Consider the following 57,117-nt stretch of genomic DNA (forward strand, 5'->3'; position numbering starts at 1 on the left):
CGGCTCGGCAACGTCGGCAAGCATGTTCTGCAGCTCGGGCACATCCTTGGCCTGCAGCAGATCGAAGAGCTCTTCCTCCCGCCCGGGCACCAGGCCCGCACGCGACGCCAGCGCGTGGAAGATGCCCACGTGACCGATGTCGATACGCGAGGCGGGCACCTCGGCCAGGCGCAGCACCTCAGCCAGCAGGCGCAGGATCTCGACATCGGCCTCGATCCCGGCGTGGCCGTAGAGTTCGGCACCGAGTTGCAGCGGCTCGCGCGTGGCGGTGAGCGTGGACGGCAGGGTGTGCAGCACGCTGCCGCAATAGCACAGGCGCGAAACGCCCTGGCGGTTGAGCAGATGCGCGTCGATGCGCGTGACCTGCGGCGTCATGTCGGCACGCACGCCCATCGTCCGCCCGGAGAGCTGGTCGACGAGCTTGAAGGTGCGCAGCTTGAGATCCTGCCCGGCCCCCGTGGTCAACGAATCCAGATACTCGAGCAGCGGCGGCATGACCAGCTGATAGCCGCGCACGCGGAAAGCGTCGAGCAGCCTGCGACGCAAGGTCTCGAGCTGGTGTGCGTCGGACGGCAGGGCGTCCTGGATGTGGTCGGGGAGTACCCAGCGCATGTGCGTGTCAGAGGAAGATGAATAGCAGGATCACCCCGACCAGCATGGAGGTCAGCCCGATGAAGCGGATCTGACCGTCGCCCATGCTGGCGAGACGCAAAAAAGTTTCGCGCCAGGCGGCTGGCGCGATGAACGGAAGGATGCCTTCGATGATGAGCATCAGCGCGAAGGCGATCAATAGCGAGCTACCCATGCGGGATCAGTTGCGCGAAGCGCCTCCCGAATCCTTCATGAAGCGGAAGAAGTCCGAACTCGGATCGACGACCATGACGTCCTCGCGACCGGCGAAACTGGCCCGATAGGCCTCCAGGCTGCGATAGAAGGAATAGAAGTCGGGGTTGCGCCCGAAGGCCTCGGCATAGATGGACGTTGCACGAGCATCACCCTCACCCATGATCTCCTGCGCGGAGCGATAGGCTTCGGCGACGATGACCTCGCGCTGGCGGTCGGCATCGGCGCGGATGCGTTCGGCCTCTGCCGCACCGAGGGAGCGCAGCTCGTTGGCGACGCGCTTGCGCTCGGCCTCCATCCGCCGATACACGGACTCGGAAACCTCGTTGGGCAGGTCGACCCGCTTCAGGCGTACGTCGACGATCTGCACGCCAATCGTGCGGGCGTCGCGGTCGGCACGTTCGCGCATCTGTTCCATGATGTTGTCGCGTTCGCCGGAAACGACGTCATGCACGGTGCGACGACCGAACTCCTCGCGCAGCCCGGCATTCACGGTCTGATTCAGACGCGTACGCGCCCGCGCTTCGTCACCCGCCACCGACTCGTAGTAGAGGCGCGGATCGACGATACGCCACTTGACGAAGTGGTCGACCAGCACGTTCTTCTTCTCGGACGTGATGAAGCGCTCCGGCTCCGGCGTATCCATGGTGAGGATGCGCTTGTCGAAGTAGCGCACGTTCTGGATGAAGGGCAGCTTGACGTTGAGGCCGGGCTCGGAGATGACCTCCTTGACCTCACCAAGCTGGAACACGATCGCATACTGGCGCTGGTCGACGGTAAACAGCGACATCGAGGCGATCATCACGGCGAGCAGCAGCACGCCGCCAATCAGGGACATCTTGTCACGCATCAACGCTCTCCCCGCTCACGAGTGAGTACGCCACCACGGGCGCGCGGATCCGTCGACGGCATCGGTGCGTTCGCACTGAGACCGGCCGCGGACTGGGAATCGGGCAGTGCCGCCGCAGGGGCACGACCACCGCTCTGCTGCATCAGCTTGTCGAGAGGCAGCAACATCAGGTTGCCATTGCCCTGGGCATCGATCATGACCTTCGAGGTGCTGGAAAACACCTGCTGCATGGTGTCGATATACAGGCGCTCGCGGGTCACGCCGGGCGCACGCTGGTACTCGGCCAGCACCTGACTGAAACGACTGGCTTCACCCTCGGCGTTGGCGACGACGCGGTCGCGGTAGGCATTCGCCTCCTCAACCAGTCGCGAGGCCGTACCACGGGCACGCGGCACGACGTCGTTGGCGTAGGCCTCACCCTCGTTCTTCTGCCGCTCACGGTCCTGACCGGCCTTGACCGCGTCGTCGAACGCGGCCTGCACCTGCTCCGGCGGCTGGGCGTTCTGCATGGTCACACGGCTGACCTGGATACCGGTCTGGTAGCGATCGAGGATGCGCTGCATCAGCTCGTGCGCCGTGGTGGCGATCTCCTCGCGCCCTTCGTACAGCACGAAGTCCATGCGGCTCTTGCCGACGATCTCGCGCATCGCGGTCTCGGCCGCCTGCGCGACAGCTTCATCCGGGAAGCGGTTGTTGAAGACGTAGTTCTCCGGTGCATTCAGCACCCACTGCACGGCAAACTGGATGTTGATGATGTTCTCATCGTCGGTGAGCATCAGCGACTCGCGCAGCACCTTGTTACGCTCGGAGCCACGGTAGCCCACCTCGACGGTACGCACCCCGGTCAGGTCGACGATCTCGTGCGTCTCGAATGGCGCCGGCAACCTCCAGCGCAAGCCGGGCTCGGTGGTCTCCACGTACTTGCCCAGGCGCAGCACGACGCCGCGCTGGTTCGCATCGACAGTGTAGAAACCGCTCGCCAGCCACACCAAGGCGACCAGCACGAGCAGCACGACCATGCCGCCGCCGAACTGCCGCGGCGACAAGCTCGGCATCTGCGGACCACTGCCGCCGCCGCTGCCACCACCATTGCCGTTGCCACGACTCGGGCGCTTGCCACCGAACATGCCCGTCAGGCGCTGATTGAAGTCGCGCCAGACCTCTTCGAGGTCGGGCGGTCCCTGATTGTTGCCGCGGTTGCGGTCACCGCGATTGTCGTCGTTGCGGTTGCCGTCATCGCGGCCGCGATCGCCGTCGCTTCCGCCCTGACCACCCCAGCGTGGGTCATTGAGTGACATGAGGATGCCTGTTATCACGATTGTTCTGACCGTTCGTCTGCCGCGCCGGTTGCCCGGCCGGCGTCGTCACCGAAGGTCTGCGAGGCTACTTCGGCGAGCGCATCGCGAAGCAGGTCGAGACCTTCCCCCGTTCGGGCGCTCAAAAAAATGCGCCTGAGTTTATCACAGTCGCCCCGCTCGACCGCCGCAGCGGCTCGGGTGAGGTCGATCTTGTTCCAGACCAGGATCTGCGGCACCTCGGCGGCACCGATCTCGGCCAGGACCTGGTTCACCGCCTCGATCTGGGCGTCGCGATCCTCGCTGGCCGAATCCACCACGTGAAGCAGCAGATCGGCCTGCGCAGTCTCTTCGAGCGTTGCCTGGAATGCCGCGACCAGCGCATGAGGCAGGTCGCGGATGAACCCAACGGTGTCCGAGAGCACCACATTTGCCCCGCCTACGTAGAGACGGCGCGACGTGGTATCCAGCGTGGCGAAGAGCTGGTCGGCCGCATAGGCCCCCGCCTTCGTCAGCGCATTGAACAGCGTCGACTTGCCCGCATTGGTGTAACCGACCAGAGAGACAGACAGAACGTCACGGCGTTCCCTGGCTCGTCGCCTGACCTTGCGTTGCTTCTCGATCAGCGCAAGACGCGTCTTGAGCATCTTGACGCGGTTGCCGAGCAGGCGACGGTCGGTCTCGAGCTGTTTCTCGCCCGGGCCTCGCAGGCCGATGCCGCCCTTCTGGCGCTCGAGGTGGGTCCAGCCGCGCACGAGCCGCGTCGCCAGGTGCTCGAGCTGAGCCAGTTCGACCTGGAGCTTGCCTTCATGGCTGCGTGCGCGTTGCGCGAAGATATCGAGGATCAACGCCGTACGGTCGATGACCATGCACTGCAGTTCGCGCTCGAGATTGCGCTGCTGGGCGGGCGACAAGGCGTGATTGAACACCACGATGTCGCCTGCATTCGCACGCAGGGCCTCGGCGATCTCCTGCACCTTGCCGCTGCCGGCAAAGAGCTTGGAGTCGGGCGAGGCGCGCCGGCCCTGCACCACGCCCTCGACGCTGGCGCCCGCGCTGCCGACCAGCAGCTTGAGCTCCGACAGGCGCTCTTCGATCGCACCCTGACCAAGGTCGAGCTGGACGAGTATGGCACGCTCGCCCGATGCCGGACGCTCAAACATGCATGCTCCCCGCGACCGTCATGCGCCGGCCGCATCGCTTGGACACGGCTCTCAGTTGCTGCCCTCGTCCTGCTGGATGACCACGGGGCGGGCAGGCACGACGGTAGAGATCGCGTGCTTGTAGACCATCTGCGTCACGGTATTCTTGAGCAGAACGACGTACTGGTCGAAGGACTCGACCTGGCCCTGGAGCTTGATGCCATTGACGAGATAGATCGACACCGGAATGTGCTCGCGGCGCAGGGTATTGAGGAAGGGGTCTTGTAGAAGTTGCCCTTTGTTGCTCATCGTTGAACCTCTTTATATTGTGTTTATAAGAATGCGGGATTCTTGTTGCACTGCGGCATTGCAGTATGCAACGAAATCCGGGTGTGGAAAGCAGAAGTGCATCGAAAAAATGCTCAGGACCGCGTCGCGAACGGATTGTGCGTGGTGCGGAACTGGATGCGCAAGGGCGTGCCCTGAAGCTTGAACGCCTCCAGGAAGCAGCGCTCGAGGTAGCGCACGTAGGACGCCGGAATGTCATCGAGTGCATTGCCGTGAATGACGATCACCGGCGGGTTCATGCCCCCCTGATGCGCGTAGCGCATCTTTGGACGCGCCATGCCATGCCTTGGCGGGGCCTGGCGGGCGACGGCCTGCTGCAGGGTACGCGTCAGGCGCGGCGTCGCCAGGTTGGCGGTCGCCGCCGCATAGGCCGCATCGACCGATTTCAACAGGCCGTTGATGCCTTCGGCCTTGAGCGCCGAAATCTGGTGGAAACGCGCAAAGGACAGGAAGGCGAGCTTGCGTGCGATATCGGCCTTGAGGCGGTCGCGACGGTATTCATCGACCGCATCCCACTTGTTGATCGCCACCACGAGCGCGCGCCCGGCCTCGAGAGCGAAACCCGCGATGTGCGCATCCTGGTCGGAGATATCCTGCGCCGCATCGAGCACCAGCACGATGACGTTGGCCTCCTGGATGGCCTGCAGGGTCTTGATCACCGAGAACTTCTCGATCGCCTCGAACACCCTGCCCTTGCGCCGCAGGCCTGCGGTATCGATCAGGGTGTAGCGCCGGCCGGCGCGCTCGAAGGGGATCGCGATCGCGTCGCGCGTGGTGCCCGGCAGATCGAAGGCGATCACGCGCTCCTCGCCGAGCAGCGTATTGACCAGGGTGGATTTGCCGACATTGGGGCGACCGACGATGGCAACCTTGGGCCCTTCATCCTCGCGCGCCTCGATTTCCTCATCCACCGGGAAGGGGGCGAGCACGATGTCGACCAGCTGCTTGACGCCGTCGCCATGAGCGGCGGATACCGGCAGCGGGTCGCCCAGGCCGAGCGCGTGAAAATCGGCTGCGACCATGGCGCGATCGAGCCCCTCGGCCTTATTGACGACCAGGTGCACCGGGCGCCCGGCGCGGCGCAGGCGCGCAGCGATGTTCTCGTCGTGCGGCGTGCGCCCGGCGCGGCCATCGACCAGGAACAGCAGCACATCCGCTTCGGCAATCGCCTGCTCGGCCTGGCGCGCCATCTCGTGCATGATGCCGTCCTTGGCGACAGGATCGAAGCCAGCGGTATCGACCACAAGATAGTCGCGCTCGCCGACACGGCCGATACCGTAATGGCGGTCGCGGGTCAGGCCGGGCTGGTCGGCGACCAGCGCATCGCGGGTGCGCGTCAGGCGGTTGAACAGGGTCGACTTGCCGACATTGGGGCGGCCGACCAGAACGATGGTGGGTTTCACTGAATCCTTGCCTCAGCGTACTTCGTACGCGGTAATGTCGCCGCCACTGCCCTGGACGACGAAGCCCCGGCCAAAGGCAACGGGATCGGCCTCGATCGGGCGGCTGCCGGCACGTTCGCGCGCGGCGAAGCGGCCGCTCTCGCGCTCGAGGGCATGGACGTAGCCCTCCAGGTCGCCCACGACCACATAGTCGCCGACGATGAGCGGACGCGACACCTTGCGGCGAGCGAGCGCGTCCTGTTTCCACACGCTTGCGCCACTGTAGGCGTCGAGTGCATGCACGGCGTCGTTGTCGTCGGTGATCATGGCAAAGCGGGCGTCGCGGTCCATGCCCACGCTGCTGGAGAAATCGCGCGCCCACAGGGCGTTGCCATTGGTGCTGTCGAAGCAGGCCGCGCGCCCCTGGTAGCTCACCGCGCACACCTCGCGCCGCCCGACCACGGGCGTGCCGGCAACGTCGGCCACACGTTCAAGCTCGGTGGCGCCGCGCGGCATCGCAACGTTGAGCTCGGTGATCGCACCACCGTTGGCCGCATTGATGACGACCAGGCGGCCACCGGGGAAGCCGGCGAGCACCACCGACCCTTCGAGCACCACACCGGAAAAGCTGCGCAGCGCCAGCGGCGGGTTGCTACGCTGGTACACCCATCTCCGGCTGCCATCGCGCGCGTCGAGCGCAATCAGGCGGTTGTCCGAAGCGCGCACGACAACGATCTCGAACCCCACCGCCGGCGGCGCGAGCACCTCGGCACCAACCGCCGCACGCCAGCGCTCGCTGCCGTTGGCAGCATCGAATGCGATCACCGTGCCGTCGGTCGCGACCACAACAACCTGGCGACCATCGGTACCGACACCCGCAGACAGGCGCTTGTCCGCCTGCACCCGCCACACCGCCGCGCCACCCTGGAAACGAGCGACATCGCCACGATGCGCTGCGGCATAGACGCTGTCGCTCCAGACCGCAGGCTGGAAACGGTAGATGCCTGCATCACCGATATCGGCACGCCACTGGCTGACGAGTTGCGCGCTCGGCTGGAGACTGACGAGCGGCGCGGGCTTTGCTGCCGAACTCGCAAAGGGATTGAGCGAAGAGCAGCCGGTGGCAAAGACCACTGCGGCGATGAGCGGAACAACACGCAGCGAAGACAGCTTCATCGATCAGACTCCAAGGGATTCAAGCTTGACACGCACGACCTCGCGCAGCGTGACGGCTTCGTCACCGTCGCCGGCAAGTGCGTCAATCGCGCCCTGATAGGCGGCACGGGCCTCGACCAGCTTGCCCTGCGCGGCCAGGATGTCACCGCGCAGGTCATCGAAGCGGGCCTTGTAGGCCGCTGACGGTGCCTGCTGCAGGCGGGCAAGCGCGGCGTCCAGTTCCCCCTGTTGCAGCAGCACGGCCGCCAGTCGAAGGCGCGCGAGATCGCGCAGCGCAGGGTCCTTGCCCTTGTCCGCCGCCCACTCGAGAGGCGCGCGGGCATTGACCAGGTCGCCCGCTTCGAACTGCAGCGCGGCAGACAACAGGGCGCCCAGCTGCGCGCTCACCGTCCCCGGATACTCGCCGATCAAGCGCCCCGCAGCCTCACGCGCCTTGTGCGCATCCTGCTGCTCGGCAGCCTGCTGCACGGCGTAGTAAAGCCCGCCGGCGGCAACTGCACTGCGGTTCTGGTACCACTGCCAGCCCTGCCAGCCGACCGAAGCCACCGCGGCAGCCACGGCAAGGGCGACGACCAGATTGCCGTACTGCGCCCACCACGCCTTGAGCTCGGAAATCTGCTCCTGCTCTTCGAGATCGTATACCGCCATCATTGACCCTCTTGTACTGATTCGTCGGAATACAGCAGCGCCGCCATCGCCTCGGGCAGGGCCTCGAGGCTGACACGCAATTGCACACCACCACCGCGCAGCGGCTTGAGGCCAACCTCGCCTGCGGCAGCCTCCTCTTCGCCGATGACCACCGCGACCGGCGCTGCGCTGGCATCGGCCTTCTTCATCTGCGACTTGAAGCTGCCGCCGCCACAATGCATGAGCGCCGCAAAACCATGCTCGCGCAAGGATTCGGCCGCCCGCATCGCCAGGCGCTGCGCAGCCTCGCCGACACTGACGACATAGGCGTCGGGCGCAGCACGCTCGCTCTCGCCACCGCAGGCCTGCCATAGCAGCAACAGGCGCTCGATGCCGATGGCGAAGCCAGCCGCAGGCTGCGGCTTGGCGCCGAGTTGCGCAAACAGACCATCATACCGTCCGCCGGCGCAGATCGTGCCCTGCGCGCCCAACCGCGTGGTCACCCACTCGAAGACGGTGCGGTTGTAGTAGTCCAGCCCGCGCACCAGGCGATGGTTGATGCGGAACGGGATACCTGCATCCTTGAGGAAGACCTGAACAGCCTCGAAGTGCGCCTTGGATTCATCACCCAGGTAGTCGGCAAGCCTGGGCGCGCCCTCGACGATGGCCTGCAGTTCAGGGTTCTTGGTGTCGAGGATGCGCAGCGGATTGGTGTGCAGGCGGCGCTTGCCATCCTCGTCGAGCTTGTCCTGATGCTGCTCGAGATAGGCAATGAGTGCCGCGCGGTGCTGCGCGCGCTCTTCGGGAGCGCCGAGCGAATTGATCTCGAGCGCGACATCCTCGAGGCCGAGGTCGTCCCACAGGCGAGCGCACATCAGGATCAACTCGGCATCGGTGTCGGCACCGGCGAAACCCAGCGCTTCGACGCCGATCTGGTGGAACTGGCGGTAGCGCCCCTTCTGCGGACGCTCGTGACGGAACATCGGGCCGTAGTAATAGAGACGCTGCGGGCCGCCCGCGGCGATCAGGCTGTGCTGGATGGCCGCACGCACGCAGGACGCCGTACCCTCGGGGCGCAGTGTCAGGTGCTCGCCGTTCAGGGCGTCCTCGAAGGAGTACATCTCCTTTTCGACGATATCGGTGACCTCGCCGATCGCGCGCTTGAACAGCGGTGTCGGCTCGACCAGCGGCATGCGGATGGGCCGGTAGCCGTAGCTCTGCAGCCAGTCGCGCACGATGTTCTCGAAGTACTCCCAGGTTTCGGCGTCGTCGGGCAGGATGTCGTTCATCCCGCGCACGGCCTGCAAGGTCTGGCTCATGAATGCGTGGTCTTTGCGTTATTGCGTTGTTGCGCTTTTGCGCGCTCGTTATGGTTTGCGGCTGAGGCTGGCGGCCCGGCCGGGCGCCTTTCAGCCGCCCTTCCTGACGTATTTCGTGGCCACGTATTCGTCGACGATGGCCTTGAACTCGGCACCGATGTTGTCTCCGCGCAGGGTCACCACCTTCTCGCCGTCGACATACACCGGTGCAGCCGGGGTTTCACCCGTGCCGGGCAGGGAAATGCCGATGTTGGCATGCTTGCTCTCGCCCGGACCATTCACCACGCAGCCCATCACCGCCAGCGTCATGTTCTCGACCCCGTCGTACTGCTCGCGCCAGACCGGCATCTGCGCACGCACGTAGTCCTGGATGCCCGAGGCGAGTTCCTGGAAGAACGTGCTGGTGGTACGTCCGCACCCCGGGCACGCGGTGACCATGGGGGTGAACGCGCGCAGCCCCATGGTCTGCAGGATCTCCTGCGCGACCACGACCTCCTGCGTGCGACTGCCGCCTGGCTCGGGAGTGAGCGAGATGCGGATGGTGTCGCCGATGCCCTCCTGCAGCAGTACCGCGAGCGCGGCCGTGGAGCCCACGATGCCCTTGCTGCCCATGCCGGCCTCGGTCAGGCCCAGGTGCAGGGCGTAGTCGCTGCGCCGCGCCAGTTCGCGATACACCGCGATCAGATCCTGCACGCTCGAAACCTTGGCCGACAGGATGATGCGCTCGCGCCCCAGGCCGTACTCCTCGGCCTTGGCAGCGGATTCCAGCGCGGAGACCACGAGCGCCTCGCGCATCACGGCTCCCGCGTCGCGCGGCTCGGCGCGACTGGCATTCTCATCCATGATGCGCGCGAGCACGGATTGGTCGAGACTGCCCCAGTTGACACCGATGCGTACCGGCTTGTCGTAGCGGCAGGCGAGCTCCACGATCGCAGCGAACTGAGGGTCACGCTTGCTGCCCGCGCCCACGTTGCCGGGGTTGATGCGGAACTTCGCGAGCGCCTCGGCGCAAGCCGGAAAATCGGTGAGGAGCTTGTGACCGTTGTAATGGAAGTCGCCAACGAGCGGCACATCCATGTTCAGCGCCAGCAGGCGGTCGCGGATATGCGGCACGGCCTTCGCGGCGGCCTCGTTGTTGACCGTGATACGCACGATCTCCGATCCCGCGCGTGCGAGCTCGGCGACCTGCATCGCCGTGGCGAGCACATCAGCAGTATCGGTATTGGTCATCGACTGCACGACGACCGGTGCGTCGCCACCGACTCGGACCTTACCGACAATGACCTGGCGCGTATTGTGGCGAGCCAGCGGGCAGGCGGGAATGGGCATCTGTTCTTGATTCATGACTGGGAAAGCACTCAACGCAAGGTCAGACGGGCAACCGAGCCACGGACATGCTTCGCGAGGTCGACCGGCTGACCATCGAACTCGAGATTGACGCTGCTGGCATTGCCAACGACCAAGACGAACGGGGGCGTACCCTGGACCGTACGCGAACTGCCCGCACGATTGGTGCCCGAATGCAGGATGCTGCCGGAAGCGTCACGCACCTCGACCCAGGAGTCCGCACCGAAGCGGAACACCAGTTGCCTGCCCGCGCCGTCAGCTGCGGCCTCGGGCGCGGCTGACGGCGCGGGCGCCGCCTCGGCCTGGACGCTGCCATCACCGCCCGCAGCGGCAGTGCCTGCCGTCGGTTCGCTGACGGCGGCAGGCGCCGCACTATCCTCCGAGCCACCATTCGCCTCGGCAGCCGCAGCCTCCTCGGCTGCCGGAGGCTCTACCGCAGGCGGACTGATTGGCTGCATCGGCGCCTGGACAAATGCAGGGACCGCCTCGCTGGTGTCGTCGCCAGCGGTGGTCGCCGGCTCGGTCTGGAACCAGTCGAAATACCAGCCCGCCAGAACGAGCGCGACCAGCACCACCACGACAGCGCCAAGCGGAAAGCTCGCACGCCGCGAACCGGATCCACTCGGCAGGTCGCCATCGGCGTTGCTAATGGGCGCAAGGTCGGGCGAGCCGGCAACCGAAGCGTGCTGCACGCTGTCGAGCAGGGGCGCGGCATCCACGCCCACGTAGCGCGCGTAATTGCGGATGAAGCCGCGCACGAAGGCCATGCCGGGCAGCGCAGCGAAGTCGTCACGTTCGAGGGCTTCGATCTGCCGCGGGCGCAGCTTGAGGGCAAAGGCGACCTCGTGCACCGACTCACCCCGTGCTTCGCGCGCACGGCGCAGCCGCGTGCCCGCAGACGCTGCCGCCTCGGCTGCGGCATCGGGCCGAACGGATTGATCTGGCTGCTGGCTGCTCACTCGTACTGTCCTTGGATCATCAGTTGATACTCACTGGAATTGCCGAAGCGGCTGCCCAGTTGCGAGGCATAGCTCGCCTCGGCATCTCGATTGCCGAGCCGGCGCTCGGTGCGCAGACCGAGCCAGGCCGACGCGGCGGTCGGCCCCTGCTGCTGGTGCAGTCGGATCAGATGCGTACGCGCCTGCTCCAGCCGTCCGCCGCGATAGGCAATATCGGCGAGGTGGAAAAGCGCGAGGCCGTTCTGTGGGTCGACCTGCAGTGCACGCTGGAACTGCAGCTCGGCGCCGGCATCATCCTTGCGCCGCAGCTCGCACAGGCCCGCGTTCGTCAGCGGCCGGCCGGGGTAGCGGTAATACGGGTTGCGCGCAGCCATCGCGAGCCGCTCGAGCCCCTCGCTTTCCTTGCCCTGCAGGCACAGGAACCAACCATAGCTATTGTTGAAATCCGGATCTCCCGGCGCTATGCGCAGGGCGCGCTCGAAGTTGTCCCGCGCCGCCGCCAGCTCATCGACCAGCATGTAGGCGAGGCCCAGCAGGTGGAAGGCCGGGGCATAGTTGGGGCTGTCCTGAAGTGCGATCCTGGCTTCGTCGAGCGCAACGTCGTAGCGCCCGACCTCGAAGTACGCCATGCCCAACTCGACATGGACATGAGCCCGCGCTTCCTCGGGTGTAGCCGGCGTAACGTCCGACAGCGGCCGGCTCGCGGCCGCGGAATCGAACGCCGAGCCGCCAGGGACCGTCGCACACCCGGCCAGCAGCGCAGCCGCCACTGCTGCGGCAGTTAGCAGCGGACGATGTCTCATCTTCGTTCCTCCGTGATCTGCGTCAGACGCACCGTGCGCCGAGTTCTGTCCTGGACCTGGCCTGCGAGCTGGCCACAGGCCGCATCAACATCGTCGCCGCGCGTCTTGCGCGTGGTGGTGACGATGCCAGCGTCAATCAGGATACCGGCAAAACGGCGGATACGTTCCGCCGGCGAGCGCTCGAAGCCCGAGTTCGGGAATGGATTGAAGGGAATCAAATTGAACTTGCACGGTGTGTCACGCACGAGTGCAAGCAGCTCGCGCGCATGCGCATCGCTGTCATTGACGCCGTCGAGCATCACGTACTCGAAGGTCACGAAGTCGCGCGGCGCACGCTCGAGGTAGCGCTGACAGGCAGCCATCAGCTCGCGCAACGGGTATTTCTGGTTGATCGGGACGAGACGGTCGCGCAATGCGTCATTGGATGCGTGCAGCGACACCGCGAGCGCCACCGGGCACTCCTCGCGCAAGCGGTCCATGGCCGGCACGATGCCCGATGTCGACACCGTAACGCGGCGGCGCGACAAGCCGTAGGCGTGATCGTCGAGCATCAGGCGCAACGCGGTGACGACATTGTCGAAGTTGGCCAGCGGCTCGCCCATGCCCATCATCACCACATTGCTGATGATGCGACCATTGTCCTTGTCACCGGCTTCGAGCTCCTGCACGGACTCACTCGCATCGGCCCTGGCGGCGCCCAGCAGCTTGTTGGCCAGCCACAGCTGGCCAACGATTTCCGCCGCACTCAGGTTGCGGTTGAATCCCTGTTTGCCGGTTGAGCAGAACGCGCAATCGAGCGCGCAGCCCGCTTGCGACGACACGCACAGCGTGCCGCGGTTGGTCTCGGGGATGAACACGGTCTCGACCGCATTGGCGTTGCCAACGTCGAGCAGCCACTTGCGCGTGCCGTCGGCCGAGATCGAATCGCGCACCGGTACCGGCGGGCGGATCGTAGCGATCTCCTTGAGCTTGGCGCGCAGGGACTTGGCGACGTCGGTCATCGCATCGAAGTCGTCGCAACCCTCGCGATGCATCCAGCGCATCACCTGGCGGGCGCGAAAAGGCTTCTCGCCCAGCCCGGCGAACCAGGCGACGAGGCCATCGACATCGAAGTCAAGCAGATTGACCGGCTTGGAAGTGCTCATGCCTGAAACCACACCTTATGGCAGCAGCGGCCTCAAATCGCAGACCGCCCGTAATGCAAACGGCCCGCACACGCCGCATGCGGTGCGGGACGCACCGCGAAGCGTGCGCGACGGGCCGTTGGTACGGACCGCTCAGCGCGAGTAAACGTTCATGCCCGGGAAGAAGAAAGCCACTTCCACGGCAGCCGTCTCGGGGGCGTCGGAGCCGTGCACGGCATTGGCGTCGATCGAATCGGCGAAATCTGCGCGGATGGTGCCCTTGTCGGCCTTCTTCGGGTCGGTGGCGCCCATCAGCTCACGGTTCTTGGCGATGGCGTTCTCACCCTCGAGGCACTGGATCATCACCGGGCCGGAGGTCATGAAGGACACCAGATCCTTGAAGAAGGGACGCTCCTTGTGCACGGCGTAGAACTGGCCGGCTTCCTGCTCGGACAGGTGCACCATCTTGGCGGCGATGATCTTGAGACCGGCCGCTTCGAAGCGGGCGTAGATCTGGCCGATCACGTTCTTGGCGACGGCGTCGGGCTTGATGATGGACAGGGTGCGTTCGATTGCCATGGATAACTCCGGGACTGTGCTTGGTTAAAGCGGAAAGTTTGGAAAAAGCGCAAGATTTTAGCAGGTTTCGTGTGACACCGATGCGTCCGGCGAGTGCCGCGGTGACAGCGGCTGCGCAGACAGCACCATCGACACCGCGGATCAGTGCCCCGAAGACTCGAAGCCCGTCTCACGATGAATCGCACGGATCAGCTCGCTGCCAATGCGCCCCTCCATCGTCCTGTGCACAGGGATCAACGCCCTCTTGAACGCCGCCTTCTCCTGCGCGCTCGGCTCGTAGATCTCGGTCGTGCCGGCGGCGCGTACAGCCTCGAGCGCCCTGTCGTTCTCTTCCTTGGCGATACGGTTGGCGTAAGCGGTCGATTCGGCCATGGCACGCTCCAACCGAACCCGGACATCGGCCGGCAGGCGGTCCCAGAAGCGCTTGTTGGCGATCACCGCATAGCCCAGATAGCCATGCTCGGTCAGGGTCACATGCTTCTGCACTTCGTGCATGTTCTGGGTGAAGAGATTCGAGTGCGGATTCTCCGTGCCATCCACCACGCCTGCACGCAAGGCCGGATAGACCTCCGAAAAAGCCATCGCCATCGGTAGTGCTCCGAGCGCACGCATCTGTTCGTCGAGCACCTTGGACGACTGGATCCGCATCGTCTTGCCACGCAGGTCCTCAGGGCGGCGGATCGGCGAGTTGGCGGAGAATGACTTGAAGCCGTTGTCCCAGAACGCCAGCCCCTTGATCCCCCGCGCCTCGAGCCGGGACAGCAGTTGCTGGCCCAGCGGCCCCTGAGTGACCTTGTTCAAGGCCTCATAGCCGTCAAAAATGTAAGGCAGGTCGAACACCTCGAATTCGCGCATTCCGAGCTGACCGAACTTCGCCAGCGACGGCGCCAGCAGCTGGACCGCGCCAAGCTGAAGCGCCTCCATTTCCTCCTTGTCCTTGTACAGACTGCTGTTGGCATGGACCTCAACGATGACCGCTCCCTCGGTGTAGCGCTCGGCGAGCTCCTTGAACTTCTCAGCGGCCTTGCCCTTGGGCGTGTCCGCAGCCACAACGTGGCTGAAGCGGATGACGACGGGATCCGCAGCCGAAACTGCGGCCGACAATCCGAACGCAAGCACGCCAAGCAAAACTGCACGCAAACCCATCTCACCTCCTCCATTCGCACACCCGGACGCGTCGAGCAGTACAAGCAGGTCGTGCACCTGATCCGATCCGCGTGGACACTTCGTGCCGGACATCCACTTCTTGCACCGCCTTGCCGCCTGCTATTGTGGGAGCCTGACACCGCGCCGCCGCGCCTTTCCTGCTGCACCGCATCCAGCCCGATGACTCAAGCGCCCTCAACTCGACACGCCCCCAGCATTGAAACCGTCGCACGCAGGCGGTGGATGCAGCAGCTGCCCTACCTCACGCTGGGCCTGTTCGTGGTTGCGATCGCCGCGCTTGTCTGGCTCACCCGCGCCCACGACACCGACGAGCAGCGCACCACACTGATCAACGACGTGCTGTGGATGGAACAGAACCTGCGCTTCCATCTCGACCGCAACGAAATCCACCTGCAGCAGATCGGCCCCGAGCTGTTTGCCGGACAGACACTGGGAGCACCCACCGAAGCCCGCCTGTCCAGCCTGCTGAACCAGGAGCGCGGCCTGGTGCAGATCATCTGGGTGCGCGCCGACGGACGTATCGCAGGCGCCCTGCCACCCACACCGCGGCCTCACGCTGGCGACGAGGGCTCCGCCGGGGTTCCCGGCGAGCCCAGCCTGAAGCTCGCGCGCGCACTCGGCCGACCGGTCTACGGCCCCACCTACCCCACCACGAACGGCGCCCACCATTTCGAGGTTCATGTACCGGTGTGGTCCAACGAAGCGCTGCTGGGCGTTGTCGTCGGAGTATATTCGCTCTCCGATCTGGTGGTGCGCGAACTGCCCTGGTGGTTCTCCGAACGCTATCGCGTCGCGGTGCTCGACGCCGACGACCGTGAGATCGCGGCCAAGTCGAAGGTCGCACCCGTGTCCGCATGGCTGGCCTACACCATGCCCTTCGACCCGCCCGGCCACGGCCTCACCCTGCAGATCACCGCCTACAAGTACGAAACGCGCTGGATCCCGCTGCTCCTCGGCGCCTCGCTGGTCCTGCTGGCCGGCATCATCATCTGGAGCGTGATCCAGTTGCGGCGCGAGCTGGCAAGGCGTCAGCAGGCCGAAGCCGCATTGCGTGCCGAATCGGCCTTCCGCAAGGCCATGGAGGACTCGCTGATCACCGGCATGCGCGCCCGCGACCTCGACGGCCGCCTCACCTACGTGAACTCCGCCTTCTGCCGCATGACCGGCTATGAAGCCGACGAACTGGTCGGCCTGAAACCCCCCATGCCCTATTGGGATCCGGAGCACCTCGAGGAGACCTTCGAGCTGCACCGCGAGATCATGTCCGGGGGGAGCTCACCACAGGGCACCGAGGTGCGCCTGCGACGCAAGAACGGGGACATCCTCGATGCGCTGGTACTCGAGGCCCCGCTCATCGACCCGCAGGGGCGCCACGCAGGCTGGATGGGCTCGGTGCTCGACATCACCGAGCAGAAGCGCACACTCGAGCATGCGCGCCAGCAGGAAGAGCGGCTGCAGCAGAGTTCGCGCCTGATCACCATGGGCGAAATGGCCTCGACCCTTGCCCACGAGCTCAACCAGCCGCTGGCGGCCATCGCCAGCTACAACTCGGGCTGTATCAACCGCCTCGAAAGCGGCCAACTGGACCGCGACGAACTGCGCGACATCCACGAACGCATCGCCCGCCAGGCACGCCGAGCCGGCGACATCATCCGCCGCGTGCATGATTTCGTGCGCCGCTCCGAACCCCGGCTCGAAGCGCTTGATCTCAACGCCGTGATCCGCGACGCGGTCGCCCTGATCGAGGCCGACGCGCGCAAACGCGGCACCCAGATTGCAAGCTCGCTTGCGCGCAAGCTCCCGCCGGTGGCCGCCGACGCGGTGATGATCGAACAGATCGTCATCAACCTCGTACGCAATGCCATGGACGCCATGCACGACACCCCCGCCGTACAGCGCCAGGCGCTGATCAGCACGGCCCTCAAGGACCGCCAGGTCATCATCTCGGTCGCCGACCGCGGCACCGGCATCGACGCAGCGACGGCGGCACGGCTGTTCGAGCCCTTCTTCACCACCAAGAACGCCGGCATGGGCATGGGGCTCAACATCTGCCGCTCGATCGCCGAACTGCATCACGGCCGCCTGACTTTCGAAGCACGCCCCGGGGGCGGTACCATCTTCACCCTGTCGCTTCCCGTGGAACCCGATCCAGCATGAGCACTGCCTGCACCCACATCATCGATGACGACGAGGCCATCCGGGACGCCCTGCAATGGCTGTTCAAGACACGGGGCGTCGCCTGCCGGACCTGGGCAAGCGGCGAGGACTTCCTCGAAGCGTGGAGTCCGCAGTGGCGCGGATGCATTGTGCTCGACATCCGCATGGCAGGAATGAGCGGCCTGGAGTGCTTCGACACCCTGCTTGCGCGCGGCTGCGAACTGCCAGTGATCTTCATCACCGGCCATGGCGACGTGCCGATGGCGGTCGCTGCGCTCAAGAAGGGTGCGTTCCACTTCATCGAGAAGCCCTTCAACGACCACGACCTGGTCAGTCTCGTGGAGACGGCGCTCGCCGCTGACGCAGAACGCCAGCGCGCCGCAGCCAGCCGCGAGACCATCGAAGCACGACTTGCAACGCTGACCTGCCGCGAACGCGAGGTCATGGACCTGATCCTGGAGGGCAAGTACAACAAGGTCATCGCCGATGAGCTGTCGATCTCGATGCGCACCGTGGAAGCCCACCGCTCGCGCATTTTCGACAAGATGGACGTCCGCTCAGCCGTCGAACTGGCTCAGATGCTCACGACCCTGCGCAGCTGAGCCAGCCCCGGCTCAGGCGCCGGCCCGCGCGCCCGGCTCCCAGCGCGGCATCACGCCGGCCTCGTCAGGCGCACAGGCATGACTGCAGGCGATGCCGATGCCGGCCACCCACACCGGCGCGTCATCGGCCCATAGCACCGGCATGCGATCACGCAGCCAGGCCGGCACCCCCGCCGCCTGGCAGAGCTTGCGCAGCAGCTGGCGCGGACGCCCGGGTGCCAGCTGGAGCCGCACACCGGGCGCGCGCGCGGCCAGCACAAGTCGCTCCGCCTCCTGCAGGCGTACCCGGCTGAGGCCGACCCCGAGGCCACACTCGAATCGCACCAGGCCGCTGCCCCACGGCAGCGCGGCCTCTCCGCGCCATTCCCGCGCCTGCACAGAGACCTCCTCGACCCCCTCCACCCACAGCACCCCGCGGTAAACGCAACACGCCCAGCCATTTCCCAAGGCCACGCGCAGCGGCCGTGCGTCTGTCGCCGTCGCCAGCTGGCGCAGGGCCTCTTCCAGGCGCCCTCGCGATGGCGCCTGCGCGCCATACTCGCGCAGGCGCCATCGCAGCAGGTTCGCCTGCCGTGGCACGCTCAGCCCAAGCACACTGCTCGCCCGCCAGATCCGCCCCCCACACGTTTGAGCGTCGAGCTCGGCCAGGTCGGCGAGCAGGCCTTCGGCCTCGGCAAAGTTGGCGCAGGCGCGCGCCAGCATCGGCACTGCGGACGGGAATGCTGCTTCCAGGCTCGGCAGCACGCGGTGGCGCAGCATATTGCGGGCGAAGCGGAGGTCGGCATTGCTCTCGTCCTCTACCCATGAGAGCGCCTCGCGCCGCGCCCACTCCAGGATGCCGGCTCGGCGCTGACCCAGCAGCGGCCGCAGACGCCCGGGACGCCCGGGCGCAGCCGCAACGGACACCGCCATCGCCGCAGCGCCCGCAACCCCCGCACCGCGCAGCAGCCGGAACAACAGGGTCTCGGCCTGATCATCCTGATGATGGCCGAACACCATCCAGTCGCACGGTACGCGATCGAGCGCGGCATGCCGTGCTGCGCGCGCCGCCGCCTCCGGACCACCGCTGTGCGCAGGATCGACCGCGACCCTGAGGACTTGGAAGGGAACGCCGAGCCTCGCGCAATGCGCCTCACACGCATCGGCCCAGGCGCTCGCATTGGGGCTCAACCCATGGTGGACATGAGCGGCCTCGAGACTGAACCCCACCTCGGGCCGAAGACGATGCAGCAGCGCCAGCAGGACAACGGAATCGACACCGCCGGACAACGCGCAGCATAGTCGCGCGCCCGCTCCGACCCCGGCACGGCGCAGGCACTGCGCGACGGCAGCAAGCATGGGCCCATTCACCTCGGGCGGAGCTTCATGGTGGCCAGCGCTCACCCCGCGCTGGAACGCGACGACACGGCGGCGCTCAGGCCGCCTTGTCCTTGAAACGACCGTAGCTCATGAGCTTGTCGTAGCGCTGGGCCACGAGCTCCGAGGGCGTGAGCGCCTCGAGTTCGCGCAGCGCATCGCCAAGCGCACGCTTGAGTGCGGTGGCCATCGCGCGCGGATCGCGGTGCGCGCCACCAACGGGCTCATTGACGACCCGGTCGACAAGGTTCAAGGCCTTGAGTCGCGCGGCGGTGATACCCATCGTCTCGGCTGCATCAGGCGCCCTGTCGGCACTCTTCCACAGGATGGAGGCGCAGCCCTCGGGAGAAATCACCGAATAGGTCGAATACTGCAGCATCAGTACCTGATCTGCGACCGCGATCGCCAGCGCCCCACCCGAACCGCCCTCACCGATGATGGTGCTGATGATCGGCACACGCAGTTCGGCCATCAGGTAGATGCTGTGGCCGATCGCCTCGGACTGGCCGCGCTCCTCGGCACCGATGCCGGGGTAGGCGCCCGGCGTATCGACGAAGGTAAACACCGGCAGGCCGAACTTCTCGGCCAGCTTCATCAGCCGCATCGCCTTGCGGTAGCCCTCGGGACGGGGCATGCCGAAGTTGCGCGCGATCTTCTCCTTGGTGTCCCGCCCCTTCTGGTGGCCGATGACGACGCAGGACTGCCCGTTGAAACGCGCCAGGCCGCCGACGATCGCCTTGTCGTCGGCGAAGGCGCGGTCACCGTGCAACTCCTTGAAATCGGTAAAGATCAGCTCGGCGTAGTCCAGCGTATAGGGGCGCTGGGGGTGACGCGCAACCTGGGAAATCTGCCACGGCGTGAGCTTGCCATAGAGATCCTTGGTCAGCGACTGGCTCTTGGCCTCGAGGCGCCCGATCTCTTCGGAGATGTCTACAGCCGGGTCATCCTGCACGAAGCGAAGCTGGTCGATCTTCGCTTCCAGTTCGGCGATTGCCGTTTCGAAATCCAGAAAGGTGGTTTTCATCCAGCCGTTCCCAGTCAAAAAATGTCCGCCATTGTAACGCCGCCCGGACGGCGACGCGCACCGTCTTCGCTGCGCTGCCGCATTCAGGCCGCCGAACGCATCGGGGCGGCCCCGTGATGGCGGCCGCCCCGATGCCCTGCCCCGAGCGCCCGTCGGCGCCAGGGGGTCAGTCGTTGTTGGCGAAGCCCAGCAGGTGCAGCAGGCTGGTGAAGAGATTGAAGATGGAGACGAACAGCGTCACCGTGGCCATGATGTAGTTGGTCTCGCCACCATGGATGATGTTGCTGGTCTCATACAGGATCAGGCCCGACATCAGCAGCACGAAGGCCGCGGATACGGTCAGCGACAGCGCGGGGATCGAGAAGAACACCGCCCCAAGACCGGCCAGGAAGGCGACCAGGATGCCGACCATCAGGAAACCGCCCATGAAGGAGAAGTCCTTCTTGGTCGTCACCGCATACGCGGACAGGCCCAGGAAGATCGCCGCCGTGCCCGCCATCGCCTGCATCACGATACTGCTGCCGTTGGGCAGCGACAGGTAGGCCGAGATGATCGGGCCGAGGGTGAAGCCCATGAAGCCGGTCAGGGCGAACACGAACACGATGCCGAGGCTGCTGTTACGGAACTTGCTCGTCAGGAAAAGCAGGCCGAAGTAACCGACCAGGGTCAGGATCAGGCCCGGGTGGGGCAAGCCCATCGCCATCGACAAGCCCGCGGTGAGCGCCGAAAAAGCCAGCGTCAACGACAGCAGCATGTAGGTGTTGCGGATGACCTTGTTGGTCGACAGGACCGACGCTTCGGAGCGCGTCATCGTCATGCGGTTTTCCATTTCGAGCATTCCTCCAGGGGAAGTTGTTGAATTGTTTTGAACGACGCCGATCAGGCAGGTACTGCGTCAAGTTGGGGCGCCACGCTGCGCACCGGCCGCTGACTGCGCCGGACACGCTGCGCGAGCACACGCGAAACACGGTCTGCAGCCTCGTCGACGGCCGCCCGCACCTCGATCTGGGTGATGGCGAACACCACGTCCGGCAGATTGCGCAGCCGCAGTTGTACCACGCATCGTTTGTCGGTGCCGCCTCGCGGCCCATTCACATCGGCCACTTTCACACGCGCCCACTGGATGTGGTCGCGGAAACGCCCGATGGCGAACTGCATCCGTCGCGTCACATAGTCACGCAGCCCGGGAGCAGCCTCGACATTGTCGCAGTGCAGATCGATACGCATATGCAGTCTCCTTCGTTCTTGTTGCGCGATTGCCGTCGGGCACCACGCCTCGACGGATACTAACGCTCAGACTCTTCGATAAAATCCTGGTTCAACTGAATCTTTATCTGGTTTTGTCGAAGTATCTTCATCCTGTGCCCACGGGAGCCATCCATGCTCAACTACAAGCAACTACACCACTTCTGGACGGCTGCCCGTGCCGGTGGGATCGTCCGCGGCGCAGAACGTTCCGGGCTGGCGCCACAAACCGTATCCGGCCAGATCGCCGCACTCGAGACCGAACTCGGGGTCAATCTGTTCAAGCGGCAGGGCCGCAAGCTGGCGCTGACCGAGACGGGACGCATGGTGCTCGACTATGCAGAGGAGATCTTTCGCCTCGGCAGCGAGCTCGAGGAAGCACTGCGCAGCCGCTCGGCCGGGCGCGCCATGCCCTTCAGGGTGGGCGTTGCCGACGTGGTGCCGAAGGCCATCGCCTGGCTGCTGCTCGCGCCGTCGATGGATCTGGCCGAGCCGATGCGCATCGTGTGCCGGGAAGGCAAGTTCGACGCCCTCCTCGGCGAACTCGCCATCCACAAGCTCGACGTCGTCCTCGCCGACAGCCCGCTACCGCCAAGCATGGACGTACGCGGCTACAGCCACGCGCTCGGCACCTCGACCATCGGCCTGTACGCCACCCCCACACTGGCAGACGCACTGCAAGGCAGCTTCCCGGCATGCCTCGACGGCGCCCCGCTCCTGCTCCCGGGGGCCGAAGCGAGCGTGCGCACGCCGCTGCTGCGCTGGCTGGAAACCGAACGGCTAAGGCCGCGCATCGTCGGCGAATTCGACGACAGCGCCCTGATGCGTGCATTCGCGGAAGCAGGCGCCGGACTGTTCCCGAGCGCATCGCTGGTCGGCGAGCAGTTGTGTCGGCAGGCGGGCATGGTGCATCTGGGAGACGCAAGGGGTGTGACCGAAACCTATTACGCGATCTCGGTCGAACGCAGGCTGACACACCCCGCCGTGCGCGCGATCAGCGAAGGAGCCGCGCGTCATCAGCTCGGCGGCTCCACCGCGGACTGATTTGATTTTCGCTCGCAGCCCGTACAGAATCGCGGGCTTGCCAAGGCTTCCGGACGGCGTTGGCGATGGAACGGAATGAGGGAATCGTAGGAATGGCGCGCTTGTGGCCGGGTGGGCCGACAAGTGGCCGGCAGGGCATGGCCGCCGCGGATCGGGCGTCTTGAAACGCTGACGCCGATCGTCATGGTGCCGGGAGTGGGACTCGAACCCACACACCTTGCGGCGGCGGATTTTGAATCCGCTGCGTCTACCGATTCCGCCATCCCGGCCAGGGACGCGCATTATGTCCGAACAATCCTCACCCCGGCAAGCACGCTGCTGACCGGTGCATCACGCGACGACGGCAACACGGCAAGTGAAAGCCGACGACGTGGCACCAACCGCAACAGATCCTGGCTTCAAGAATCCATCATGCCCCTGACTCTCAGCGATTTCGATTACATCCTTCCCGCGGAACTGATCGCGCAAGCTCCCCTTGCAGAGCGCAGCGCCAGCCGCCTGCTTGTGCTCACCCCCGAGGCAGGCTCGGCGCCGGTGCTCGCCGACGCCTGCTTCACCGACCTGCCGGACCTCGTTCGCCCTGGCGACCTGCTCGTCTTCAACGACACCCGCGTCATCCACGCTCGCCTGCACGGGGTCAAGGACAGCGGCGGGCAGGTCGAGGTCCTGATCGAACGCGCGGTCGGCCAGCACGAAGCACTCGCGCAGGTGCGTGCAAGCAAGTCGCCCAAGACAGGCGCCCGGCTGTATCTCGCCGACGCCTTCGATGTCGAGGTACTTGGTCGTGTCGGCGAATTCTTCCACCTGCGCTTTCCCGCCGGCGAAGACCTCTTCGAATTACTCGAGCGCCATGGCAAGCTCCCCTTGCCGCCCTACATCCAGCGCGCCGCCGGCGACGCCGATGAAAGCCGCTACCAGACGGTCTATGCGCGCGACCCGGGGTCAGTCGCCGCACCCACGGCCGGACTCCATTTCGATCAGGCCTTGCTCGACCGCCTTGTCGAGCGCGGCGTGCGCTGCGCCTGGCTGACCCTGCACGTCGGCGCCGGCACCTTCCAGCCGGTTCGTGTCGACGACCTCGGCGAGCACCGTATGCACCGCGAGCGCTACGTGATCCCTCAGGAAACCGTGGACGCCATCGCCGCAACCCGCGCCGCCGGCGGACGCGTCATCGCGGTCGGCACCACCAGCATGCGCGCACTCGAGGCCGCTGCACAGGAAGGCGCCCTCGAGGCCGGCAGCGGCGAGACCGAAATCTTCATCCTGCCCGGCTTTCGCTTCCAGGTGATCGATGCGCTCATCACCAACTTCCACCTGCCCAAGTCCACCCTGATGATGCTGGTGTCGGCCTTCGCCGGCATGGACAGCATCCGCCGCGCCTACGCCCACGCCGTCGCCCAGCGCTACCGCTTCTTCAGCTACGGCGACGCGATGTTCATCACCCGCCGCAACGAAGCCGAGAACGACAAGCTCAACAATGCAATTTGAACTCCTCACCACCGACGGCGGCGCCCGCCGCGGCCGCCTTACCCTTGCCCACGGCACGGTCGAGACACCGGTCTTCATGCCCGTCGGCACTTACGGCACGGTCAAGGCGATGACGCCGGCCATGCTCGCTGACATCGGCGCGCAGATCTGCCTGGGCAACACCTTCCACCTCTGGCTGCGCCCGGGCCTGGACATCATCGCCGCGCACCAAGGCCTGCAGCGCTTCATGGCCTGGGACAAGCCCATCCTCACCGACTCGGGCGGCTTCCAGGTGTTCAGCCTGGGCGCGCTGCGCAAGATCACCGAGGAAGGGGTCAAGTTCGCCAGCCCGATCGACGGCGCAAAGCTGTTCCTGACACCCGAGATCTCGATGCAGATCCAGACCGTGCTCAACTCGGACATCGTGATGATCTTCGACGAATGCACGCCCTACCCCGCCACTCGCGACGAGGCGGCGAAGTCGATGCGCCTGTCGCAGCGCTGGGCGAAGCGCTCGCGCGACGAGTTCGACCGCCTGGGCAACACCAACGCGTTGTTCGGCATCGTCCAGGGCGGCATGTACGAAGACCTCCGCGACGAGTCGCAGGGCGCACTCGAAGACATCGGCTTTCACGGCTTCGCCATCGGTGGCCTGTCGGTGGGCGAACCCAAGGACGACATGGCGCGCATCCTCGCCCACACCGCACCGCGCCTGCCGCAGGGCAAGCCGCGCTACCTCATGGGCGTGGGCACGCCCGAGGACATCGTCGACGGCGTGATCGCCGGCATCGACATGTTCGACTGCGTGATGCCCACCCGCAACGCCCGCAACGGCTGGCTGTTCACCCGCTACGGCGACATCAAGATCAAGAACGCCGTTCACAAGGCCGACACCCGGCCGCTCGACCCCTCGTGCGATTGCTACACCTGCCGCAACTTCAGCCGCGCCTACCTGCACCATCTGCACCGCACCGGCGAGATCCTCGGCAGCATGCTCAACACGGTACACAACCTGCGCTACTACCAGACCCTGACCGCCGAGTTGCGCGATTCGATCGCTGCGGGCGAGCTGGACGCCTACGTGCGACGCTTCCGCGCCGAACGCGCCACCGGTACGCAGTGAAGGAACCACCCGCCCTGCGGAGGCATCTGATCCACCCGGGCGCTCGCCCCGCTGCTGTTATAATCGAGCGCTTTTTTGCCAATCTGGAGTTATCAACGTGCTGATTTCCAATGCCTATGCCCAAGCTGCGGGCGGCGACCCCAGCGGCGGCCTGATGGGCCTGCTGCCCCTGATCCTGATGTTCGTGGTGCTGTGGTTCCTGATGATCCGCCCGCAGATGAAGCGCGCGAAGGAACACAAGGCCATGGTCGAAGCCCTCGCCAAGGGCGACGAGGTGGTGACCGGCGGCGGCATCGCCGGGCGCGTGACCGAAGTCGGCGACAGCTTCGTGCAGCTCGAGATCGCCAACAACACCGTGGTCGCCGTGCAGAAGCAGGCCGTCGCCACCGTGCTGCCCAAGGGCACGCTGAAGTCGCTGTAAGCCTTGCACGCGCCGGCCGGCACCCAGCCCGCCGGCGCGTTTCGCATCACCCCACCCGCTGCACGATGTGCAGCCCGCTTCGCGGCCCCGCCGGTGCCCCGCACCGCGAACAACCGCAACGCCCCCCACACCTCTCCCGACGACGATGAACCGCTACCCCCTCTGGAAGAACGCCCTGATCGTCCTCGTGCTGCTCTGGGGCCTGCTCTACACCCTGCCCAACTTCTATGGTGAAGTTCCGGCGGTGCAGGTCTCGAGCGCCAAGGCCACGCTCAAGCTCGACCCGGCAAGCACCACCGACCGCCTCAACAGCGCCCTGCGCGAGGCCGGTCTGGCCCACACCGGGATCTTCTCGGACGCCACCAGCGTGCGTGCCCGCTTTGCCGACACCGAGCAGCAGCTGCGCGCCAAGGACGTGATCGAGCAGGTCTTCAACCCCGACCCGGCCGACCCCGCCTATGTCGTCGCGCTCAACCTGCTGTCGGCCTCGCCCAACTGGCTGACCTCGATCAAGGCCCTGCCGATGTACCTCGGCCTCGACCTGCGCGGCGGGGTGCACTTCCTGCTCGAGGTGGACATGCCGGGTGCGCTCGTCAAGCGCCTGGACTCGACCACGGGCGACCTGCGCACCCTGATGCGCGACAAGAGCGTGCGCCACGCCGGCATCACCCGCGAGGGCAACACCGTCGTCATCCGTTTCCGTGACGCCGAACAGCGCGAGGCGGGCCGCCGCGCCATCCAGGACGCCACCAACGACCTGCAGCTCGCCGACCGCGACGACGCCGCCGACGACCTCAAGCTCGTCGCCACGCTGACCGCGCAGGCGCAGCAGACGATGCGCGACTTCGCCATCAAGCAGAACATCACCACCCTGCACAACCGCATCAACGAGCTCGGCGTCGCCGAGCCAGTGATCCAGCAACAGGGCGCCGAGCGCATCGTGGTACAGCTGCCCGGCGTGCAGGACGTGGCCAAGGCCAAGGACATCCTCGGCCGCACCGCCACGCTCGAGGTGCGCATGGTCGATGACACCCCGGGCGCCGTCGAGCAGGCCCTGGCGGGCAACGTGCCCTTCGGCACCGAACTCTACACCGAGCGCGGCGGCGCCCCGCTGCTGGTCAGCCGCCAGGTGGTGCTGACCGGCGACCGCCTCACCGACGCCCAGCCCGGCTTCGACGGCCAGACCAACGAGCCTGCGGTGCACCTGACGCTGGACGCCGCTGGCGCCCGCATCTTCCGCGACGTCACGCGCGAGAGCGTCGGCAAGCGCATGGCCATCCTGCTGTTCGAGAAGGGCAAGGGCGAGGTCGTCACTGCGCCGGTGATCCGCAGCGAGATCGGCGGAGGGCGCGTACAGATCTCGGGCCGCATGACCACGGCCGAAGCCAACGACGTCGCCCTGCTGCTGCGCGCCGGCAGTCTGGCAGCGCCGATGGAGATCATCGAGGAGCGCACCGTCGGCCCCAGCCTGGGCGCCGAGAACATCACCAAGGGCTCCAACTCGGTGATCTGGGGCTTCCTCGCCATCGCCGTGTTCATGATCGCGTACTACACCCTGTTCGGCCTGGTGTCGGTAATCGCGCTCACCTTCAACCTCGTGCTGCTGATCGCGCTGCTGTCGCTGCTTCAGGCTACGCTGACCCTGCCCGGCATCGCCGCCATGGCGCTGACCCTGGGCATGGCGATCGACGCCAACGTGCTGATCAACGAACGCATCCGCGAGGAACTGCGCAACGGTGCCAGCCCGCAAGCGGCGATCTCGGCCGGCTACGACCGCGCCTTCGACACCATCCTGGACGCCAACATCACCACCCTGATCGCAGGTATCGCACTGCTGGTGTTCGGCTCCGGCCCGGTGCGCGGCTTCGCCGTGGTGCACTGCCTGGGCATCCTGACCTCGATGTTCAGCGCCATCCTGGTGTCGCGCATGATCATCAACTTCATCTACGGCCGCCAGCGCAAGATCGCCAAGCTGCATCTGGGCCAGTCGGCGAACTAAGGGACAAGGGCAGACAAGACCATGGAATTCTTCCGTCAGCGAACCGACATCCCCTTCATGCGCCATGCGCTGAAGTTCAACCTTTTCTCCAGCCTCGCCTTCGTGCTCGCGGTGTTCTTCATCGTGCTGCGCGGGCTCAACCTGTCGGTGGAATTTACCGGCGGCACGCTGATCGAGGTCGGCTACGCCGAGCCGCCGCGCATCGAGGACATCCGCCAGGCGCTCGCGCGCGACGGCTACCCCGATGCGCAGGTGCAGAACTTCGGCAGTGCGCGCGAGATCCTGATCCGCATGCCCAACCGCGAGGACCTCGACACCAGCCGCATCTCCGAGCGGGTCATGGCCACGCTGCAAGCCACCGAAGGCCCCCAGCCCGAACTGCGCCGGGTGGAGTTCGTCGGCCCGCAGGTCGGCAAGGAACTGGCCACCGATGGCGCAATGGCGCTGCTGCTGGTGATCATCGGCATCGTGATCTACCTGGCGATGCGCTTCGAGTGGCGCTTCGCCGTGTCCGCGATCATCGCCAACCTTCACGACGTGATCATCATCGTCGGCTTCTTCGCCTTCTTCCAGTGGGAGTTCTCGCTGCCGGTGCTGGCAGCGGTGCTGGCGGTGCTGGGCTATTCGGTAAACGAATCGGTGGTGGTGTTCGACCGCGTGCGCGAGACCTTCAAGAAGAAGCGTGCCATGGACACGCCGGCGGTGCTGGACCATGCGATCACGGCGATGATCTCGCGCACCGTGATCACCCACGGCAGTACCTTGATGATGGTGGTGTCGATGCTGATCTTCGGCGGCGAGACGCTGTATTACTTCGCGCTGGCGCTGACCATCGGCATCTGCTTCGGCATCTATTCGTCGATCTTCGTCGCCAGCCCGCTGGTGATGTGGCTGGGGGTGTCGCGCGAGCAGTTCATCAAGCCGAAGAAGGAAAAGGAAGAGGCGGTGGTCTGAGCCCACGGTCTTCCGGATACGAGAAAGGCGCCTGCGGGCGCCTTTCTCGTATCCGGAAGACCGCGTGGGAGCGGCGCCAGCCGCGAGGGGTTGAAGGCGAAATGCGTTGGGCGGGTGCGATGAAAGACTCGCGGCGGGCGCCGCTCCTACAGCAAGGGCTACCGCGGCGCCCCCCGCGGCCGCGAGCTTGAACAAGATCGGCCGCCTGGATCGCCACAAGCAGAGCGCTTCGCGTGCCGACTTGTAACCCCAGCCCTCAAACTGCAAAAACCTGCTTGACCGTGAGCGTCTCGCCGCGCTCGATGAGACCGATCAGGCGGTCGATGTTGGGGTGCTTGCCTGGGTGGATGCGGGCGTCTTCAGTGTGCTCGGCGTAGAGCTCCAGTCCTTTCCTGGCCGCTTCCGGGCTGATCGCGCCGTAGAGCTGGGCGAGGTGGTTGTACACCACCAGCGAGCCGGCCTGACCGGGCTTGTTCTCGATGGTGGCGACGACCGCAGCAGCGGTATCGATGAGGTTGAGCGCGGCGAGGTGAGAAATGCCGGGCAGTGTTTTCAGGTTGTCGGCGAAAGCCATTCAGTGTTCCTTCCTTTGTGAGGGCGCTCAATGCAGGGGCCTGGCCGCAGGCACGGTGAGCAAGGTGTTGTGGGAGCGGCGCCAGCCACGAGCTTTCTGCAGTCTCGCAGCATCGCCTTCAACCCCTCGCGGCTAGCGCCGCTCCCACGGGGGCTGGTGCGCGCGGTGCGTTGCTGTTGGAGCGGCGCCTGCCGCGAGCTTTTGCAGGCGCTACGCCCACGTCACGCAAGGGGGGTTCTCAGATGCGCCGCGCCAGCTCCGCGGCCTTGCCGACGTAGCTCGCCGGCGTCATTGCCAGCAGGTGCTCGCGCGCCTCGGCGGGGATGGCCAGCGTGCGAACGAAGTCCTGCAGCGCCTCGCGGGTGATGCCCTTGCCGCGGGTCATGGCCTTGAGTTGCTCGTAGGGGTTCTCGATGCCGTAGCGGCGCATCACCGTCTGCACCGGCTCGGCGAGCACCTCCCAGCACTCGTCCAGGTCGGCCGCCAGGCGCGCCGGGTCGGCCTCGAGCTTGCCCAGGCCGCGCAGGCAGCTGTCGAGCGCGAGAACGGTGTGGCCGAAACCCACGCCCATGTTGCGCAGCACGGTGGAATCGGTGAGGTCGCGCTGCATGCGCGAGATCGGCAACTTCTCGGAGAAGTGCTTGAGCACCGCATTGGCGAGACCGAAGTTGCCCTCGGCGTTCTCGAAGTCGATCGGGTTGACCTTGTGCGGCATGGTCGAGGAGCCGACCTCGCCTTCCTTGAGCTTCTGCTTGAAGTAGCCGAGCGAGATGTACATCCAGATGTCGCGGCAGGCATCGATCAGTATGGTGTTGCTACGGGCGATGGCGTCGAAGAGTTCGGCCATCGCGTCGTGCGGCTCGATCTGGATGGTGTACTCGTTGAATGTCAGCCCCAGGGACTCGATGAAGCGGCGGTTGAAGCCTTCCCAGTCGAACTCGGGCCAGGCCGACAGGTGGGCGTTGTAGTTACCGACCGCACCGTTGAACTTGGCAGTCATCGCGACGCCGGCAATCGCGGCGCGGACGCGCATCAGGCGCGCGGCGATATTCGCCATCTCCTTGCCGAGCGTGGTCGGGCTGGCAGGTTGGCCATGGGTGCGCGACAGCATCGGGAGGTCGGCCAGGGCATGGGCGAGCTCGCGGAAACGGGCGATTACGGCATCGAGCGCGGGCAGCAGCACACGGTCGCGGCCTTCGGCCAGCATCAGCGCATGCGAGGTGTTGTTGATGTCCTCGGAGGTACACGCAAAGTGGATGAACTCCGACACCTTCATCACCTCGGCGTTATGTCCCAGGCGCTTCTTGAGCCAGTACTCCATGGCCTTGACGTCATGGTTGGTGGTGGCCTCGATCGCCTTCACCGCTTCGCCGTCAGCGGTCGAGAAGTCTGCGACCACGGCGTCGAGCTCAGCCACGGTTGCCACCGAGAAGGGCGCGATCTCCGCCAGCGCGGCATCGGCTGCAAGCGCCTTGAGCCACTCAACCTCGACCTTGACGCGGTTGCGGATGAGACCGTGTTCGGAGAAATGGTCGCGCAGCCCGGCCACCTTGCCGTGGTAACGGCCATCGAGCGGGGACAGAGCGGTGAGCGGGGACGGCGAGGCATTCGACATGACGGAGCTTCCGGACAAAAGTGCTATTTTAACGCCTCCCCCTTCCCAGAAGAGAACAAACCACCGTGAGCACGCCGGAGCGCTACAAGATCGAGGTGACTGCCGTTGCCGAGTACGTCACCGCACAGTCCCGCCCCGAGGACGACCACTTCGTCTTCGCCTACCACGTCACCATCCGCAACCTTGGCACCGTGCCGGCACAGCTGCTTGCCCGCCACTGGGTCATCACCGATGGCAACGGCAAGGTGCAGGAGGTTCATGGCCAGGGCGTGATCGGCGAACAACCCTTGCTCGCACCTGGGGAGCATTTCGAGTACACCAGCGGCTGCGTACTGGAAACCCCGGTCGGCACCATGCACGGGCGCTATCAGATGCTTGCCGAGGACGAGCACCGCTTCGAGGCTGAAATTCCGCCATTCATGCTGGCCATGCCACGCGCCCTGCACTGAGACCGCGCCGGGCGCGGCTCAGAAGTCCAGGCGCAGGGATACCCAGTGGCGCCGGTCGACGATGCGCTGCATGCGTTCCTCGGCATGCGCACCGTTGAGGGACTGCACCGTATAGGCGATCTCGCCGCCGCGGGCGAAACCTGAAAACGGGTAGGACAGGCGCAGGTCGGTACGCTGATAGCTGTCGGTGTCGGTATTGCGGGTCCACTTGATGTCGTGCACCCAGTAGCGCGCCACCGCCAGGCTCACCCCCATCGGAAGGCGCTGCATCCACAGCAGCGAGGTAGCCCGTCGCGGCGCGGAGCGCTCGGAGAGGGCGAAATAGCGCTCGGCGCCAGATCCGAACAAGTGGCTGCCGGCAGCTGCATGCAGTGTTCTGCCGAGCGTGCTGAAGTCGGCATCGATGTCGATGTGGGCATGCCCCACAACAATCCGTGTCGCATCTACGGGCTGCCACTTCCACTGCAGCTCCTGGCCCCTGATCTTCAGCTCATGCACGGCCTGCGCCGTCAGCGGCCCCCCCGCCACCGTACGGATGCGGTGGATACGATCCGACACGCGCTCGTGGAAGACACGCAGGTCCAGGCTCATGCGCACAGCGCGCCAATCGCCGAGGTAGCCCAGTTCCCAGCTGTCCAGCCCCTCGGCTGGCAAGCCCGGGGTACCCGCCCATTCGATACTCCCGTTGCTGGCAAGCTGGCTGGCCTTATGGTCCAGCGTCCCCGGCGTGCGCCAGGCCCTGGCATAACCAACGCGAACGGTGTTCTGCTCGTCGATATGGAAGCTTGCACTCGCGCGTGGCGCCACATGCGCACCGGCCAGCGAGTCGTACTCGTGCGACAGGCCAAGGTTGCCGGTGAACCAACCCAACGGTTTCCACTCCAGGTTGGCGAACAGACGCCCGACATCGCGGCTGACACGACCAACTCCATGCAGCATGGTCGCCGACTCGAGCGTGTCACGGCGCCAACTCCCCCCCCAGGCCATGCGTAACGAATCCACGGGGAGGAAGGTATGGAGCGCCTCGAATTCATGGCTGACGCCGCGGCCACCGTTGGGGTTGATACGCCCCAACTCCGGCCGGCCCGCAACATCGAAGCCAGCGTCGAGCCGATCGACATGATGGGTGTAGCGTAAGGATAGATCGGCGGACTCTGACAGCGCGTGCAGCCAGCGCGCCTGCACCCAGGTCGATGACTGATCCGCACGCCGCAGCGGGTCGGAGGCTCGGGGGCCGATCGCAGTGCCGTCTGCAGCGATGCTGAGCCGCCCGACAAGCTGGCGCGCCTCGACGCGACCGATCTGCAACTCGAGCAAGCTGCGTGCATCGAGCTGCAGATCAGCCCGGAAATCGAACAGCCTGCTGCGGTTGCTGTCGCGCCAGTCACGATCGGCTGGCAGCACGTCGCGATGGTCCAGTCCATCGTCGGCACGCTCCTGAACGCTCAGCCTGAAGGCGCCGCCTTCACCCAGACCGCCGCCGCCCCGCACGCTGTAATCACGCACGCCGCCGCTACCCCGCTGTGTGCTGACCGAGAGCCCCTGGGCAAAAGCAGGCTCGACCGTAACGATGTTGATGACCCCCAGGAAGGCATTGGTGCCGTAAGAGACGGTATTGGAGCCCCGCACCACCTCGATGCGCTCGATGTCCTCGAGCGCCACTGGAACCAGCTCCCAGTTCATACCGCCGCGAAAGAGCGGCGAATGCAAAGAACGGCCATCCACCAGCACCTGCACGCGGGGCGAGTAGTCCGTGTCGTCGGTAATGCCGTGGTAATTGACCCGCGCCGGCTTGTCGCTGGGCGTGAAGGTCTGGAAGCCGGGCACCAGGCGAAACACCTCATGCAGAGAACGTGCACCCGAGGCACGGATCATCGCGCGATCGATCACCGTTACCGCGCCAGGGGCGTCCTCCAGGCGCTGCGGCAAGCGGCTGACCGAGGCCACGATCGGAAGTGCGCTGAAGAACACGCCGTCATCCGCAGTGCCGACCAAGGGTGTCGCCATTCCTGCCGCCAGCAGCAGGCTCCACGCGCGCCGGACCACGCGAGCGCTTTGGGAGAAACGTCGGCCGCACACGGCGTGGCCGCACATGGCCATGCCCAGGGTCCCGATCTTGGATCGACCAATATGCTTCATGTCGTCTCCCCCAATGTACTCCCCCGCACTGCTCCGGCAAGCACGCACATGCAGAACGCGCTCAGTCCGAAGAGCGCTGGTACTCGATGACACGGCTACGGCCGGCATGCTTTGCCTCGTAGCACGCCTGGTCGGCTGCCTGCATCACCGCGGATACGTCATTGATCATGCCTTCCATACGCGCCATGCCGATGCTCGCCCCCACCTTGAAGCTCCGCCCCGCACACACGAACTCGTAGGCGGCGACCGCATCGCACAACGCAGTTGCGATATGGTGGGCATCCTCACGACCGCAACCGCGCAAAATCACCGCGAACTCGTCGCCACCGATGCGGAACACATGATCCTGCGCACGCAGGCGCGCACGCAACAAGCCAGCCAGCTCCCTCAGCAGGCGGTCTCCGGCCGCATGGCCGCAAGTATCATTGACCGGCTTGAAGCGATCGAGATCGATATACAGCAGCGTCACTACATCGCCTGCGCGCCTGTGAATCGACACCGCCTGCTCGATCGATTCCTCGAAAGCGCGCCGGTTGGGCAGTCCGGTGAGCGGGTCATGGCGTGCCTGGTGTGCCAACTGGGCCGTCGCTTCCTCGATGCGTGCCTGCAGCGTCTGCTGGCTGTGCGCAATCGAATCCGCCATGGCGTTGAAGCCGGCCTCGAGCGCCCTCAGCTCCTCGCTCGTCGACTGCGCCGACACGCGCACATCGAGATCACCCGACGCCATCCGGCGAACAGCCTTGACGAGGGCCGCCACCGGCAGGCCGACCGAGCGTGCCAGACGCCACGCCATAGCCAACGCCCCCACGAGCACCACCAGAACGGCCGCGACGACAACCAACAGCAGGCGCCGCTTGGCCCCTTCACGTGCCGTGACATCCAGATCAACCTGCACCCAGCCAAGCCGCTCCGTCCGCAACACCTGCTGCGGCGTCGAATAGTCATCCACCTGCGGCGCCAGGCTCAGTACCGCGGTGGCGAACTGCAGCCGCCCGCCACGAGCTTCGACCACCACCTCGTCGGCCTCGACCATGCGCGCCGCCGACGGCAAGCCGACCAGCCCCTGACCGGCCACTCCAAGCAACTCGCCGTCAGCGTCGTAGAAGGCAACCGCAGCGACCTCCGCCTGTGCAAGCGCGCGTGCCATCAGGCTGTCGAGGGCCACCGGATTGCCCGACACGAGGACGTACTCGGCGGCAGGCCCGAGAAAACTCACGATCGCCCGCCCCCGTGCCAGGCTGGCCTCGTCGAGCTCGCGATGGCTCTGGTGGACAAACAGGCTGCCAAGTACCACGACGAAGGCCAGGCTGGGCACGAACAGGATCAGGGCCATCCTGACGCCGAGCGAAATCTTGCGCATCCAGCTCATCGCCGCGCCCCTCCCCCGGCAATGCGCTCACGCAGGATCTGTTCGTCGGGCACGGTGATGCCAAGCGCCTTGGCCACCGTCCGATTCACCTCCACCTCGAAGCGCTCAGGGTGGTGAATCCCGCCCAGCCCCTCGGCAGAGTGCAGGCCGGCATTGAGCAGGTCGGCGAGGTCGTAGGCGATATGCTCCGGTGAGCTGAACACCGCCGCAAGCGCGCCCGCGCTGACGTAGGCCGACGAGAAAGCGAACACCGGACGGCGGTGGCGATAACTGGTAAGCAGGATGGCACGTGCCGCCGCCGGGCTGGACACCAGGCTGTCCGGCAAGGGCAGCAGTGCGGCGTTACGCTCCAGCAGGACCTGCAGCGCGCCGACAAGCTCGGTCGAATCGGCGATACCCACGATATCGAGGGCGAGTTGTTGAGCGGTCGCGGCCTGATTGATCATCGGCTCCACGAAACGGCTGTCGGGCCCAAGCAGGACGCCAAGCTGCGACGCCTGAGGCAGGATCGCGCGCACCAGGGCGAGGTGTCGCGCCACCGGCTGGTCGAGCACGATCGCGCCCAGGCTGCGCTGCGGAAACTCGCGCCTGAAGCGTTCGACGTCGCGCTGACCGACGAGGACGGCAAACACCGGTCGGTCGGACTGTCGCAAGGCCGCCTCCACCGCCTGCCGGCCCGCTGCGATCACGACATCCGTGCGCTCGAGCACGCCGTCTCGCGCCACCTCATCGAGCGCGGTGACCTCACGCACGCGATGCACGCCCGGCTTGGTCGCCTTGCGCAGCGTCTCGACGAACTGCTGCGCAGGCCCCTTGTCCCCCGGCGCCAGCAGCACCAGATCGAGCGCATGCGCCATCGGGGACAGCATCAGCAGCACGCAGGCGAACATGCGGACGAAGGCGCAGCGGACAGCATCGGCCGTCCTCGCGTGTTGCCGGCGACGGCCCGGCAGCGGCGGCGCCCGATCGTCCTCGGTGTTCACCAACCAAGCCTCAGGGTGGCAAACAGGAACGGCTGATGGCGGTACTTGCCGTTGTGGAAATCGGGGTACTTCCCGGTCGCGCTGAGGGCAGTCACGGAGAACTCGCTCTCGCTACCGGGGGCACCGAAACGGCGTGCGAGCTTGAGGTCGAAACGGTCGCCACGCGGAATGTAATCGCCACCGTTCATCCAGTAGTACTCACCGTTGCGGTAGTACCCGATGCTGGCCCGCCAGCGGTCGGGCAGATCCTTGATGAGCAGCACCGAGGTCGTCGCATGCGGCGCACTATCCGGGATGTCCCGATCGGTATAAGGCTCGCCCTTGTCGATGCGGACGAAGGCCTGGGAGAGCACGATCCGCCCCCAGCCCGCACGACGCCAGTCCACCGTGAACTCGGCGCCGGTCATGCGGAAATCGTTGCCATTGAAAAAGTAGAAGGCCTTCTGTCCGGGGACAATGGGCTGGAAATCCGGTCCTTCAGCTCCTGCACAGGTCTCGGCACGCCAGAACTCGCGATACTCGGCCGGCAATTCGTCGAAATCGAAACCATCGATGAAGGTCCTGCAGCTGCGGTCATCGATGAAACGCTCGTGATACTCGCGGAACACCCGCGTATCGAGCGTGATCCCCAGAGGCGCATACTGCGCGACGTAGCCCAGATCGATGAAGCGCATGCGCTCGCTCTGCAACGAGCCCTGCGCGCGATACAGGATGCGGCGGATCACATCGCCTTCACGGTAGGTCTGGAAGGCGCGCGACTCCATCAGGCTGGGGGCACGGTAGGCCCTCCCCGCGGAAAGCCTGAGCGCAGAGAAATCGTCGAGTGCATAGTTGGCCGCGAAACGGGGCGAGAACAGGCGACCACTGTAGTCGTGATGCTCGAGCGTCCCTCCCAGATTGATCCGCAGGGCTGCGAGCGGCTGCCACTCCAGGTTTCCGAAGAGCTGCCCGTGCGTGGCGTCGAGCCAATCTCGCCTGCCCAGCAGGCTGAAGGAACGCGCGCGCTCGGCACGCACGCCGAGCCCGAGCATGCCGCTGAGCGAAGACGACAGCCGCGTGCTGTACTGGAGTTCGACATCATCGCGGCGAACCTCGCTGTCACGGTCGGCATCGAAGCGATAGGAAACACCGTCGTACACGAACGGCCCAACCGTCCACCGACCCTGCTCGCGCTCGCTCTGATGGTAGTACTGCAGACTCAACGAGCGCTCGGCGTCGAGCTGCCGTACCCAGCCTGCCTGCAGATACAGCGAACGGTCGCGCTCGACATGCGAGGGGAAGTCGACGTAATCGGGACTGCCGCGCCAACTGGGCCCCTCGCTCACGCCGAACTGCAAGGCCAGTTGATCGCGACCCGTGGCATGCAGGGTCGCACTGAAGTTGGCAACCGTCCGGGTGATCTTCTCGGCATCGTGCCAGCGCTGGAACCCAGGGCGGCTCTCCAGATGCGGCTCGAAGTTCACCGCCGAGCGGCGCGAAGCCGACAACCGCCAGTCCAGCACGCCGGCACCGTTGCCGTTGATGCGAACGCCGTAGTCGTGGAATCCGTCCTTGCCGGCACGCAGGATGACCGCCTTGCCCACCTCGGTTGCCGGCGAACGGCTGATGATATTGATCACGCCCTGGAAGGCGTTGACGCCATAGGCAGCGCCGTTGGGGCCACGCACCACCTCCAGGCGCTCGATGTCATCGACCCGCAGGGGCAATCCGTCCCACTTGGTGTCACCCCACAAGGGGCTGTTGATCGTGCGGCCATCGATCATCACCTTGACGCGGCGATCGTAGGCGTCGCCCAGACCATGGCTGGCCACCGTAGGCGAGCCACTCGCCACATCGGCGACCAGAAAGCCCGGCACCAGGCGCAACAGGTCATGAATACGCGTGAAGCCCGAAGCCTCGATCATCTCGCGATCGATCACCGTGACCGCGGCTGGCGCATCGAGCGGCGACTGCGCAAGCCGCGTAGCCGTCAGGACAAGCGGAATATCGTCGAAGAAAGGGTCACTGCTGGCCTGAACGGCGAGGGGCAGCGCCACGGCGAGCGCAGCCAGTACGCGTACGGCGTTCACACCTACTTCACCCGGTAACCTATACGCCCGCATGCAGGTCCTCACAGCACATATTGCTTCAGCGTCCAGGCCACATCGCCGAACGCCAAGGACCCGATTGTGCCCCGATGTCCTGCCCGACCGCTACGCCTTGCGCCACTGCGAGTGACACAGGTCACGGCGCACACACGCGGGTCGGGGCACGCAGCAGGGATTCAGCTCCGGTAGTCCGCGTTTATCTTGACATAGTCATAGGAAAAATCGCAGGTCCACACCGTGGCCGCTGCGCTGCCACGCGCGAGATCGATGCGGATCGTCAGTTCGGCGTGCTTCATGATCCGCGAGCCGGCCTCCTCGACGTAGCTGGCTGCGCGCCCACCGTGTTCGGCGACCAGCACGGCCTCGTCGGGGTTGCCCAGCCACACGCGCAACTTCGACACATCGAGATCGTCAATGCCGGCGTAGCCGATAGCTGCCAGGATACGGCCGAGGTTGGGGTCGGAGGCGAAGAAAGCGGTCTTGACCAGGGGTGAATGCGCGACCGCATAGGCGACCTTGCGGCACTCGTCGCGATCCGCACCGCCCTCGACTGCAATGCTCATGAATTTGGTCGCACCCTCGCCGTCACGCACGATGGCCTGGGCGAGCGCGATCGACACGTCGATGATCGCGGCACGCAGGGCCGCGAACTCGGCACTCGCAGCATCGACGACCTCATCGTTACCGGCGGCACCGGTAGCGACGAGCACGAAGGAGTCGTTGGTGGACGTGTCGCCATCGACGGTGATGCTGTTGAAGGACAGGTCGGCGGCCTCCCTGACCAGAGCGTCGAGCAGCGGCTGAGAAACAGCCGCGTCGCAGGCCAGGAAGCCAAGCATGGTCGCCATGTTGGGCCGGATCATGCCCGCGCCCTTGCTGATGCCTGTGAGGGTCACGGTCTTGCCACCGAGCTGCACCTGCCGCGACACCGCCTTGGCGAGCGTGTCCGTCGTCATGATGGCGTGCGCGGCATCGAACCAGCCGTCCGCGCGCAGGTCGGCGAGCGCCTTGGGCAGACCGGCGACCAGGCGGTCCATCGGCAGCGGCTCGAGAATCACGCCCGTGGAGAAAGGCAGCACCTGACTGGCGTCGATACCCATCTCCGCAGCCAGCGCAGCGCAGGTGGCCTGGGCATTGGCGACGCCGGATTCGCCGGTACCGGCATTGGCCACCCCGGTGTTGATCACCAAGGCACGGACGGCTCCGCCAGGCAGATGCGCCTTGCAGACCTGGACCGGCGCAGCGCAGAAGCGGTTGCGGGTGAACACGCCCGCGGCACGGCTGCCAGGGGCGAGCTCGATCACCGTCAGGTCACGACGGTTGGCCTTGCGAATGCCGGCCTCGGCGACGCCCAGGCGCACGCCCTGGACGGGCAGGAGTTCGGCACGGTTCGGGGTGGCGAGATTGACGGCCATGCGTGTCTCCGGTGCAGATCAGTTGAGTTTGCCGTGGCAGTGCTTGTACTTCTTGCCCGAGCCGCAGGGGCAGGGGTCGTTGCGCCCGACCTTGGGCGCGGCATTGACCTGCGGCTGCGCGCCGCCCTGCCCCGCCTCGGTGTTGCCAAGCGCCTCGTCGTAATCGGCGTGCTGGTACTTCACGTTCTCGACCTGTTGCGGCGGCTCGGCCTGTTCGAGCTGAGATTCGGTGCGGATCTGCACCGTCATCAGGATCTTGGTGACGTCGGCACGTACGGTGTCGAGCAGCCCCTCGAACAGCTCGAAGGACTCGCGCTTGTACTCCTGCTTGGGGTTTTTCTGCGCATAGCCGCGCAGGTGGATACCCTGGCGCAGGTGGTCAAGCGCCGCCAGATGCTCGCGCCAGTGGGTATCCAGGCTCTGCAGCATGACGTTGCGCTCGAACTGGTGCCACGCCGCCGGATCGACGACCGCGGTCTTGGCCGCATAGGCCTCCTCGCCCGCCTGCACGATACGTTCGAGGATGGCCTCGTCGTCCAGGCTGGGCTCGGCCTTCACCCACTCGCCCACCGGCAGCTTGAGCTGGCACTCGGCGAGCAGGGCCTGCTCCAGCGCCGGGATCTCCCACTGCTCCTCGACGCTCTCGGCCGGCACATAGCGACGGAAGATGTCGTGCAGCACGCCTTGTCGCATGGCGCGGATGGTGTCGGAGATGTCCTCGCTCTCGAGCAGTTCGTTGCGCTGCTGATAGACCACCTTGCGCTGGTCGTTGGAAACGTCGTCGTATTCGAGCAGCTGCTTGCGGATATCGAAGTTGCGCTGCTCGACCTTGCGCTGCGCGGACTCGAGCGAGCGCGTGACCATCGCGTGCTCGATCGCCTCACCCTCGGGCATCTTCAGGCGCACCATGATGGCGTTGAGGCGCTCGCCGGCGAAGATCTTCATCAGCGGATCTTCAAGCGACAGGTAGAAGCGGCTCGAGCCAGGATCGCCCTGGCGGCCGGAGCGGCCACGCAGCTGGTTGTCGATGCGGCGCGACTCGTGGCGCTCGGTGCCGATGATGTGCAGGCCGCCGGCGGCGAGCACCTGCTCATGCACCTTGGCCCACTCGGCACGCAGGGCACTGACGCGGGCCTCGAGCTCATCGGGCGGGACACTCGAGTCCTCGCGCAGCGCGGCCACCGGCTTCTCGATGTTGCCGCCGAGCACGATGTCGGTGCCGCGGCCCGCCATGTTGGTGGCGATCGTGACCACGCCGGGACGACCGGCCTGGGAGACGATCTGCGCCTCGCTATCGTGCTGCTTGGCGTTGAGCAGCTGGTGATCGATCTTCGCCTTCTTGAGCAGACCGGAGAGGAACTCGTTGGTCTCGATCGAGGTGGTACCGACCAACACCGGCTGGCCACGCTCGACGCAGCCGCGGATGTCCTCGATCACCGCATCCCACTTCTCCTTCGCGGTGCGATAGACCTTGTCGTTCTCGTCCTTGCGCTGCATCGGCCGGTTGGTCGGAATGACCACGGTCTCGAGGCTGTAGATGGAGTGGAACTCGAAGGCTTCGGTGTCGGCCGTACCGGTCATGCCGGCGAGCTTGCCGTACATGCGGAAGTAGTTCTGGAAGGTGATCGAGGCCAGCGTCTGGTTCTCGGCCTGGATGCGCACGCCCTCCTTGGCCTCGACCGCCTGGTGCAGGCCGTCCGACCAGCGCCGGCCCGGCATCAGGCGGCCGGTGAACTCGTCGACGATGACCACCTCGCCGTTCTGCACCACGTACTGCTGGTCCTTGTGGTACAGCGCATGTGCGCGCAGCGCAGCATAGAGATGGTGCACCAGCAGGATGTTGGCGGGGTCGTAAAGCCCACCACCCTCGGCGAGCAGGCCCATGCGCACGAGGATCTGCTCGGCGGTCTCGTGGCCTTGCTCGGTGAGCAGCACCTGGTGGGCCTTGAGGTCGACCGTGTAGTCGCCGGCCTCGATGACCTCGTCCTTGTCGTTGAGGCCACCCTCCTGCTTCTTCAGCAGCGGCGCGACCTGGTTCATCTTGAGGTAGAGCTCGGTGTGATCCTCGGCCTGGCCGGAGATGATCAGCGGGGTGCGCGCTTCGTCGATCAGGATGGAGTCCACCTCATCGACGATGGCGAAGTTCAGACCGCGCTGCACGCGCTCGCCGAGCGAATACACCATGTTGTCGCGCAGGTAGTCGAAGCCGAACTCGTTGTTGGTGCCGTAGGTGATGTCGGCAGCGTAGGCGGCCTGCTTCTGGTCGTGCGACATGCGTGACATGTTGCAGCCGGTGGTGAGCCCGAGGAAACCGTAGATCCGCCCCATCCACTCGGCGTCGCGGCTGGCCAGGTAGTCATTCACCGTGATGACGTGCACGCCCTTGCCCGACAGCGCATTGAGGTAGGCCGGCAGGGTCGCGACCAGGGTCTTGCCCTCGCCGGTGCGCATCTCGGCGATCTTGCCGTTGTGCAGCACCATGCCGCCGACGAGCTGGACGTCGAAGTGGCGCATGCCATGCACGCGCTTGCCGGCCTCGCGCACCACCGCGAAGGCCTCGGGCAGCAGGGCATCGAGCGTTTCGCCGTTGGCCACGCGCTGCTTGAACTCCGCGGTCTTGCCCCGCAAGGCCTCATCGGACAGCGCGGAGATCTCTGGCTCGAGTGCGTTGATCCTGCGCACGGTCTGAAAGTACTGGCGGACGAGGCGGTCGTTGCGACTACCGAAGATTTTCTTGAGCAGGCCGGAGATCATGTTTGGGGGTCGACGTCAATTCGGCAAAGGCGGCAGTTTATCATGTCGGACTCGATCACCTGATGACGCTTGTCGAGCCCGCGCACGATGTCCCAACTGCTGCACCGCTTCCTCGGCCAGGGCGACGCCCTCGCCCGCCTGCAGGACCATGCCGCCCGCCTGCGCCGCCTGCAGGGGGCGCTCGAACGCGGCCTGCCGCCTCAGCTTGTCGGCCAATGCCAGGTGGCGAACCTGAAGGACGGCACGCTCACGGTCAGCGCGCGCGGCGGCGCGGCGGCCGTGCGCCTGCGGCAGATGCTGCCCAGCCTCGTCGAGCACCTGGTCCGAGCAGGACATGCGGTGCAGGCCATCAAGGTCAAGGTGGGTACGCCGGAGCAGGTGCAATGGCGCCCGCCACCTGCCGAGCGCCACCTGTCGAACGACGCGAAGGACAATCTGAGCAAGTTCGCGCAAAGCCTGCCGCCCGATTCGCCGCTGCGCGAATCGCTCGAGCGCCTGGTGCGCCGCAGCCGCCAGTAGACGAGCGCCGCGGGCCGCAGCGCCGCGACGACAGGATCAGACCATCGGCGCGAGCACGCGCTCGATCGCGAACAGGGCGAAGAAGACGAATATCACCACGACCGCAGCGCGAAAGGATTTCCACGCCCAGGCCTTGTAGCGCGGATTGCCGGTAAGCTGCCACAGAATCACCGAGCCGCCGATCGCCAGCACGGCGAGCAGCAGCAGCAGGCGCATGATCAGCATGGGGTCGCGACCTTCATCTGCGGACGCTCAGGCGAAAGCCTGCGCCAACGGCGCAAACTGGTGGGAGACGGCGGCCGGTGTGCTCGCATCCTTCTCGAAGGTGACGATCTCCCAGGCCTCCTGATCTTCGAGCAGCACGCGCAGGATCTGGTTGTTGAGCGCATGGCCGGCCTTGTGCGCCGAGTAGGCGGCCAGCAGCGGATGGCCGCACAGGTAGAGATCACCGATCGCGTCGAGCACCTTGTGCTTGACGAATTCGTCCGCGTAGCGCAGCCCCTCGGCGTTGAGCACGCGATACTCATCCATGACGATCGCGTTTTCCAGACTGCCGCCCAGCGCCAGGCCATTGGCGCGCATGAACTCGACATCCTGCATGAAGCCGAAGGTGCGCGCGCGCGCGACGTCGCGCACGTAGGACTGCTCGGCGAAGTCGACCTTCACGCGAGTGGAGGTGCTGTCGATGGCCGGGTGGTTGAACACGATCGAGAACGACAGGCTGAAGCCGTCATACGGCTCGAGCCTGACCCATTTGTCGCCTTCGACATATTCGACCGCCTTCTTGACGCGCATGAACTTCTTGGGCGCCTTCTGCTCCTCGATGCCCGCCGACTGCAACAGAAAGACGAAGGGCGCCGAACTGCCGTCGAGGATCGGGATCTCGGGCGCATCGACGTCGACATGCAGGTTGTCGACACCCAGGCCGGCGAGCGCCGACATCAGGTGCTCGACCGTACCGACCTTGTGGCCACCCTGCTCCAGGCCCGAGCACATGCGGGTGTCGCACACCGCATACGGGTCGGCCGGCAGCGTGAGCGGCGGCTCGAGATCCACGCGATGAAACACGATGCCCGTGTCGGGCGCCGCCGGGCGCAGGGTCAGGTTCACCTTGCGTCCGCCGTGCAGGCCGACACCCGTGGCCTTGACGATGGATTTGAGGGTACGTTGCCTGATCATGTCTATTGTCCTTTTTGATCAGGCATTTTAGCACGCACCCCCGTGACGCCCTGGCTATCGCGGTCATGCAGACAGGCTGTTGCGCAAGCAGATGTTGCAGCGCAACCACGCCTGCACAAGGCCTCGGCCGCGACTCGGAACTCAAGTCCGCAATCGGCCCTGAGCCTGCGTGGCCTCCAGCACCCGCAGCAGGCTGGAGATGTCGTCGCGCCCCATCCCCTGCGCCATCAGCGCGTTGAGTTGCTGCCAGACCTGAGCCGCGATCGGCAGCGGCACAGCTGCCGTCGCTGCCTCGTTCATCAGGATGCCGAAGTCCTTATGGTGGAGCCGTGCCTCGATCCCGGCCGAAAAGTCCCGGCGCACCATCTTGTCGCCCATGATCTCCAGCATGCGTGAGGACGCCGAGCCCCCCAACAGCGCCGTGCGCACCGCCGCCAGATCGACGCCGTGGGCTGCAGCCAGGCGCATGGCCTCGGCGCAGGCCTGGACGACTGACACCATGATCATCTGGTTGCAGGCCTTGGCCACCTGGCCGGCGCCCGGCGGACCGATGTGCACGATGCGCTTGCCAAGCACCTCGAGCAGCGGACGTACGCGCTCCAGCACCTCGGGATGGGCGCCGGCCATGATCGCCAGCGTTGCATCGCGCGCGCCCTGGGGCCCACCGGAGACGGGCGCATCCACCCAGTCGACGCCCTGGCGCGCGTAGCGCTCGGCCAGGCGACGCGCCGTATCAGGGGCGATGGTGCTCATGTCGAGATGGATGGCGCCTTTGGCAAAACCCTCGGCGAGTCCGTCCCCGCCGAAGGCGAGCGCCTCCACGTCCGCGCTCGCGGTGACGATGGTCACCACCACCTCGCTGCGTGCCGCCAGTTCGGCCGGGGTGGCACACAAGGGCACCCCCTCGGCGACCAGGCCAGCCGCGGACTCCGGCCGCCGCGCCCACACCGCAAGGGGGTGCCCGGCAGCGCGCAAATGGCGTGCCATCGACTCGCCCATTGCGCCCAGGCCGATGAAACCGATCCTCATGCCCATGCCCTCCTGTTTCACTCGGCCGCAGCGCCGCTCATGCGCTCGAGCAGCTTGAGCACGGCAACCGAATCGTCCTCGCCCAGGCCGCTGCCGACCATGGCATTGAACAGCTGCGTCGTCGCCGCAGCCGATGGCAGGGCGAGCCCGAGCCGGTGCGCCTCCTCCATGACGATGCGCATGTCCTTCTGGTGCATCCAGGCCTTGAAGCCAGGTTTGAAGTTGCGCTCCAGCATGCGCTGACCGTGGTTCTCCAGGATGCGCGAATACGCGAAGCCGCCCAGCAAAGCCTCGCGCACGCGCCCAGCGTCGACCCCACTGCGCGCGGCGAAATTGAGCGCTTCGGCCACTGCCGCCACACCGACGCCGGTAAGGATCTGATTGCAGGCCTTGGCGACCTGGCCGGCACCGGCGTCACCGATGCGGGTGATCGAGCGCCCCATGGCCTCGAGCAGGGGCAGCACGCGCGCAAAGGCATCGGCATCACCGCCGGCCATGATGGTGAGCGAGCCAGCAATGGCGCCGACCTCTCCTCCCGACACCGGCGCATCGAGCGCCGTCACGCCGCGCGCCGCCAGACGCGCTGCGATCGACTGCGCTGCGGCCGGTGCGATGGTACTCATGTCGATATGAATGTGACCCGCCCCTGCCGCCTCGGCCACGCCTGCCGGGCCGAGCGTCACCTGCTCCACGTCGGGCGCATCGGCCACCATGCTGATCGTCACTGCCGCCCGTCTGGCGACATCGGCCGCGCTCTCGCAATCACCCGCGCCAGCCGCCAGCAGCGGCTCCATCGACGCGCGACGGCGGCTCCAGACATGCACGCGATGACCTGCCTTGATCAGGTTGAGCGCCATGGGCCGGCCCATCAGGCCGAGTCCGATGAATCCAACTTCCATTCGATAGATCTCCGTGGGGGATAGGTTCGGCACGGCATGCACCGGAAGCCGAGCGAGGCCTGCACGCGCACACCGCCGTTGCCGCTGGCAGGGCGGCAGGAAGCCCGCCATAATCCGGGCCATGAACTACGGCGCAATCATCAAGGAAATCGGGCGGGGCGCCAAGGGCGCACGCGACCTCGACACGGACACGGCGGCCGCGCTGTTCGGCGACATGCTCGACGGTCGCATTCCCGAACTCGAGCTCGGCGCCATCCTGATCGCCTTCCGCATCAAGAGCGAGGCCCTGCCCGAACTGCTCGGCTTCAAGCAGGCGATGGACGCGCGCAGCGCCCAGGTCCAGGTACCGGCGGGCCCCCGCTGCGTCGTCCTGCCGACCTACAACGGCGCACGCCGCCAGGCCAATCTGATGCCGCTGGTGGCGATGCTGCTGGCACGTGAGGGCGTTCCGGTGCTGATCCAGGGTCGTCACGACTTCGACACCCGGGTCAGCCCGTTCGAGTTGCTTGACGAGCTCGACCTGCGCCCGGCGGCCGACACCGCCGAAGCCGCAGCGCAGCTCGCGGACCGCCGCCTGGCGTGCATCAGCCTCCAGCGCCTGCTGCCGGGTCTCGACCCCCTGCTTGCCCTGCGTACCCGCATGGGCGTGCGCGCCAGCGGCCACACCATGGCCAAGCTGATCGACCCCTGCCGCGGACGCAGCGTGCGCGTGGTGGCGGTCACCCACCCCGAGTACCTCGAGCGCATGGATGCCTTCCTGCGCCTGGACGGTGGGCGCTCGATGCTGCTACGTGGCACCGAGGGCGAGATCTACGCCAATCCTCGCCGCTGCCCGGAAATGAAAGCCTACGTCGACGGTGAGACGCGGCTGGCCGTCGCGGGCGAAGAAGGCGGCGCCCCACCGCTGCCCGGGCTGCCAGACCTGCCAGGCGTCACCGACAACGCAGCACTCATCCGCGCCATGCTCGCGGGCGACGCCCCCATACCCGCCCCGATCACCGCGCAGGTCGCGGCGCTGAGAGCGCTCGCGCACTGAACACCGCGCGGGCGCAACACACAAGCCAACCCAAGGACTGATCGCGACATGGACACGCCCGAGCACAGACACTTCGCCCGCATCGGCTTTCATCACGGAGCCCGCTTCAGCGTCGCCGGACACACCGAGGCCTGCGAGATCCTCGACCTTTCACTCAAGGGCGCACTGCTGCAGTTGCAGGACGGAGCGGCGATCACTTCTGGCGCCAGCTGCAGCCTCGAGCTCGTGCTCGATGACGGCGAGGCCGTGGTGCGCATGGACGGCCATGTGGCGCACTGCAGCGCGGGCCGGATAGGGCTCGCATGCACTGCAATCGACCTCGACAGCATCACCCACCTGCGCCGCCTGATCGAACTCAACCAGGGCGACGCCACACTGCTCGAGCGCGAACTCGCCGCCCTGCTGCCGCACTGAACACGCCTGTCGATCAGGCCGCAAACCGGCCCGCACGGTAATCGGCGACCGCCTGATAGATCTCCTGCTCGGTGTTCATCACGAACGGGCCATACTGGGCAATCGGCTCGCCCAGGGGGCGGCCGGCAACGAGCAGCACACGTGCATCGGCCCTGGCCTCCAGCCGCACACCATCGCTGGCAGCCTCATTGGCAAGGATGGCCATGGTGTGCTCGGGCACCACCTGCCCCGCAACCGTCAACTGACCCTGATAGGCGTAGATGAAGGCGTTGTGCTCCACCGCCAGCGGCTGCTCGAACTGCGCCCCCGCAGGCAGGTGAATGTCCAGATAGAGCGGCGCCGTGGCGGTGCGCGTCACTGCACCGCCCACGCCATGGCTCTCGCCCGCGATCACGGTGACCTCGACCCCGGCTGCGGTGCGCACGCGTGGCAGCTCGTGGGCAGCGAAATCCCGGTACCAAGGTGCGCTCATCTTGTCGCTCGCCGGCAGGTTCAACCACAGCTGGAAGCCCGCCATCAGTCCGTCTTCCTGTTGCGGAATCTCCGAGTGGATCACCCCCCGGCCAGCCGTCATCCACTGCACGCCACCGCTTTCCAGCAAGCCCTCGTTCCCGGCGCTATCGCGATGCAGCAGACGGCCGGCGATCATGTAGGTCACCGTCTCGAAGCCGCGGTGTGGATGATCGGGGAAGCCGGCGATGTAATCCTCGGCCCGATCGCTGCCGAAGGCATCGAGCATCAGGAAAGGATCGAGACGGCGCTGCAGGGACTGTGTCAGCACGCGCGTCAGCTTCACGCCTGCACCATCGGAGGTCGGTACGCCGGTAACCAGACGTTCGACCGTGCGCGGCTGCACCACCGTAACCACAGGACTGGCACCTGCTGTCGTTGCACTCATGTCTGCTCTCCTCATGTCTGTCCTACCGCTGGCAATGCTGCGGCGGACGGGTCCGCCGCAGTTGCCGAAACTCACCCCAAGGCGACGGCGATATCCGCCTCAGCCTCGGCAAAGCCCTGCCGGGCCGACTCGTCACCCATGTTCAGCCCTTCCGCATACACGAAGCGCACATCGGTCATCCCCAGGAAAGCAAACACCGTCTGCAGGAAGGGCGTCTGGGTGTCGGCCGGCGTACCGCGGTAGCGGCCACCGCGAGCGAAGGCGACGATCACCTTCTTGCCCTTGAGCAGGCCCTCGGGCCCACGCTCGGTATAGCGGAAGGTGACACCGGCGCGAGCGATCGCGTCGATCCAGTTCTTGAGCTGAGTCGAGATGCCAAAGTTGTACATCGGTACGCCGATCACGATCACGTCGGCAGCCTGCACCTCGGCAATCAAGGCGTCGCTCTCGGCCACGCGGACCGCCTGTTCCGGCGTACGCTGGTCGGCGGGGGTGAACAGCGCACCGAGCGCCCCTTCATCGATCACCGGGGCAGGATCGCGCGCCAGGTCACGCAGCACGATCAGCGCCTCGGGGTGGGTCGACTTCAGACGGGCAACGATGTCGCTGGCGACACGGGTGGAGTTGGCGCCTTCAGTGCGGGCACTGCCGTTGATCTGCAGAATGTTCATGTTCTCTCTCCTTGGGACGCTTGGGGTCAGGGTCTTGTTGCAACACGGTGATGAGAGTCTAATCGTGCCTATTTAATTGATTAACCCCCCATTTAGAGCAACATTGTCTCAAAATTGGAACAATACGACCCCGCCGACCTGCTGATCTTCGCCCGCGTGGCAGAGGGTGGCAGCTTCACCGCCGCTGCCGACCGCCTCGGCCTGCCCAAGTCCACGGTCTCGCGCCGCATCTCCATGCTCGAGGAGCAGCTAGGGGAACGGCTGCTGCTGCGCACGACCCGACGCCTGACTGTCACCGAGTTCGGCGAGGCACTGCTCGAGCATGCACGCCAGGTCGCAAGCGAGATTGACGCTGTAAAGGCCCTCGCAGAAAGCCGCCAGGCCCGCCCCAGCGGACGCTTGCGCGTGTCGATGCCGAGCGACTTCGCCAACCTCCTGCTCACCGACGCCCTGGCCGCCTTCTGCGCCCTGCACCCCGCGGTGGCGCTGGAACTGGACCTGTCGCCACGGCGGGTCGACCTGCTCGGCGAGAACTTCGACATCGCCATCCGCATGGGCGAACTACCCGACGACACCGTGCTCGCCGCGCGCCGCCTGGCCGTGTTCCCTGCCGGACTTTATGCTGCCCCCGCATACCTCGCCGAGCATGGCGAACCCGAGCGCCCTGACGCACTCAACCAGCACCGCGCGCTGCGGCTGCTCGGACGCGGAGGCGCCCCATTAGGCTGGACGCTGATGCGGGGCGAGGAACGCTGGCAAGGCACGCCACCCGGCAGCATCACTGCAAACTCACCCGAGCTACTGATCCGGCTGGCCCGCGGCGGCGCAGGCATTACCGCGGTACCGGACTACTTCGCAGCCCCCTACGTGCGCCGCGGGGAACTGCGCCGGGTGCTCGCGGCGTGGTGCCTGCCCACCCACACGGCGTGGGCGGTGTTCCCGGGAAGACGGCTGATGCCGGCCAAGACACGCGCTTTTCTGGACATGCTGCAGGCTGCACTGGGCACGGGGACCGCGGCGGGAACCGAAACCGCGACACCACGCTCCGAGGACGCATGACCTACAATGGGCGCCCGCCCAGGAAACCGATACCCGATGTCCCTGATCCACACCCTGCTGCACCTGCCGGCGCGCGTGCTCTACCTCGCCCTGTTCGCCACCGCCATCGGCCTGCTTGGCTTCGGACTCTACCTGCAGCACGTAGGGGGGCTGGAACCCTGCCCGATGTGCATCATGCAGCGTTATGCCTTCCTGGGCGTGGCACTCGTTGCTCTGGTCGGCGGCCTGCACGGCCCGGGCCGTAGCGGCAGCCGCGTGTACGCGGCGCTGATCGCCGTGGGCGCGCTTGGCGGCGGCGGCATCGCCGCGCGCCAGAGCTGGATGCAGCTCTTTCCGCCTGAGATCCCGGAGTGTGGCCCAGGATTGGAATTCATGCTGGAGAGCTTCCCTCTGGGCGAGGCCCTGCCAATGATCTTCCGTGGCGCGGGCGACTGCGTCGCCATCGACTGGACCTTCCTCGGACTGTCGATCGCCAACTGGTCGCTGGTAACCTTCACCGCCACCTTCGCCTTTGCGCTGTGGATGCTGGTCCGCCGGGAGGCGGCACGCTGAGACAGGCCGCGCCGATGGGGCGCGCGCTCAGTCGACCACGCGCACGATCTGGCCGCCGATCTCGTAGCGGCCATCACCGAGCGCATTGCAGCGCGTAACCTCGAGCTTGGTGATCAACGGCGGGCGGTCCGGTGTCGGCGAACCAAGCGGCCCCAGCACGGCAACGTCGATGACCTCGTTGCGCCCCGGCACATAGGCCGCATGCAGCGTCATGCCTCCCACCCCGATCTCGATGCAGGTCGCGTCTACCCGTTCGCCGTTACGCAACGCGATGTAGGCGGGGCACCCCAGCGGCAAGCGCCGATTGAGGCGTCGATCCTGGTGCGGCGGTACGTCATTCGTGGCCATATGCATCCCGGAGCTGATGAGCATCGCGTGATTCTAGCGCTTGCCGCTGCCACAGGTGTCTTCCCCGCTCGAAGCATCAGCGGTCCGGCGTGCACAAGCGCACGGCGCCGGGCACAGGGACGTGAGCCCCGTCATCCTGTCCAGCAGCGTGCGCCCTTCAGATCAGGCCTGACTCGGCAGATCCTGCAAGCGGCCGATGCGACTGCGCATGGCCGCGTAGTACAGCACCGGGATCACCACCAGGGTGAGCACGGTGGACACCAGGATGCCGAAGATCAGGCTGATCGCGAGGCCATTGAAGATCGGGTCGTCGAGGATGAACACCGCGCCGATCATCGCCGCCAACGCAGTGAGTCCGATCGGCTTGGCACGTACCGCCGCGGCACGGATCACTGCCTCGCCGAGTTCCATGCCCGCGGCAACTTGCTGGTTGACGAAGTCCACCAGCAGGATGGAGTTGCGCACGATGATGCCAGCGAGCGCGATCATGCCGATCATCGAGGTCGCGGTGAACTGGGCGCCGAACAGCGCATGCCCGGGCATCACGCCGATGATGGTGAGCGGGATCGGCGCCATGATGATGAGTGGCACCAGATAGCTCCTGAACTGCGCCACCACCAGCAGGTAGATCAGCACCAGGCCGACCGCGTGGGCCGCCCCCATGTCGCGGAAGGTCTCGTAGGTGATCTGCCACTCGCCGTCCCACTTGAGCTGGTATCCGGCATAGGGGTCGTCGGGCTGGCTGATGAACCACTCGCCGAGCGTGCCGTACAGGCCCGGCGCACCCTCGAGCGCCATGCCATTGACACGTGTACGGATGTCGAACATGCCGTACAGCGGCGAATCGAGCTTGCCGCCCATGTCACCGGTCACATACACCACCGGCAGCAGGTCCTTGCGGTACAGGATCTGCTCGCGCCGGGTTTCGGCAACCTGCACCAGCTCGGACACCTTGACCAGCTGGCCGGCGTTGTCGCCCTGGCGCGCGCGCACCTGCATCGCCAGCAGGCTGGCGAGCTCGGACTGCTCCACCGCCGGCAGCTGGACGCGCACCGGGATCTCGTACTTGTTGTCGCCGCCATGTACCGGAGTGACGTTCTCGCCGGCGAGGCCGAGGCGCACCACCTCGACGATGTCGGCCTGGGCCACGCCCATGCGCGCGGCCTTGGCCTGATCCACGCGCAGCACCAGCTTGGGCGCATCCTCGTCCACCGTGTCGTCCACGCCGACGATGTCGGGCGTGGCCTCGAAGGCCGCGCGCACCCGGCGCGCCACCTCCAGCTGCCCGGCGTAGTCCGGACCGTAGATCTCGGCGACGATCGGCGACAGCACCGGCGGCCCGGGCGGCACCTCCACCACCTTGGCGTTGCCGCCGTTGCGGGTCGCAATCGTGCTGACCGCGTCGCGCACCGCGACCGCGATCTCGTGGCTCTGGCGCGAGCGCGCAGACTTGTCGACCAGGTTGACCTGGATGTCACCCTGCTCCGGGGCGCTGCGCAGGTAGTACTGGCGCACCAGGCCGTTGAAGTTGATCGGCGCGGCGGTGCCGGCGTAGGACTGCCAGTCGGTGACCTCGGGCACGGTAGCCAGATGCGCGCCGATCTCGTTGAGCACGCGCGCAGTATCCTCCACCGGCGTACCCACCGGCATGTCGAGCACCACCTGGAACTCGCTCTTGTTGTCGAAGGGCAGCATCTTCATCACCACCAGCTGCACCACCGGCAGCGCCACCGAGGCACCGATCAGCGCCAGCACTGCGAGCCACAGCAGCAGGCGGTTGCGCGCGCCACGGCGGGCGTCGAGCAAGGGCGTCATGAGACGACGGAACAGGCCATCGAGCCGCTTCGTCATGCGATCCTCGCCCCCGTGCTGGTGCGCATCGACGTTCTTCAGCATCTTCTGCGCCAGCCAGGGCGTGACCACGAAGGCCACCACCAGCGAGATGAACATGCCCATCGAGGCATTGATCGGGATCGGGCTCATGTAGGGCCCCATGAGGCCGCTGACGAAGGCCATCGGCAGCAGCGCCGCGATCACGGTGAAAGTGGCGAGGATGGTGGGGCCGCCGACCTCGTCCACCGCCTTGGGGATCAGCTTCCACAGCGGCGTGTCGGGCTCGAGCGTATGCCAGCGATGGATGTTCTCGACCACCACGATGGCGTCATCGACCAGAATGCCGATCGAAAAAATGAGCGCGAACAGCGACACCCGGTTGAGGGTGAAGCCCCAGGCCCAGGACGCGAACAAGGTGGCGGCCAGGGTAAGCGTGACCGCGATGCCGACGATGAGCGCCTCGCGCCGACCGAGCGCGAAGAAGACCAGCGCCACCACCGCGGCGGTCGCGAAGGCGAGCTTGCCGATGAGTTGGGCAGCCTTGTCATTGGCCGTCTTGCCGTAGTCGCGGGTGACGGTGACCTCGACCCCATCGGGGATCAGGCTGCCGCGCAGATTGTCCAGTCGCTGCATGGCCGCGCGGGCGACGTCGGCGGCGTTGGCGCCAGGCTTCTTCGACAACGCCAGGGTGACCGCGGGGAACATGCCCTGCTGCTCGATGCCGCGCTGCTGCGCAGCCGCGCCGGTGCCGAACCACACGTACTGCGCGGGCTGATCGGGCCCATCGATGACGTCGGCGACATCGCGCAGGAAGACCGGGCGCTGGTCGTGCACGCCAACCACCAGGCTGCGTACGTCTTCGGCCGACTCCAGATAGGTGCCCGTCTGAACCAGCACCTCCTGGTTGCCGGCCACCAGGCTGCCTGCGGGCTGCGAGGCGTTGGCCAGCTGCAGGGCGGCGCGCAGGTCCTGCGCAGTGACACCGTGCGCGTTCATGCGCACGGTGTCCATGTTCACCCGGATGACATGACCGGGGCCACCAATAGTGAGCACGTCGCGGGTGCCGGGGATACGCTTCAACTCGGTCTCGATCGCACGCGAAACCTGTTGCAGCTCGAAGCCGGCGCGCTCGCCATCCGCGGTCCACAGCGTGAAGCTGACGATGGGCACGTCGTCGATGCCCTTGGGCTTGATCAGCGGCGTGCCGACGCCAAGCTGCGGCGACAGCCAGTCGGCGTGCGAGTGCACGGTGTCGTAAAGGCGCACGAGCGCGGTCTGGTTGGGCACGCCGACCTCGAACTGCACGGTGACCACCGCCAGGCCCGGCCGCGACACGGTATACACGTGCTCGACCCCGGCGATCCGCGACAGCACCTGCTCGGCAGGACGCGCGACAAGGGCTTCGACGTCGCGCGCAGAAGCCCCCGGAAACGGCACCAGCACATTAGCCATGGTGACGTCGATCTGCGGCTCTTCCTCCTTCGGTGTGACCAGGGTGGCAAAGATGCCGGCGAGCAGCAGCACCAAGGCCAGCAGCGGCGTGATGGCATTGCGCTGAAAGCCGGCCGCGATGCGGCCAGCGATGCCGAGAGGCGTATCCATGATCACCTCCTCAGCGTGCAGGCGCAGCTGCGCGCGCCCGGAGGCCAGCCTGTACTGGATCGAGGGCGAGCGTCTCGTCACCCTTGAGGCCGGCCAGCACCTCTACCGCCTCGCTGCCGTTCACACCCCGCCCGAGGCGGACCTGGCGTAGCGCGAAGCCGCCTGCTCCGTCAGCGACATACACCGCTGTCAACTCGCCACGGCGCAGGATGGCCGCACGCGGCACAACCACCACGGAAGCCTCTGCCGTGCCCGCCCCCACGAAATGCACGCGCGCGAAGCTGCCCGGCATCAATCCGTCTGTGCCTGCGGGTAACTCGACGCGGACACGCACCGTGTGCGTGCGCGCATCCGCCGCCGGCAGCAAGGTGACCGCCTCGGCATCGACGACGCGGCCGCCATCCCCGAGCGTCACGCGCGCGCGCACAGCCCCGTCACCGAGCGCGGCCAGGCGCTGCGGCGCCACATCGGTGACGGCACGCATGCGTGCCGGGTCGTGAAGGGTGAATAGCGCGCGTCCGGGCTGGGCCATCTCGCCGGTCTCGATATGGCGCACCGACACCACGCCGTCGAGCGGCGCCACGATCTCGAACTGACTTTTTACGGTGGCAGCCTGTTCGCGCTGGGCGCGGGCAGCCTTGACGGCCGCCTCGGCAGCCTCGAGGCGGGTACGCGCGGCATCGAGCGCGGACGCGCTGAGGAACTGGCGCTCGACGAGGCCGCGTGCACGGGCAAGTTCGCTACGGGCATTGCCCATTTCGGCCTCGGCCTGCCCCACCCCGGCCTGCGCAGCCGCAAGCGCAGCCGCCGCCTCGGCCGCATCGATGCGGGCCAGCACCTGGCCGCGGCGGACACGGTCGCCGGTGTCGACGGCGAGTGCAAGGACCCGCCCCTGCACCTGCGCAGCAACGGTGACTTGATGGACAGCCTCTATGCTGGCCTCGCTGACGAAGCCAAGATCCTGTGCCTGCGCGCCGATCCGCACGGTCGGCACGTCGGCAGTGGCTGCGCCCGGCACTGAAAGAGCACACGCGACCAGTACGGCGCGTACAAGAGGGGGGAGCATGATCATCTTCATGTCTATAAGTATATTCTTATAGACATGAGCGTCAAGCCATCCGCCACGACGCGCGTGCATGAACCTCTTCCCGCGCGGACAACCAGCATGTGAACGACGAAAAGCTCGCGGCTGGCGCCGCTCCTGCCTTGGTCCCAAGCGCTGCAGACCCGCCGTAGGAGCGGCGCCAGCCGCGAGCTCGTGAAGGCGATCATGCCGCTGCATCCGCAAGATCGCTCGCTTGATGCGATGGCCTTGCAGCAGGCCATGCGCACGCTGAAGCGTGCGGGGGAATCAGTCGAGACAGGAAGCCGCGTAGTCCGCCATCGCAGCGACCACCCTGGCGGACTCGCCCGCTGCGGTGGCGAGCACGATCTCGCAGTCTGGGTGGGCCGCGCGCACCTCATCGACCAGGATCGGCAGGTCACGCGTGAGATGCCCCGCCTGGGCGAGGAAGATCGGCACTACCGCCACCTTGCGCGCACCCGCGGCAGTCAGCGCGGCCACCGCCTCCGGCAGCGTCGGCGTCATGAACTCGAGGAAGGCAAGCTCCACGCTCGGCGCATCGGGGCGTGCCAGCAGCGCCTCACGGATGCGGCGCATGGGCCCCGCCCAGTCGGGATTACGGGCACCATGCCCGAACAAGACGACGGCGGTGTCACGCGCAACACTTGAATTCATGAACAGCTCTCCGGGTTGTCTGGGTCCGCTGCGCCAAGGGTAGCGCAGGCTACCCGCGCCTGCAGCAGATGATCGAGCGCGCGTGCGGCGCAGAACAGGCCCGCACTGGCGGTCACTGCCATGCTCGAGCCATATCCGGCACAGGCCAACCCCTGCGGAGCGAGCGCGGTAGCCGCGCCCGTACCCTGGCAGGCCCGCGCCTCGGGGTAGCGCACCGGCTCGGTGGAGAACACCGCATCGATGCCGAACTTGCGCCGCGGGTCGCGGCTGAAACCGTGTTCCTTGCGCAGGCGGGCGCGCACCTTGGACAGCAGAGGGTCTTGCACCGTACGTGCCAGATCATCGACCACCAGCCGGCCCGGATCGGTCTTGCCCCCTGCCCCGCCCGCCATCACCAACCTGATTCGGCGGCGCCGGCACACGGCCGCGATCGCTACCTTGGCGCGCACGTTGTCGATGGCGTCGATGACGACATCGAAGCACTGCAGCAGGTCCTCGGCGTTCTCGGCCGTCAGGAAGTCCTCGACCTGCTCGACCGCGCACAGCGGGTTGATGCCGCCAATGCGTGCGGCCATCGCGCCGACCTTGGCCATGCCGAGCGTAGATTCGAGCGCATGTACCTGGCGGTTGATGTTCGACTCGGCAACGTGGTCGAGGTCGATCAGGGTGAGTCGGCCTACCCCACTGCGTGCCAACGCCTCGGCCGCCCACGAGCCGACGCCGCCGACACCGATCACGCAGGCATGTGCGGCCTGCAGACGGGCGACTGCGCCATCGCCGTAGAGCCGGTCGATACCGCCGAAGCGGCGGGCAACATCGACGCCTGCGTCTTGCATCGCGCCCCGCTCAGGCCGTCTCGGCCGCGGTGACGCGCTGGCTGTCGAGCCATACGCCCAGACCCTGGGCGTTGAGCTCGAGGTCCATGCGCAGCAGGTCGAGCGTCTCGTCCTCGTTGAGCGCCCAGTTCTGGCGTGCGGCCTCCTCGCGCATGATCTGCTCGAGGCCGGCAAGGATCTCGACATGGCGGGCCACGCCATCGCCGCGCGCAGCCTGCGCCACCGCCACCATGGTGTCGATCAGACGGTGGAGGTCAGCGCCCAGGCGATCGACTTCGGTGATCCGGCTGTAGTGCGTCAGGTACATGGCCTGCGGCTGCATCGCCAGCATGCGGTCGATGGAGGCGTGCATCGCCTCGGGCTCGAACTGGGTCGGCGTCGTCGTCGGCATGATGAAGGCACGGCCATCGACATCAAGCTCGCGATAGGACAGGCCAAAGGTGTCGCCCGTGAAGAAGGCGCGCGCACTGTCGTCCCAGATGCAGACGTGGTGGCGCGCATGCCCCGGGGTATCGAAGATGCGCAGGCAGCGACCGCCCAGCTTGAGCTCGAGGCCGTCGGTGGCCGGCACGATGCGCTCGGCCGCGACAGGCACCAGGCGTCCGTAGAGCGCGAACGCGCGCTCCGGCCCGTAAACGGCGCAGGTGGCGTCCCACAACCGGCTCGGATCAGTCATGTGGCGCACGCCACGCGGATGCACGACAAGCCTGGCGTGCGGCAGCGCACACATCAGGCTGCCCGCACCACCGGCGTGGTCGAGATGGAT

54 protein-coding genes and 1 tRNA gene (2 of these 55 running past the window's edge) are annotated in these 57,117 nt (G+C 66.3%); 14 read left to right on the forward strand and 41 right to left on the reverse strand.

All coding sequences use genetic code 11. From position 1 onward, the window contains the following. From P7F68_RS01135 to P7F68_RS01210, 16 genes are all read right to left on the reverse strand, one after another. Positions 1–612, reverse strand: the 5' portion of a protein-coding gene (locus tag P7F68_RS01135) for an ATP phosphoribosyltransferase regulatory subunit (protein ID WP_277829971.1). 546 nt of this gene lie to the left of the window's left edge; the window shows 612 of its 1,158 coding nt (coding positions 1–612); its start codon is at positions 610–612; its stop codon lies beyond the left edge, outside the window. A gap of 7 nt (positions 613–619) precedes the next feature. Further along, a complete protein-coding gene (locus P7F68_RS01140; protein WP_002924765.1) occupies positions 620–805 on the reverse strand; it encodes a DUF2065 domain-containing protein in 186 nt (61 codons plus the stop codon). Between the two features lie 6 nt (positions 806–811). Next, a complete protein-coding gene (gene hflC / locus P7F68_RS01145; protein ID WP_277829973.1) occupies positions 812–1,693 on the reverse strand; it encodes a protease modulator HflC in 882 nt (293 codons plus the stop codon). After that, complete coding sequence (gene hflK, locus P7F68_RS01150; protein ID WP_277829974.1) at positions 1,693–2,991, reverse strand: FtsH protease activity modulator HflK; 1,299 nt, start codon at positions 2,989–2,991, stop codon at positions 1,693–1,695. Before hflK ends, hflC begins: the two co-directional genes overlap by 1 nt. Positions 2,992–3,005: 14 nt before the next feature. Further along, positions 3,006–4,151, reverse strand: coding sequence for a ribosome rescue GTPase HflX (gene hflX / locus P7F68_RS01155; RefSeq protein ID WP_002944219.1), 1,146 nt, complete (start codon positions 4,149–4,151; stop codon positions 3,006–3,008). 51 nt (positions 4,152–4,202) lie between these two features. Continuing rightward, complete coding sequence (gene hfq, locus P7F68_RS01160) at positions 4,203–4,439, reverse strand: RNA chaperone Hfq (RefSeq protein WP_002924769.1); 237 nt, start codon at positions 4,437–4,439, stop codon at positions 4,203–4,205. Between the two features lie 113 nt (positions 4,440–4,552). Then, a complete protein-coding gene (gene der / locus P7F68_RS01165) occupies positions 4,553–5,881 on the reverse strand; it encodes a ribosome biogenesis GTPase Der (RefSeq protein ID WP_002924771.1) in 1,329 nt (442 codons plus the stop codon). 12 nt (positions 5,882–5,893) lie between these two features. Next, positions 5,894–7,036: an outer membrane protein assembly factor BamB gene (gene bamB / locus P7F68_RS01170; RefSeq protein WP_270068321.1), complete on the reverse strand. Its 1,143-nt coding sequence runs from the start codon at positions 7,034–7,036 to the stop codon at positions 5,894–5,896. 3 nt (positions 7,037–7,039) lie between these two features. Then, positions 7,040–7,684: a tetratricopeptide repeat protein gene (locus tag P7F68_RS01175; RefSeq protein WP_277830552.1), complete on the reverse strand. Its 645-nt coding sequence runs from the start codon at positions 7,682–7,684 to the stop codon at positions 7,040–7,042. Continuing rightward, entirely contained in the window at positions 7,684–8,982 is a 1,299-nt protein-coding gene (hisS, locus tag P7F68_RS01180) for a histidine--tRNA ligase (RefSeq protein ID WP_002924775.1), read from the reverse strand. The genes P7F68_RS01175 and hisS overlap by 1 nt, the downstream gene beginning before the upstream one ends. Positions 8,983–9,072: 90 nt before the next feature. Further along, positions 9,073–10,326 carry a flavodoxin-dependent (E)-4-hydroxy-3-methylbut-2-enyl-diphosphate synthase gene (ispG, locus tag P7F68_RS01185; RefSeq protein ID WP_002924776.1) on the reverse strand — a complete coding sequence of 418 codons (1,254 nt, stop codon included), beginning with the start codon at positions 10,324–10,326 and terminating at the stop codon, positions 9,073–9,075. Positions 10,327–10,340: 14 nt separating this feature from the next. After that, on the reverse strand, positions 10,341–11,288 hold the full coding sequence (locus P7F68_RS01190; RefSeq protein WP_277829983.1) for a helix-turn-helix domain-containing protein: 948 nt from the start codon (positions 11,286–11,288) through the stop codon (positions 10,341–10,343). After that, positions 11,285–12,091: a type IV pilus biogenesis/stability protein PilW gene (pilW, locus tag P7F68_RS01195; RefSeq protein ID WP_083485725.1), complete on the reverse strand. Its 807-nt coding sequence runs from the start codon at positions 12,089–12,091 to the stop codon at positions 11,285–11,287. The genes P7F68_RS01190 and pilW overlap by 4 nt, the downstream gene beginning before the upstream one ends. Beyond that, positions 12,088–13,236, reverse strand: a complete 1,149-nt coding sequence (gene rlmN / locus P7F68_RS01200; RefSeq protein ID WP_002924779.1) for a dual-specificity RNA methyltransferase RlmN — start codon at positions 13,234–13,236, stop codon at positions 12,088–12,090. The genes pilW and rlmN overlap by 4 nt, the downstream gene beginning before the upstream one ends. A 132-nt stretch (positions 13,237–13,368) precedes the next feature. Beyond that, positions 13,369–13,794, reverse strand: coding sequence for a nucleoside-diphosphate kinase (ndk, locus tag P7F68_RS01205; protein ID WP_002924781.1), 426 nt, complete (start codon positions 13,792–13,794; stop codon positions 13,369–13,371). 141 nt (positions 13,795–13,935) lie between these two features. After that, entirely contained in the window at positions 13,936–14,940 is a 1,005-nt protein-coding gene (locus P7F68_RS01210; RefSeq protein WP_277829989.1) for a TRAP transporter substrate-binding protein, read from the reverse strand. Between the two features lie 243 nt (positions 14,941–15,183). On the opposite strand from P7F68_RS01210, the gene P7F68_RS01215 reads away from it, so the two are divergent. Both P7F68_RS01215 and P7F68_RS01220 read left to right on the forward strand, forming a co-directional pair. Beyond that, the gene (locus P7F68_RS01215) at positions 15,184–17,118 is read left to right on the forward strand and encodes a sensor histidine kinase (RefSeq protein ID WP_002944206.1); all 1,935 of its coding nucleotides are present in this window, start codon (positions 15,184–15,186) and stop codon (positions 17,116–17,118) included. Next, entirely contained in the window at positions 17,115–17,720 is a 606-nt protein-coding gene (locus P7F68_RS01220; protein WP_002944204.1) for a response regulator transcription factor, read from the forward strand. The genes P7F68_RS01215 and P7F68_RS01220 overlap by 4 nt, the downstream gene beginning before the upstream one ends. Positions 17,721–17,732: 12 nt before the next feature. Here the strand turns inward: P7F68_RS01220 and tilS are convergent, their stop codons facing one another. The 4 genes from tilS to P7F68_RS01240 form a co-directional block, all read right to left on the reverse strand. Further along, positions 17,733–19,058 (reverse strand): tRNA lysidine(34) synthetase TilS, encoded by a 1,326-nt coding sequence (gene tilS / locus P7F68_RS01225; protein ID WP_277829996.1) that lies wholly within the window; start codon positions 19,056–19,058, stop codon positions 17,733–17,735. A 76-nt stretch (positions 19,059–19,134) separates the two neighbouring features. Then, complete coding sequence (locus P7F68_RS01230; RefSeq protein ID WP_002924793.1) at positions 19,135–20,100, reverse strand: acetyl-CoA carboxylase carboxyltransferase subunit alpha; 966 nt, start codon at positions 20,098–20,100, stop codon at positions 19,135–19,137. 166 nt (positions 20,101–20,266) lie between these two features. Next, positions 20,267–20,929, reverse strand: coding sequence for a Bax inhibitor-1/YccA family protein (locus tag P7F68_RS01235; protein WP_002944198.1), 663 nt, complete (start codon positions 20,927–20,929; stop codon positions 20,267–20,269). 50 nt (positions 20,930–20,979) lie between these two features. Further along, positions 20,980–21,327 (reverse strand): HPF/RaiA family ribosome-associated protein, encoded by a 348-nt coding sequence (locus P7F68_RS01240; protein ID WP_002924797.1) that lies wholly within the window; start codon positions 21,325–21,327, stop codon positions 20,980–20,982. Between the two features lie 153 nt (positions 21,328–21,480). Between P7F68_RS01240 and nhaR the strand changes: the two genes are divergently transcribed. Further along, on the forward strand, positions 21,481–22,389 hold the full coding sequence (gene nhaR / locus P7F68_RS01245; protein ID WP_002924799.1) for a transcriptional activator NhaR: 909 nt from the start codon (positions 21,481–21,483) through the stop codon (positions 22,387–22,389). Positions 22,390–22,573: 184 nt separating this feature from the next. On the opposite strand, the gene P7F68_RS01250 is transcribed toward nhaR, so the two are convergent. Beyond that, positions 22,574–22,658 (reverse strand) — tRNA-Leu (locus tag P7F68_RS01250). Positions 22,659–22,800: 142 nt separating this feature from the next. On the opposite strand from P7F68_RS01250, the gene queA reads away from it, so the two are divergent. The 5 genes from queA (at position 22,801) to secF (ending at position 28,353) form a co-directional block, all read left to right on the forward strand. After that, complete coding sequence (gene queA / locus P7F68_RS01255) at positions 22,801–23,877, forward strand: tRNA preQ1(34) S-adenosylmethionine ribosyltransferase-isomerase QueA (RefSeq protein WP_277830000.1); 1,077 nt, start codon at positions 22,801–22,803, stop codon at positions 23,875–23,877. Continuing rightward, positions 23,867–24,979: a tRNA guanosine(34) transglycosylase Tgt gene (gene tgt, locus P7F68_RS01260; RefSeq protein WP_277830002.1), complete on the forward strand. Its 1,113-nt coding sequence runs from the start codon at positions 23,867–23,869 to the stop codon at positions 24,977–24,979. Before queA ends, tgt begins: the two co-directional genes overlap by 11 nt. A 97-nt stretch (positions 24,980–25,076) precedes the next feature. After that, positions 25,077–25,400 carry a preprotein translocase subunit YajC gene (gene yajC, locus P7F68_RS01265; protein ID WP_002931459.1) on the forward strand — a complete coding sequence of 108 codons (324 nt, stop codon included), beginning with the start codon at positions 25,077–25,079 and terminating at the stop codon, positions 25,398–25,400. Positions 25,401–25,545: 145 nt separating this feature from the next. Next, on the forward strand, positions 25,546–27,399 hold the full coding sequence (gene secD / locus P7F68_RS01270) for a protein translocase subunit SecD (protein WP_002944191.1): 1,854 nt from the start codon (positions 25,546–25,548) through the stop codon (positions 27,397–27,399). Between the two features lie 21 nt (positions 27,400–27,420). Beyond that, positions 27,421–28,353 carry a protein translocase subunit SecF gene (secF, locus tag P7F68_RS01275; RefSeq protein WP_002931469.1) on the forward strand — a complete coding sequence of 311 codons (933 nt, stop codon included), beginning with the start codon at positions 27,421–27,423 and terminating at the stop codon, positions 28,351–28,353. Between the two features lie 256 nt (positions 28,354–28,609). Here secF and P7F68_RS01280 read toward each other — a convergent pair whose 3' ends face one another. Further along, positions 28,610–28,927 carry a DUF2322 family protein gene (locus P7F68_RS01280; protein ID WP_277830009.1) on the reverse strand — a complete coding sequence of 106 codons (318 nt, stop codon included), beginning with the start codon at positions 28,925–28,927 and terminating at the stop codon, positions 28,610–28,612. Positions 28,928–29,165: 238 nt separating this feature from the next. Beyond that, on the reverse strand, positions 29,166–30,542 hold the full coding sequence (gene purB, locus P7F68_RS01285; RefSeq protein ID WP_277830011.1) for an adenylosuccinate lyase: 1,377 nt from the start codon (positions 30,540–30,542) through the stop codon (positions 29,166–29,168). A 65-nt stretch (positions 30,543–30,607) separates the two neighbouring features. Here purB and apaG point away from each other — a divergent pair, with 65 nt between their 5' ends. Beyond that, on the forward strand, positions 30,608–30,991 hold the full coding sequence (gene apaG / locus P7F68_RS01290) for a Co2+/Mg2+ efflux protein ApaG (protein WP_002932262.1): 384 nt from the start codon (positions 30,608–30,610) through the stop codon (positions 30,989–30,991). 18 nt (positions 30,992–31,009) lie between these two features. Here the strand turns inward: apaG and P7F68_RS01295 are convergent, their stop codons facing one another. The 6 genes from P7F68_RS01295 to secA all read right to left on the reverse strand — a co-directional run bounded on the left by P7F68_RS01295 (position 31,010) and on the right by secA (position 41,738). After that, positions 31,010–32,998 (reverse strand): TonB-dependent receptor plug domain-containing protein, encoded by a 1,989-nt coding sequence (locus P7F68_RS01295; RefSeq protein ID WP_277830018.1) that lies wholly within the window; start codon positions 32,996–32,998, stop codon positions 31,010–31,012. Between the two features lie 193 nt (positions 32,999–33,191). Next, positions 33,192–34,490 carry a diguanylate cyclase gene (locus P7F68_RS01300; RefSeq protein ID WP_277830020.1) on the reverse strand — a complete coding sequence of 433 codons (1,299 nt, stop codon included), beginning with the start codon at positions 34,488–34,490 and terminating at the stop codon, positions 33,192–33,194. Positions 34,491–34,495: 5 nt separating this feature from the next. Beyond that, positions 34,496–35,482: an ABC transporter substrate-binding protein gene (locus tag P7F68_RS01305; RefSeq protein ID WP_002942800.1), complete on the reverse strand. Its 987-nt coding sequence runs from the start codon at positions 35,480–35,482 to the stop codon at positions 34,496–34,498. After that, a complete protein-coding gene (locus tag P7F68_RS01310; protein WP_002942798.1) occupies positions 35,479–37,551 on the reverse strand; it encodes a TonB-dependent receptor plug domain-containing protein in 2,073 nt (690 codons plus the stop codon). The genes P7F68_RS01305 and P7F68_RS01310 overlap by 4 nt, the downstream gene beginning before the upstream one ends. Positions 37,552–37,745: 194 nt before the next feature. Beyond that, entirely contained in the window at positions 37,746–38,984 is a 1,239-nt protein-coding gene (gene argJ / locus P7F68_RS01315; RefSeq protein WP_277830024.1) for a bifunctional glutamate N-acetyltransferase/amino-acid acetyltransferase ArgJ, read from the reverse strand. 18 nt (positions 38,985–39,002) lie between these two features. Beyond that, a complete protein-coding gene (secA, locus tag P7F68_RS01320) occupies positions 39,003–41,738 on the reverse strand; it encodes a preprotein translocase subunit SecA (protein ID WP_002942796.1) in 2,736 nt (911 codons plus the stop codon). Between the two features lie 87 nt (positions 41,739–41,825). Here secA and P7F68_RS01325 point away from each other — a divergent pair, with 87 nt between their 5' ends. After that, entirely contained in the window at positions 41,826–42,257 is a 432-nt protein-coding gene (locus tag P7F68_RS01325; protein WP_002932256.1) for a DciA family protein, read from the forward strand. Between the two features lie 36 nt (positions 42,258–42,293). On the opposite strand, the gene P7F68_RS01330 is transcribed toward P7F68_RS01325, so the two are convergent. From P7F68_RS01330 to P7F68_RS01345, 4 genes are all read right to left on the reverse strand, one after another. Further along, complete coding sequence (locus P7F68_RS01330) at positions 42,294–42,482, reverse strand: hypothetical protein (RefSeq protein WP_002942795.1); 189 nt, start codon at positions 42,480–42,482, stop codon at positions 42,294–42,296. A gap of 27 nt (positions 42,483–42,509) precedes the next feature. Continuing rightward, positions 42,510–43,436 carry a UDP-3-O-acyl-N-acetylglucosamine deacetylase gene (gene lpxC, locus P7F68_RS01335; RefSeq protein WP_002932254.1) on the reverse strand — a complete coding sequence of 309 codons (927 nt, stop codon included), beginning with the start codon at positions 43,434–43,436 and terminating at the stop codon, positions 42,510–42,512. Between the two features lie 141 nt (positions 43,437–43,577). Further along, positions 43,578–44,465, reverse strand: a complete 888-nt coding sequence (locus P7F68_RS01340; protein WP_002942792.1) for an NAD(P)-dependent oxidoreductase — start codon at positions 44,463–44,465, stop codon at positions 43,578–43,580. A 17-nt stretch (positions 44,466–44,482) separates the two neighbouring features. Next, a complete protein-coding gene (locus tag P7F68_RS01345) occupies positions 44,483–45,364 on the reverse strand; it encodes an NAD(P)-dependent oxidoreductase (RefSeq protein ID WP_277830037.1) in 882 nt (293 codons plus the stop codon). Positions 45,365–45,485: 121 nt separating this feature from the next. Between P7F68_RS01345 and ybiB the strand changes: the two genes are divergently transcribed. Both ybiB and P7F68_RS01355 read left to right on the forward strand, forming a co-directional pair. Further along, entirely contained in the window at positions 45,486–46,400 is a 915-nt protein-coding gene (gene ybiB, locus P7F68_RS01350; RefSeq protein ID WP_277830040.1) for a DNA-binding protein YbiB, read from the forward strand. Positions 46,401–46,448: 48 nt separating this feature from the next. Next, positions 46,449–46,814, forward strand: coding sequence for a PilZ domain-containing protein (locus P7F68_RS01355; protein ID WP_002932243.1), 366 nt, complete (start codon positions 46,449–46,451; stop codon positions 46,812–46,814). Positions 46,815–46,827: 13 nt separating this feature from the next. On the opposite strand, the gene P7F68_RS01360 is transcribed toward P7F68_RS01355, so the two are convergent. Both P7F68_RS01360 and P7F68_RS01365 read right to left on the reverse strand, forming a co-directional pair. Beyond that, positions 46,828–47,712, reverse strand: a complete 885-nt coding sequence (locus P7F68_RS01360; RefSeq protein WP_277830043.1) for a pirin family protein — start codon at positions 47,710–47,712, stop codon at positions 46,828–46,830. Between the two features lie 71 nt (positions 47,713–47,783). After that, the gene (locus P7F68_RS01365; protein ID WP_002942788.1) at positions 47,784–48,383 is read right to left on the reverse strand and encodes an FMN-dependent NADH-azoreductase; all 600 of its coding nucleotides are present in this window, start codon (positions 48,381–48,383) and stop codon (positions 47,784–47,786) included. A gap of 114 nt (positions 48,384–48,497) precedes the next feature. Here P7F68_RS01365 and P7F68_RS01370 point away from each other — a divergent pair, with 114 nt between their 5' ends. Beyond that, a complete protein-coding gene (locus P7F68_RS01370; protein ID WP_002942780.1) occupies positions 48,498–49,442 on the forward strand; it encodes a LysR family transcriptional regulator in 945 nt (314 codons plus the stop codon). Between the two features lie 36 nt (positions 49,443–49,478). Further along, positions 49,479–49,994 (forward strand): disulfide bond formation protein B, encoded by a 516-nt coding sequence (locus P7F68_RS01375; RefSeq protein ID WP_002942778.1) that lies wholly within the window; start codon positions 49,479–49,481, stop codon positions 49,992–49,994. 27 nt (positions 49,995–50,021) lie between these two features. On the opposite strand, the gene P7F68_RS01380 is transcribed toward P7F68_RS01375, so the two are convergent. From P7F68_RS01380 to P7F68_RS01405, 6 genes are all read right to left on the reverse strand, one after another. Next, the gene (locus P7F68_RS01380) at positions 50,022–50,342 is read right to left on the reverse strand and encodes a PilZ domain-containing protein (RefSeq protein ID WP_232431652.1); all 321 of its coding nucleotides are present in this window, start codon (positions 50,340–50,342) and stop codon (positions 50,022–50,024) included. 162 nt (positions 50,343–50,504) lie between these two features. Then, positions 50,505–53,777: an efflux RND transporter permease subunit gene (locus P7F68_RS01385; protein WP_277830056.1), complete on the reverse strand. Its 3,273-nt coding sequence runs from the start codon at positions 53,775–53,777 to the stop codon at positions 50,505–50,507. Positions 53,778–53,787: 10 nt separating this feature from the next. Then, positions 53,788–54,855, reverse strand: coding sequence for an efflux RND transporter periplasmic adaptor subunit (locus tag P7F68_RS01390; RefSeq protein WP_277830058.1), 1,068 nt, complete (start codon positions 54,853–54,855; stop codon positions 53,788–53,790). A gap of 273 nt (positions 54,856–55,128) precedes the next feature. Further along, positions 55,129–55,515: a sirohydrochlorin chelatase gene (locus P7F68_RS01395; RefSeq protein ID WP_002942770.1), complete on the reverse strand. Its 387-nt coding sequence runs from the start codon at positions 55,513–55,515 to the stop codon at positions 55,129–55,131. Beyond that, the gene (locus tag P7F68_RS01400; protein WP_277830060.1) at positions 55,512–56,351 is read right to left on the reverse strand and encodes a tRNA threonylcarbamoyladenosine dehydratase; all 840 of its coding nucleotides are present in this window, start codon (positions 56,349–56,351) and stop codon (positions 55,512–55,514) included. Before P7F68_RS01400 ends, P7F68_RS01395 begins: the two co-directional genes overlap by 4 nt. Before the next feature lie 10 nt (positions 56,352–56,361). Then, positions 56,362–57,117, reverse strand: partial view of an MBL fold metallo-hydrolase gene (locus P7F68_RS01405; RefSeq protein ID WP_002931646.1) — the 3' portion only. It continues 210 nt past the right edge of the window; 756 of the gene's 966 nt are visible here — the last part of the coding sequence; the start codon falls outside the window, past its right edge; it ends in the stop codon at positions 56,362–56,364.

Origin of the sequence: Thauera mechernichensis (genome assembly GCF_029588855.1) — a bacterium.
Classification (GTDB): Bacteria; Pseudomonadota; Gammaproteobacteria; order Burkholderiales; family Rhodocyclaceae; genus Thauera; species Thauera mechernichensis.

Coding starts and splice junctions, on each gene's coding strand:
- P7F68_RS01295 (WP_277830018.1), bottom strand. CDS start 32,998: ATGGCGACACCCTTGGTCGGCACTGCGGATGACGGCGTGTTCTTCAGC.
- P7F68_RS01210 (WP_277829989.1), bottom strand. CDS start 14,940: ATGGGTTTGCGTGCAGTTTTGCTTGGCGTGCTTGCGTTCGGATTGTCG.
- P7F68_RS01140 (WP_002924765.1), bottom strand. CDS start 805: ATGGGTAGCTCGCTATTGATCGCCTTCGCGCTGATGCTCATCATCGAA.
- P7F68_RS01400 (WP_277830060.1), bottom strand. CDS start 56,351: ATGCAAGACGCAGGCGTCGATGTTGCCCGCCGCTTCGGCGGTATCGAC.
- P7F68_RS01365 (WP_002942788.1), bottom strand. CDS start 48,383: ATGAACATTCTGCAGATCAACGGCAGTGCCCGCACTGAAGGCGCCAAC.
- ispG (WP_002924776.1), bottom strand. CDS start 10,326: ATGAATCAAGAACAGATGCCCATTCCCGCCTGCCCGCTGGCTCGCCAC.
- secD (WP_002944191.1), top strand. CDS start 25,546: ATGAACCGCTACCCCCTCTGGAAGAACGCCCTGATCGTCCTCGTGCTG.
- P7F68_RS01235 (WP_002944198.1), bottom strand. CDS start 20,929: ATGGAAAACCGCATGACGATGACGCGCTCCGAAGCGTCGGTCCTGTCG.
- tilS (WP_277829996.1), bottom strand. CDS start 19,058: ATGCTTGCTGCCGTCGCGCAGTGCCTGCGCCGTGCCGGGGTCGGAGCG.
- ndk (WP_002924781.1), bottom strand. CDS start 13,794: ATGGCAATCGAACGCACCCTGTCCATCATCAAGCCCGACGCCGTCGCC.
- secF (WP_002931469.1), top strand. CDS start 27,421: ATGGAATTCTTCCGTCAGCGAACCGACATCCCCTTCATGCGCCATGCG.
- P7F68_RS01230 (WP_002924793.1), bottom strand. CDS start 20,100: ATGAAAACCACCTTTCTGGATTTCGAAACGGCAATCGCCGAACTGGAA.
- P7F68_RS01375 (WP_002942778.1), top strand. CDS start 49,479: ATGTCCCTGATCCACACCCTGCTGCACCTGCCGGCGCGCGTGCTCTAC.
- P7F68_RS01330 (WP_002942795.1), bottom strand. CDS start 42,482: ATGCTGATCATGCGCCTGCTGCTGCTGCTCGCCGTGCTGGCGATCGGC.
- P7F68_RS01380 (WP_232431652.1), bottom strand. CDS start 50,342: ATGGCCACGAATGACGTACCGCCGCACCAGGATCGACGCCTCAATCGG.
- purB (WP_277830011.1), bottom strand. CDS start 30,542: ATGTCGAATGCCTCGCCGTCCCCGCTCACCGCTCTGTCCCCGCTCGAT.
- P7F68_RS01340 (WP_002942792.1), bottom strand. CDS start 44,465: ATGAGGATCGGTTTCATCGGCCTGGGCGCAATGGGCGAGTCGATGGCA.
- P7F68_RS01325 (WP_002932256.1), top strand. CDS start 41,826: ATGTCCCAACTGCTGCACCGCTTCCTCGGCCAGGGCGACGCCCTCGCC.
- hflX (WP_002944219.1), bottom strand. CDS start 4,151: ATGTTTGAGCGTCCGGCATCGGGCGAGCGTGCCATACTCGTCCAGCTC.
- P7F68_RS01215 (WP_002944206.1), top strand. CDS start 15,184: ATGCAGCAGCTGCCCTACCTCACGCTGGGCCTGTTCGTGGTTGCGATC.
- hflC (WP_277829973.1), bottom strand. CDS start 1,693: ATGCGTGACAAGATGTCCCTGATTGGCGGCGTGCTGCTGCTCGCCGTG.
- hisS (WP_002924775.1), bottom strand. CDS start 8,982: ATGAGCCAGACCTTGCAGGCCGTGCGCGGGATGAACGACATCCTGCCC.
- bamB (WP_270068321.1), bottom strand. CDS start 7,036: ATGAAGCTGTCTTCGCTGCGTGTTGTTCCGCTCATCGCCGCAGTGGTC.
- argJ (WP_277830024.1), bottom strand. CDS start 38,984: ATGGCCGTCAATCTCGCCACCCCGAACCGTGCCGAACTCCTGCCCGTC.
- P7F68_RS01395 (WP_002942770.1), bottom strand. CDS start 55,515: ATGAATTCAAGTGTTGCGCGTGACACCGCCGTCGTCTTGTTCGGGCAT.
- P7F68_RS01220 (WP_002944204.1), top strand. CDS start 17,115: ATGAGCACTGCCTGCACCCACATCATCGATGACGACGAGGCCATCCGG.
- P7F68_RS01355 (WP_002932243.1), top strand. CDS start 46,449: ATGGACACGCCCGAGCACAGACACTTCGCCCGCATCGGCTTTCATCAC.
- secA (WP_002942796.1), bottom strand. CDS start 41,738: ATGATCTCCGGCCTGCTCAAGAAAATCTTCGGTAGTCGCAACGACCGC.
- ybiB (WP_277830040.1), top strand. CDS start 45,486: ATGAACTACGGCGCAATCATCAAGGAAATCGGGCGGGGCGCCAAGGGC.
- P7F68_RS01175 (WP_277830552.1), bottom strand. CDS start 7,684: ATGGCGGTATACGATCTCGAAGAGCAGGAGCAGATTTCCGAGCTCAAG.
- queA (WP_277830000.1), top strand. CDS start 22,801: ATGCCCCTGACTCTCAGCGATTTCGATTACATCCTTCCCGCGGAACTG.
- pilW (WP_083485725.1), bottom strand. CDS start 12,091: ATGAGACATCGTCCGCTGCTAACTGCCGCAGCAGTGGCGGCTGCGCTG.
- P7F68_RS01300 (WP_277830020.1), bottom strand. CDS start 34,490: ATGCGCAAGATTTCGCTCGGCGTCAGGATGGCCCTGATCCTGTTCGTG.
- tgt (WP_277830002.1), top strand. CDS start 23,867: ATGCAATTTGAACTCCTCACCACCGACGGCGGCGCCCGCCGCGGCCGC.
- hflK (WP_277829974.1), bottom strand. CDS start 2,991: ATGTCACTCAATGACCCACGCTGGGGTGGTCAGGGCGGAAGCGACGGC.
- P7F68_RS01240 (WP_002924797.1), bottom strand. CDS start 21,327: ATGCGTATCGATCTGCACTGCGACAATGTCGAGGCTGCTCCCGGGCTG.
- P7F68_RS01360 (WP_277830043.1), bottom strand. CDS start 47,712: ATGAGTGCAACGACAGCAGGTGCCAGTCCTGTGGTTACGGTGGTGCAG.
- P7F68_RS01390 (WP_277830058.1), bottom strand. CDS start 54,855: ATGAAGATGATCATGCTCCCCCCTCTTGTACGCGCCGTACTGGTCGCG.
- P7F68_RS01385 (WP_277830056.1), bottom strand. CDS start 53,777: ATGGATACGCCTCTCGGCATCGCTGGCCGCATCGCGGCCGGCTTTCAG.
- P7F68_RS01280 (WP_277830009.1), bottom strand. CDS start 28,927: ATGGCTTTCGCCGACAACCTGAAAACACTGCCCGGCATTTCTCACCTC.
- hfq (WP_002924769.1), bottom strand. CDS start 4,439: ATGAGCAACAAAGGGCAACTTCTACAAGACCCCTTCCTCAATACCCTG.
- lpxC (WP_002932254.1), bottom strand. CDS start 43,436: ATGATCAGGCAACGTACCCTCAAATCCATCGTCAAGGCCACGGGTGTC.
- rlmN (WP_002924779.1), bottom strand. CDS start 13,236: ATGAGCACTTCCAAGCCGGTCAATCTGCTTGACTTCGATGTCGATGGC.
- P7F68_RS01345 (WP_277830037.1), bottom strand. CDS start 45,364: ATGGAAGTTGGATTCATCGGACTCGGCCTGATGGGCCGGCCCATGGCG.
- nhaR (WP_002924799.1), top strand. CDS start 21,481: ATGCTCAACTACAAGCAACTACACCACTTCTGGACGGCTGCCCGTGCC.